Raw genomic sequence first — 57,671 nt, 5'->3', positions numbered from 1 at the left:
GGCGAGGCCGTCGTCGGGCTCCCGGAGGAGTTCGGTGCGCAGGAGGCCGACCAGCGCCTCCGGCGTGGGGTAGTCGAAGATCAGCGTTGCGGGCAGGCGCAGTCCGGTGGCCCCGTGCAGGCTGTTGCGCAGGTTCACCGCCGCCAACGAGTCGAAGCCGACCTCCTGGAACGCCTGGCGCGGGCCGATGCCGTCCGCGCCGCCGTGGCCGAGGACCGTCGATGCGTGGCCGCGGACCAGGCGCAGCAGGAGGCGGTTCTGTTCGGCGTCGGAGACCGCCCGCAGGGAGTCCGCGAGGGACGCCGCGGTGTCGCCGTCCGCGCCGTCGTCGCGCGCGGCCCGCAGCACCGCCGCGGCCTCCGGCAGGTCGGCGAAGAGGGGGCTGGCGCGCACCGACGTGAAGGCGGGGACGAAGGCGCCCCAGTCCATGTCGGCCACCGTCACGAACTTCTCGTTGCCTTGTACCGCCTGGACCATCGCGGTCACGGCCAACTGCGGGTCCATGGGCAGGACGCCCCGGCGGCGCAGCTGGGCGAGGGCTGCTTCGTCCATGCCCACGCCGATCCGGTCGAGGGCTCCCCAGGCGACGGACGTCGCCCGCAGTCCCCGGGCGCGGCGCCGTTCGACCAGGGCGTCGAGGACGGCGTTGGCCGCTCCGGAGGGCCCCTGGCCGCCGCCGCCCCACACCCCGGCGATGGAGGAGAAGACGACGAACGCGTCGAGCGGGGTGTCCTCGAACAGTTCGTCCAGCCACAGCGCCGTGTCCACCTTGGCCGTGAACACCTCGGCGAGGTCGTGCGCGCCGGTGTCGTCGACGGTGCTGGTCCGTGTGATGTCGGCCGCGTGCACGACGGTCGTGAGGGGCTGTTCGGGGTCCTGCGCGGACACGAGGCGCGCGAGCGCGTCGCGGTCGGTGTCGGCGCAGGACTCCACCGCGGTGGCGAGGCCCAGCGCGGCGAGGTCGGCGCGCAGTTGGGCCACGCTGCCGTCGGGCGCGTGCGCGGTGGTGGTGAGGAGGAGCCGTTCGACGCCGACGACCGCGAGCCACAGGGAGACGTGCCGGCCGAGCCCTTCGGCGCCGCCGGTCACCAGGACGGTGCCCCGGGGCTGCCAGCCGCCGTCACCGCTGGTATCCGGTGCTGCCTTGCGGACCAGCCTGCGCGCGTACGCGCCCGACTTCCGGACCGCGAGCTGGTCCTCGCCTGCGGCGGAGTTCAGCACGCCGAGCAGCGAGCCGGCCGTGCGCGGGCCGTGCGCGGCGGGCAGGTCGATCAGACCGCCCCACCGGTCGGGCCGTTCGAGTGCGGCGGCGCGGCCGAGGCCCCACAGTGCGGCTTGCGCCGGCGAGGTGAGGGTGTCGTGGATGCCGATGTTGACCGCGCCCCTGGTGAGGCACCACAGGGGCGGCGTCGCGCCGGTGTCCCCCAGGGCCTGGATCAGGACGAGCGTCGCCGCCGTGACGGCGGTCGGGTCCTGCGGACCGTCGGGGCGCCCGTCCAGGGCGAGCAGCGAGAGCACACCGGTCACGTCGTGTTCGGCGAGGACTCCGCTCAGCCGCTCGGCGAGCCGTTCGCGGGTGCCGTCGGCCGCGCCGACCTCCAGCAGTACGGTGCCGAGCCCGAGGCCGGTCAGTTCCGCCAGGAGCGCGTCGGTCCCGCTGTCCTCGGTGCGTCCGGCCGGGACGACCACCAGCCACCGGCCGCCGGGCACGCCCGTTGCCTCGTGGGCGAGCGGCTGCCAGGTGACGTGGTAGCGCAGCTTCTCGGCCGTCGACCTCCGGCGGCTCCTGACCCGCCATTCGGCGAGTGCGTGCACGAGGGCGTCCAGGGCACCGCGTTCGTCGGCCGACGTCGTTTCGAGGAGTTCGCCGAGGACGTCCACGTCCTGTTGCTCGACCGCGGCCCAGAAGTCGGCGTCCGCACCCTCGGCCGCGTCGGTGGCGGCGTCTTCCGCTGCCGCCTCGCGCAGCCAGTAGTGCTGGTGGTCGAAGGCGTACGTCGGCAGGTCCACGCGTGGGGACCGCGCGGGCAGCACACCGCTCCAGTCGACGGCCACGCCGCGTACGAACAGCTCCGCCATGGAGGCCAGCAGCCGCCGCAGACCGCCGTCTTCGCGGCGCAGCGACCCGGTCACCACGGCGTCGACCTCGCCCGCGTCCACGGCTTCCGTGACGGGCTGGACGAGTACGGGGTGGGCGCTGACCTCCACGAACACCCCGTAGCCCTGACCGAGCAGGTCGTGGACCGCGGGGCCGAACCGCACCTGACCCCGCAAATTGCGATACCAGTACCCGCCGTCCAACACCCCGGCGTCCGACACCCAGCCGCCGGTGACGGTCGAATAGAACGGCACCACCGGAGCCTTCGCGCTGATCCCGGACAGGGCCTCCGCCAAGGCGCCTTGGATGTCCTCCACGTGACGGGAGTGCGACGCGTAATCCACCGCCACCCGCCGCACCCGAACACCCTCGCCGGAAAGAGCCTCCAACGCCTCATCCAAAGCTTCGGCATCACCCGCGACCACGACAGAGGACGGGCTGTTCACCGCGGCCACCTCGACCCGCCCGGCCCACGGCTCCAGGCGCGCGACCGCTTCCTGCTCGCCGAGCGCCACGGACGCCATGCCCCCACGCCCCGCCAACTCCGTGGCAATGGCCTGACTGCGCAACGCCACCACCCGCGCCGCATCCTCCAGCGACAACGCACCCGCCACACACGCCGCAGCAATCTCACCCTGCGAATGCCCCAGCACCGCATCCGGCCGAACACCCACCGACGCCCACACCGCCGCCAACCCCACCATCACCGCAAAACTCGCCGGCTGCACCACATCCACCCGCTCCAACAACCCCGGCTCCACCTCACCCCGCAAAACATCAACCAACGACCAATCCACCCACGCCCGAAGAGCCGCCGCACACTCCGCGATCCGCTCCGCGAACACCGACGAAGAATCGAGGAGTTCACGCCCCATCCCGACCCACTGCGAACCCTGCCCCGGGAAGACCACCACGACCCTGCCGCGGGCGCCCGAGCCGGTCGCGCTCCCGGTCACCAGGTTCGGCCCGCCTTCGCCCCGGGCCAGCGCGTGCAGCCCGGCAAGGGCCTCGGCGCCCGACTCGGCCACCACCACGGCCCGCTCGCCGAGGACGGCACGGCTCGACACCAACGCTCCGGCCACGCCCGCCAGCGGCACACCCGACTCCACATGCGACGCGAGACGCCCGGCCTGCCCCGCCAACGAACCCACACTCCGCGCCGACACCACCAACGGCACCACGCCCACAGGACCCGGCTCCTCCGAGACCGACCCCTCCGGCGCCTCCTCCAAGATCAGATGCGCATTCGTGCCACTGGCGCCGAACGCGGAGATCCCGGCCCGGCGCGGACGGTCCCCGCGCGGCCATTCCCTGGCCTCGGTCAGCAACTCCACCGCGCCCGCCGACCAGTCCACCTGCGCGGTGGGTTCGTCCACGTGCAGCGTGGGCGGCAGGACGCCGTACCGCAGCGCCTGCACCATCTTGATCACACCGGCCACACCGGCGGCGGCCTGCGTATGACCGATGTTCGACTTCAACGAACCGAGCCACAAGGGCTGTTCCTCGTGACGACCCTGTCCGTACGTCGCCAGCAGCGCCTGCGCCTCGATCGGGTCACCGAGAGCCGTGCCCGTGCCATGGGCCTCCACCACGTCCACGTCCGACGGCGAGAGGCCCGCCGTGGCGAGGGCCCGGCGGATGACGCGCTGCTGCGACGGACCGTTCGGCGCGGTCAGCCCGTTGGACGCGCCGTCCTGGTTGACCGCACTGCCCCGGATGACCGCGAGCACCTGGTGCCCGCGTTCCCGTGCGACGGAGAGGCGTTCCAGGACGACCACGCCCACGCCCTCCGACCAGCCGGTGCCGTCCGCCGTCGACGAGAACGCCTTGCACCGCCCGTCGGCGGACAGTCCGCGCTGCCGCGAGAACTCCAGGAAGGCGTCCGGGCTCGCCATCACGGTCGCGCCGCCGGCCAGCGCCATCGAGCACTCGCCCTGCCGCAGCGCCTGCGCCGCCAGGTGGATGGCCACCAGCGAGGACGAACAGGCCGTGTCCACGGTGACCGCCGGGCCCTCGAAGCCGAAGACGTACGACACCCGGCCCGACGCCACGCTGGAGGCCGTACCGGTCATGAGGTAGCCCTGCACGTCCTCGGGCACCTGGTGGAGCCGGGTCACGTAGTCGTGGTGGACGATTCCGGTGAAGACGCCGATGTCCTCGCCCCGGGCCGACAGCGGATCGACGCCCGCCCGCTCCAGGGCTTCCCAGGAGGTTTCGAGGAGGAGCCGCTGCTGCGGGTCCATCGCGAGCGCCTCGCGCGGCGAGATCCCGAAGAGCCCGGCGTCGAACCGTGCCGCGTCGTGGAGGAAGCCGCCGGAGCGCGTGTAACTCGTGCCCGGGTTGCTCGGGTCGGGGTGGTACAGCCCCTCCAGGTCCCAGTCGCGGTCCACGGGGAAGCCGGAGATCGCGTCCCGGCCCTCCACGAGCAGCTGCCACAGCTCCTCGGGGCTGTCCGCTCCGCCCGGCAGGCGGCTGCTCATGGCGACGATCGCGATGGGCTCGTCGGAGACCGCCGCCACCGTGGCCGGGGCGGGGATCCCGAGCTGCTCGCCGAGGAGTTCGGCCCGCAGGAAGCCCGCGAGGAGGGCGGGGGTCGGGTGGTCGAAGACCAGGGTGGTGGGCAGGTCCACGCCGGTGAAGTCGCGCAGCCGGTTGCGGAGCCGGACCGCGCTGAGCGAGTCGAAGCCGAGGTTCTTGAAGGGCTGTTCCTCGTCGAAGCCGTTCCGTTCGCGGTGGCCGAGCACGACCGCGGTGCTCTCCTGGACCAGCTCCAGGACCAGGCGGTGCTGCTCCGGGGCCGCGAGCCCGGTCAGCCGGTCGGCGAAGGCGTCCGAGGCGCCTTCCGGTCGTGCGACCACGCGACGCGTGACGGCACCGGTCACCGCCGGTGCGTCGACGACGTCTTCGGGCGACGCGGAAGCCGCGTCGTCACTCGGTGCGTCGACGACGGTGCCGCCGACCTCGACCCAGTACCGCTGGCGTTGGAAGGCGTACGTGGGCAGGTCCGCTCCGGCCGCCGCCGCGGGGTGTCCGAGTACGGCCGTCCAGTCCACGGCCGTGCCGCGCACGTGCAGTCCGGCGAGCGCGGTCAGGACGTCGGCGGTCTCCCTGCCGTCCTTGCGCAGGGCGGCGATGCAGCTCTGCTCCGGTGCGTCGAGCACGCCGAGCGCCAGGGCGGCGAGGGCCCCGCCCGGGCCCAGTTCGAGGTACGTCGTCGCGCCGTGCCCGTGGAGCGAGGTGACGGCGTCGCCGAACCGCACGGTGTGGCGCACCTGGTCGACCCAGTAGCCGGGGGTGGCGAGCAGCCCGTCCCCGGCGGGCCCGCCGGTCAGCGTGGACACCACGGGAAGGTCACCCGAGCGGTACGACAGTCCCTCCGCGACCGTGCGGAACTCGTCGAGCATGGGTTCCATGAGCGGGGAGTGGAAGGCGTGGCTGACCGGGAGCCGCCGCGTCTTGCGGCCTCGGTCCGCCAGTTCCTGCGCGAGGGCCAGTACGGCGCCCTGTGCGCCGGACAGCACGAGGGCGTCGGGGCCGTTCACCGCGGCGACGCAGACCGCGCCCCGCGCCCGTGCGAGCAGGGGCTCGACGTCGGCTTCCGTCGCCTGGACGGCGACCATCGCGCCGCCTTCGGGCAGGGCCTGCATCAACCGGCCACGGGCGGCGACGAGTTCACCCGCCGCGGCCAGGTCGAGGACGCCCGAGACGTGTGCGGCGGTGATCTCGCCGATCGAGTGACCGGCGAGGAGGTCCGGCCGTACGCCCCAGGACTCGAAGAGGCGGAAGAGCGCCGTCTCCAGGGCGAACAGGGCGGCCTGGGTGTACAGGGTCCGGTCGAGCAGGTCACTGCCGGGCGCCGCGGGCGCGGCGAACGCCACGTCGCGCAGCGGGCGTGCCGCGTGGCCGCCCAGATGTGCCTCGACGGCGGCGCACGCGGTGTCGAAGGCGTCGCGGAAGACGGGGTGCGCCGCGGCGAGTTCGCGGCCCATGCCGGGCCACTGGCTGCCCTGGCCGGTGAAGAGGACGGCGAGTTTGCCCGCGACGGGCGTGCCGGTGACCACGGCGGGGCTCTCCTCGCCCCGGCCGAAGGCACGGAGGTCGGCTCCGGCCCGGTGCCGGTCGGACGCCAGGACGACGGCGCGGTGGTCGAGTCGGGCGCGGGTGGTGGCGAGGGCGTGCGCCGCGTCGGCGAGGCGTACGTCGGGCCGGTCGTCGAGGAAGCGGGCGATGCGGTCGGCCTGGCCGCGCAACCCGGCGGGCGTCCGCGCCGACGCGAGGACGGGTACGGGACGGTCGGCCGAGGGCTCGGTCACGGCCGCCTGTGCCTGGTCGGGGACTGCCTGACGGAGTGCGTCCTGGTCGGGGGCCTCCTCCAGGACGACGTGCGCGTTGGTTCCACCGATGCCGAACGAGGACACCCCGGCCCGGCGCGGACGGCCGTTCCGCGGCCACTCCCGGGCCTCGGTCAGCAGCTCGACCGCGCCCGCGGACCAGTCGATGTGGGACGACGGACGGTCCACGTGCAGCGTCTTCGGGAGCGTGCCGTGACGCATGGCCATGACCATCTTGATCACCCCCGCGACGCCCGCCGCCGCCTGGGTGTGCCCGATGTTGGACTTCACGGACCCCAGCCACAGCGGCCGTTCGGCGGGCCGGTCCTGCCCGTACGTCGCCAGCAGCGCCTGCGCCTCGATCGGGTCGCCCAGCGTCGTGCCCGTGCCGTGCGCCTCCACGGCGTCCACGTCCGCCGTGCCGAGGCCCGCATGGGCCAGGGCCTTGCGGATCACGCGCTGCTGCGCGGGCCCGTTGGGCGCGGTGAGGCCGTTGGACGCGCCGTCCTGGTTCACGGCCGACCCGCGGACGACGGCCAGGACCTGATGCCCCCGGCGGCGGGCGTCCGAGAGGCGCTCCACCAAGAGCAGCCCCGCGCCCTCGGACCAGCCGGTGCCGTCGGCGCCGTCCGCGAACGCCTTGCACCGGCCGTCGGGGGCGAGCCCGCGCTGTCGGGAGAACTCGACGAACGTCTCCACGGTGCCCATCACCATCACGCCGCCGGCCAGGGCGAGGGAGCATTCGCCCCGGTTCAGCGCCTGCGCCGCCATGTGCAGGGCCACCAGGGAGGAGGAGCAGGCCGTGTCGACCGTGATGGCGGGGCCCTCGAAGCCGAAGTGGTAGGCGATGCGGCCGGAGGCGACGCTGCCCGAACTGCCGGTGAGGCGGAAGCCCTCGATGCCGGCGGCGTCGGACGCCTGGTGCAGGCGCACGCTGTAGTCGTGGCTGTTGATCCCGACGAAGACGCCGACGTCCTGCCCGGCCAGGGCGGCCGGGTCGATCGCGGCCCGCTCGAACGCCTCCCAGGACGTTTCGAGGAGCAGCCGCTGCTGCGGGTCCATTGCGAGCGCCTCGTTCGGCGAGATGCCGAAGAACGCGGCGTCGAACCCGGTGGCGTCGTCGAGGAAGGCGCCGTGGCGCACGTAGGTGGTGCCCTCGTGGTCGGGGTCGGGGTGGAAGACGCGGTCGGTGTCCCAGCCCCGGTCGTCGGGGAACTCGGTGACGGCGTCGACGCCTTCGGTGACCACGCGCCAGAGGTCCTCGGGGCTGTGGGCGCCGGCGGGGAAGCGGCACGCCATGGCCACGATCGCGATCGGCTCGTCCGCCGTCGGGGCGGGGGCGCCGGGCTCGGTCGGACGGTCCGGCACCCCGCCGAGGAGCTTCGCGGCCAGGTGCCCGGCGAGGACGGCCGGCTTCGGGTAGTCGAAGACCATCGCCGGGGAGAGGGTGAGCCCGGTCGCGGCGGCGAGCCGGTTGCGCAGTTCGACCGCCGTCAGGGAGTCGAACCCGGCTTCCTTGAACGTGCGGTCCGCCCGTACGGCGTCGGCCGTGGTGTGTCCGAGCACGTCCGCGGCGTGCCCGCGCACGAGGTCGACCAGGGCCTCGGTCCGCTCGGCGGCGCCCAGGGCGGCGACGCGTTCCCGCAGCGACGCGGGGCCGGTGGGGTCGGTCGCCCGGGCCACGGGACGCGACGCGGGGGCGAGGGAGCGCAGCAGCGGCGGCAGTGGACCTTCGACCGCCGCCGCGGACAGCGCGGCCGTGTCGAGCTTCGCCGCCACCAGCGGGCCGGCCGTCTCCGCTCCGGTGCGCAGGGCGGCGTCCAGGAGGGCCATGCCCTCGGCGGTGGTCAGGCCCGTCATGCCGATGCGCCGGTTGCGCCGCAGGTCGGCGGCGCCGAGATGCGCGGTCATGCCGCTGGCGGTCGCCCAGTAGCCCCAGGCCAGGGACACCCCCGGCAGGCCGTCGCGGTGGCGCAGGGCCACCAGGGCGTCCAGGGCGGCGTTGGCCGCCGCGTAGTTGGCCTGCCCCGGGTTGCCGAGGACGCCGGCCGCCGACGAGAACAGGACGAACGCGGCGAGGTCCAGGTCCCGGGTCAACTCGTGCAGGTGCAGTGCGGCGTCGGCCTTCGGCCGTAGCACGGTGTCGACGCGTTCGGGGGTCAGCTCGGTGAGCACTCCGTCGTCCAGGACCCCGGCGGCGTGCACCACGGCGGTGAGCGGGTGCGCTGCCGGTACCGCCCGCAGCAGGTCCGCGACCTGGGTCCGGTCCGCCGTGTCGCAGGCGACGACGGTGACGGACGCCCCCGTCCCGGCCAGTTCCTCCTGGAGCTCCGGCGCCTCGCCCCGGCGACTGGCGAGCACCAGGTGCCGGACGCCGTGCGCGGCGACCAGGTGCCGTGCCGTCGCGGCCCCGAGCGTTCCGGTGCCGCCGGTGATCAGGACGGTGCCGTCGGGGTCGAGGGGACGGGGCCGCCCGGCTGCGGCCTCGGGTACGGGCACGCGGGCCAGCCGCGGCACCGTCGCGACGCCGCCGCGCACCCTCAGCTGTGGTTCGCCGCTGAGCAGCACGGCGGGCAGCGCTGCCCGGGAGTCCTCGTCGAGGTCCACGAGGACGATCCGCCCCGGGTGCTCCGACTGTGCCGACCGCACCAGGCCCCACACCGCGGCCACGTCGAGTTCCGCGCCGTCCCCGGTGACGACGGCGAACCGCGTCTCTGCCAGGGCGGGCTCGGCCAACCACGCCTGGAGCACGGCCAGCACCGCGTTGACCGGCGTACGGGGGTCGGCGTCCGCGCGTACGGCTTCGTACACGAGGACGTCCGGGGCCGCTTGCCCGGCGCGGGCGGTGACGTCCTCGGCGCCCGCGACGGTCACGCCGTCGAGCGGGCGGTCCACGGCGGGCAGCGGCAGTTCCGTCCAGTCGACGTGGAACAGCGCGTCGTGCGGCACCTCGTCCGCCGCCCGCACCTGTTCGAGGGCGAACGCCGTGCCTCGTACGGACGTGACGGTCATGACGGGCTGACCCGTGGGGTCGGTCAGTCGCAGCCCGGTGCCCTCCGGCGACGTCCCGCCCGCCCGGACACGGAGCGCGGTGGCACCCGACGCCAGCAGGGTCACCCCGGTCCACACCGACGCGACCATGCCGTCGGTTACGACCGTGCGCGCGGCGGCGTCCAGCAGCGCGGGGTGCAGACCGTAACGGCCCGCTTCGCGCAGCGCGGCACCTTCCAGCGCGACCTCGGTCTCGGGCCCGGCCGGCGAGGGCGTCGCCCCGAAAGCACCCGAAGCACCGGACGACAGCGTGCCGTGCGCGTGCCGGGTCCAGCGCGCGTGCAGCGGGGCGTCCCCGGCGCGGGTGTAGATCTCCACCGGCCGCCGCCCCGACCCGTCCGGCGCACCGACGACGGCCTGCACGCCGCGACTGCCCCGCTGCGGGAGCACCACGGGAACGTCGACGACGAGTTCGTCGAGCACGGGGGCGGCGGCGAGGTCGCCGAGCCGGACGGCCACCTCGACCAGGGCCGCGTTCGGCACCACGACCGCGTCCGCCACCAAGTGGTCCGCGAGCCACGGCTGCGACCGGAGCGACCACCTCGACGTGGCCGTCAGCCCGTCGGAGTTCGGCGCGCCGACGACGGCGCCCAGCAGCGGGTGATCCACCGCCGCCTGCCCCAGCGACGCCGCGTCGGTCGCCTCCGCGATCGGCTTCAGCCAGTAGTGCTGGTGGTCGAAGGCGTACGTCGGCAGTTCTCCGTGGGGGGACCGTGCGGGCAGCAGCGCCGCCCAGTCGACGTCCACACCTCGTACGAACAGTTCGGCCATCGACGTCAGGAGCCGCCGCAGACCGCCCTCCTCGCGGCGCAGCGAACCCGTCACCACGGCATCGACGCCGTTCGCGTCCACGGTCTCGGTCACCGGCTGCACCAACACCGGGTGGGCGCTCACCTCGACGAACACCCCGTGGCCGTGGCGGAGGAGGTCGGCCACGGCGGGGCCGAACCGCACCTGACCCCGCAGATTGCGATACCAGTACCCACCGTCCAGCACCCCGGCCTCCGACACCCAGTCGCCGGTGACGGTGGAGAAGAACGGGATCGTCGGGGTACGCGCACTGACCTCCACGAGGGCTTCGGCGAGCGCGCCCTGGATGTCCTCGACGTGACGGGTGTGGGAGGCGTAGTCCACCGCCACCCGCCGCACTCGAACACCCTCGCCGGACAAACGCTCCAACACCTCGTCCAACGCTTCGGCGTCCCCGGCGATCACCACGGAGGACGGCCCGTTGACGGCGGCGACCTCGACCCGGTCCGCCCAGGGCTCCAGACGAGTGGCCGCCTCCTCCTCGCTCAGGGCGACGGACGCCATGCCCCCACGCCCGGCCAACTCCGAACGGATCGCCTGACTCCGCAACGCCACCACCCGCGCCGCATCCTCCAGCGACAACGCACCCGCCACACACGCCGCAGCAATCTCCCCCTGCGAATGCCCCAGCACCGCATCCGGCCGAACACCCACCGACGCCCACACCGCCGCCAACCCCACCATCACCGCAAAACTCGCCGGCTGCACCACATCCACCCGCTCCAACAACCCGGGATCAACCTCACCCCGTAAAACATCAACCAACGACCAATCCACCCACCGGCCCAGCGCCACCGCCACTTCCCCAACCCTCTCCGCAAACACCGCCGAAGAATCGAGGAGTTCACGCCCCATCCCCACCCACTGCGAACCCTGCCCCGGGAACACCCACACCACCTTGCCCGGCGTACCCGTACCGGTCACCAGACCGACCGCGTGCTCACCGCGCGCCAACCCCCGCAACCCGGTCACTGCCTCCTCGGTCGAACCCGCCACCACCACCGCACGCTCACCCAGGACAGCCCGACCCGACACCAACGTCCCGGCCACCGCCGCGAGCGACGCACCGTCGGCGCCAGACTCCACATACGCGGCAAGGCGTTCGGCCTGGGCCGCCAGCGAAGCCGCGCTCCGCGCCGACACCACCAACGGCACCGGACCCACAGGGACGGGTTCCGGCGACACCGGTCCCTCCGGCGCCTCCTCCAGGATCAGATGCGCATTCGTACCGCTCACCCCGAACGACGACACACCCGCCCTGCGCGGACGCCCGTTGCGCGGCCACTCCCGCGCCTCGGTCAGCAACTCCACCGCGCCCACGGACCAGTTCACTTGGGGGGTGGGCGCGTCCACGTGCAGGGTCGCCGGGAGCACGCCGTACCGCAGCGCCTGCACCATCTTGATCACACCGGCCACACCCGCGGCCGCCTGCGCATGACCGATGTTCGACTTCAACGAGCCCAACCACAGAGGCTGTTCGTCGTCGCGGCCCTGTCCGTACGTCGCCAGCAGTGCCTGCGCCTCGATCGGATCGCCCAGGGCCGTCCCGGTCCCGTGGGCCTCCACCGCGTCCACATCGGCCGACACCAGCCCGGCGCTGGCGAGCGCCCTGCGGATGACGCGCTGCTGCGCCAGGCCGTTGGGCGCGGTCAAACCGTTGGAGGCGCCGTCCTGGTTGACCGCGCTGCCCCGTAGGACGGCGAGGATGCGGTGGCCGCGTTCGCGCGCCACCGACAGGCGTTCCAGCACGACCACGCCCACGCCTTCGGCCCAGCCGGTGCCGTCGGCCGACGACGAGAACGCCTTGCACCGCCCGTCAGGGGCCAGCGCCCGCTGCCGGGAGAACTCCACGAAGGTGCCGGGCGTCGCCATCACGGTCGCGCCGCCCGCCAGCGCCATCGAGCACTCGCCCTGCCGCAGCGCCTGCGCCGCCAAATGCATCGCCACGAGCGACGACGAGCACGCGGTGTCCACCGTGACCGCCGGGCCCTCGAAACCGAGCACGTACGACACCCGGCCCGACGCGACGCTGCCCGCGGAACCCGTGCTCGCGAAGCCCTCCGCCTCGGGGGCGACGACGCCGGTGCCGGTCGCCCCGTAGCCCTGGCCGAACACGCCGGAGTACACCCCGACGTCGGCCCCCTTGAGCGAGCCCGGGTCGATGCCCGCCCGTTCCAGGGCCTCCCACGAGGTCTCCAGGAGCAGCCGCTGCTGCGGGTCCATCGCCAGCGCCTCACGCGGCGAGATCCCGAAGAACCCCGCGTCGAAAAGCCCCGCCCCGCGCAGGAAGCCGCCCTGGTCGGTGTACGAGGTGCCCGCGCGGTCCGGGTCCGGGTCGAACAGGCCCTCCAGGTCCCAGCCCCGGTCGTCGGGGAAGCCCGACACCGCGTCCCGGCCCTCCGACACCAGGCGCCACAGGTCCTCCGGGCCCGCCACGCCGCCCGGCAACCGGCACGCCATCCCCACGATCGCGAGCGGTTCGCCCGGGTCGGCCGCCCGGACCCCCTCGGTCACCGGCTCGACGACGCCGAGGATCTCGGCCCGCAGCCGGGCCGCGAGCGCCGCCGGGGTGGGGTGGTCGAAGACGACGGTGGTGGGCAGCGGCAGCCCCGTGCCCTCCGTCAGTCGGTTGCGGAGCTCGACCACGGCCATCGAGGTGAAGCCCAGGTCGCGGAAGGCCCGGTCGGACGGGATCGGTTCGGCCGCTGACCGGTGCAGTACGGCGGCGGCCCGCGTGCGGACCAGGTCCTCCAGCAGCGCCCGTTGGGCACGCTCGTCCAGCGCGGCCAGGCGGTCGCGCAGGGCCGCCGTGACGGCGGCGTCGGGTTCGCTCTGTCGGGGCGTCGCCCGCTCGGCCACGGCCGACAGCAGGGTGGGGAGCCGGCGGGGATCGGTCGGTGCGCTCGGGTCGAGGGCCAGGAGCGTCGTGGGATTCGTCGTCAGGGCGGTGTCGAAGGCGGAGAGGAACGAGGTGCCCGCCCACCCCGAGTCGTCGGGTGCCGCGTCCTCGTCGCCAAACTGCCCGGCCCAGGCGAGGAAGGTGCCCGGCCGGTTCCGCAGCCGCCGGTTGCCCACCACCGCTCCGGTCAGCGCTTCGTCGACGGCGGCGGCCGGGCTGCCGGGCGTGCCCAACAGCCCGGCCGCGCCGGACACCGCGACGAAGGCGACATCCTCCGCGTCCGCGGCCGTCCCGTCGAGGAACAGGGCGAGTTCGGGGTCGTCGGCGGCGTGCACCACCGCGCTCACGGGCCGTCTCAGACCGGCGACGGCAGCCCGCAGCCGCTCCGGGTCGCGCCCGTCGGCGGCCACGCGCACGGTGTCCGTCTCCGTGGGAACCGGTGCGGCAACGGACGGCGTACGGGCGTCTCCCGGGGCATCGACGAGCAGCAGGCTTTCCACCTGGTGCACCGTGGCGAGCCGGTGCGCGAGCGCCGCACCGCGCTCCGTGTCCGCCCCGGTGACCACCACCGTGCCGCTGGCGCCGGACCAGGGCGTACCGCCCGGCTCGTCGATGACGGGCAGTCGGCTCAGCCGCGGGGCCAGCAGGGCGCCCGCACGGACCGCGATCCGGGGCTCGTCGGACGCGAGCGCGGCGAACAGCGCGTCGGCAGCAGGGGCCACGTCGGCGTCGAAGTCGAGGAGGGTGAGCGCGCCCGCGCCCTCTTCCTGGAGGGACTGGACGACGGACCACAGCGGAGCTTCCGTCAGGTCCTGCACCCCGTCCCGCGCAGGGGCCGCGACCGCACCGCGCGTGAGCACGACGAGACGGGCCGCCGCCAGCTCGGGGCGGGCCAGCCAGGCCCGCACCTGTCCGGCCAGGAGCAGGGCCGCGTCACGGCCGGCGGTGATCCGGTCCCGCGCGTCAGCCGAACCCACCGGGCGTACGACGACCGTCACATCGGGTACCGCGTCCGCGTCGGCGACCGCCGCCAGGTCCGGATGGTGCCGTACGTCGGCGCCCGCGGCTTGCAGCGCGGTGACGATTCCGGCCGCCGATGCGCCGCCCGCGACCGCCCACGTCCGGGCCGGGGGTCGGCGGTCCGCCGGTGGCGCCACCGGAGCCCACTCCGGGCTGAGCAGCCCCTCGTGGTGACCGCTCGCGGCGTACCGCAGCCGGCTCGGCCGGTCGGCGAGGAGGAGCCGCTGCGTCTTGCCCGACGCGGTTCGGGGAATGGCGGTGACCTCGTGGACGCGCTCCGGCACCTTGTACGCGGCGAGCCGTTCGCGGCACCGGTCGATCAGCGTCCGCGCGTCGAAGCCGGAGGGCCCGGGGACCACGTACGCGACGGGCACCTCCCCGAGCGTGCCGTGGGGCGCGCCGGAGACGGCCGCGTCGGCGACGCCTTCGATGGTGCGCAGGACCGTCTCGACCTCCTCGGGGTGGATGTTCTCCCCGCCCCGGATGACGAGCTCCTTGATGCGCCCGCAGATGGTGAAGTACCCGGCGTCGTCGCGCCGGGCCAGGTCCCCGGTCCGGTACCAGCCGTCGCGCAGCGCCTCGGCGGTCGCGTCGGGACTGTTGTGGTATCCGACCATGACGTTCGGGCCGCTGACCCACACCTCCCCCACCTCTCCGGTGGGGACGTCGAGGCCGGTGCCGGCATCGACGACGCGGACCCCGACGCCCGGCACGGGCAGGCCGCAGGACCCGTCGACGCGGGCGCCGTCGGGCGGGTTGACGGTGATGGCCCCGCACGTCTCGGTGCTGCCGTAGGCGTCGACCAGGGGGACGCCGAAGGTCTCCTCGAAGTCCCGGCGCAGGCCCGGCCCGGTGACCGCGCCGCCGACCAGTCCGATGCGCAGGGCGGGCGCGGAGAAGCCGTTCTGCCGGGCGGCCGTCACCAGGTGGTGGTAGGTGGTGGGGACCCCGGCGAGGAACGTCGTGTCGTCCTCGTGGAGCGCCTTGATCACGTCGTCCGCGGTGCCGCCGTCCAGGAGCCGGGCGGTGGCGCCGACCACGGTGACGGACAGGACGCAGGCGATGTGGGAGAGGCTGTGGAACAGCGGGAGCGGCCACAGCACCCGGTCCCGGTCCGTCAGCCCCGGTATCGGGACGTAGCAGGAGGCCACGGACCAGAGGCAGTTGCGCTGCGTCGACAGCACCCCCTTGGGGCGTCCCGTCGTCCCGGAGGTGTAGAACATCCAGGCCACGTCGTCGAGGCCGAGGTCGTCCCGGGCGGGCACGGGCGGTTCGGTGACGGCGAGTCGGTCGTACGCGTGCGTTCCCGGCCCCGCCACGGCGGCCGACTCCTCGCCCGTCACCAGGAGCGTCGTGGCGGGCGGCACGGCCGGTGAGCGCCGCAGCCGCTGCGCCTGCACGGGGTCGGTGATGACCGCGGTGGCGCCGCTGTCGGTGAGTGCGTACTCCAGTTCGGCCAGGGCCGAGGCCGGATTGAGCGGCACCCCGATGCCGCCGACGCGGACGACGGCGAGGTAGCTCTCCACGGTGGCCACGGTGTTGCCGAGGCAGATGGCCACCCGGTCGCCGCGGGCCACGCCGAGTGCGGCGAGGTGACCGGCCAGCCTGCGCGTCCGTGCCTCCAGGTCGCCGTAGGTGACCGCCCGCCGGTCGTCCTCGAAAGCCACCTTGTCGGGGAAGCGGGCCGCGTTCTCCAGGAGGGCGACGGGCAGTGGCTCGATGAGGTCGGTGCGCACGATGCCGCGGTTCCTTTCGGGGGAGGGGAACTCACCAGGAGAGGAGACTCACCAAGAGACGGGGAGGCTCTTCACCGCGAAGACGGATCCCTTGAGCCGGAGCGGCACCTCGTCCGTGGCGACGGCGAGGCGCAGATCGGGAAAGGCCCGCAGGAGAGCCGCGAGACCGGCGCGCAGTTCGACGCGGGCCAGGTTCTGGCCCAGACACTGGTGGATTCCGTAACCGAAGGCGACATGGCCCGAGGTGTCGCGGCCGACGTCCAGTTTCTCGGGGCAGGCGAATTTCGCGGGGTCGCGATTGGCCGCGGGCAGCGACACCGTCACGGTGTCGCCCTTCTTCACCTTCGCACCGTTGAGTTCGAGGTCTTCGAGGGCCGTTCGATAGGTGTGGTACTGGTTGACGGTGAGATAGCGCAGGAGTTCCTCGACGGCGGCGTCGAGTTTCGTCGGGTCGGCGCGGAGCTCCGTCAGTTGTTCCTGGTGGTGCAGGAGCGCGAAGACGCCGACGGACAGCGCGCTCTCCGTGGTCTCGTAGCCCGCGAACAGCAGCAGCACGACGATGTTGCACAGTTCTTCCGTCGTCAACTCGCCGTCGGCGGTGAGCCGGCTGAGGAGGTCGTCTCCGGGCTGCTTCCGCTTGCTCTCGATGACCTGGACGAAGAAGGAACCCGCCCTCTCGAAGGCGGCGGCGACCTCCTGCGGATCGGCGTCCGGGTCGTGCAGGAGCGTCGGCGCGTGCTCGAAGTGCTCGCGTTCGCCGTAGGGCAGCCCGACCAGTTCGCACAGCACCCTCAGGACCAGGGGCCGGGCGAAGGTCTCCACCAGGTCGGCGGGCGCCCCGTGGGCGCGCATGACGTCGATCTGCTCGGCGGCCACGGCCGCCACCCGCTCCGCCAGCCGGTTCGCCCGGCGGACGGTGAACTCCCCGGTCAGCAGGCGTCGGTAACGCGTGTGGTCGGGCGGGTCCATGTGGATGAACATCCCGGGAATCTTCGGGTGGTTCGGCACCAGCTGCCCCTGGTGGGTCACCGGGAAGTGCCCGATCTCCGTGCTGTGGCTGAACCTCGGGTCGCTGAGGACCTTGCGCACCACCTCGTGGCCGACGGCGAGCCAGCCCTCGTGCCCGTCGGGATACGTCATCCGCGCGAGCGGATTCGCGGCGCGCAGCGCGTCGAACACGGCGGGAGGGTCGAACGGATGGGTCCGCGCCCACGGCACCTCATAAGAAATCGCGTCGCTCATGGAATCCTTCCGCTCGGGTGACGTTTCGCATTCGCTGCGGCTCGCGAAAGTCTCGTCTTACGGGCGCGAACACGGGGTAGTGGACCAAGCAGCGGAATTCCACCGACGCGGGATGCGCACCGCGCGCAGGCTGCTCGAATCTCTATGGCAAGGCTAGACGAGCGGTGCCGACCCGGAATCCCCCAACCTGGTAGGGACCGATGGTGAAGTCGACACAGCCCGTGGCCCGTTGCTCGTGCAGGTGGAAGCGCGCGCCCGACGGCCGGATGGCGCAAAACGCTGTGCCGCACCCTCGTCGCGGCGGGGCTCTCGGCGGCGCCGGGAGACTACCCGCGTTGGTGATGGCCATGCCGTACCGGGTCGGAAAAAATGATCGGGCTTCGGATCTGCTGGGCGCCGGCGGAAAGGTCATTCCTTCATGACGACAGCTGCAATTCAGCGTGCGCTGACAGCCACCGAGAAAATCTATGCCGACGTGGAGATGTACGTGGGCTACACGGTGCGTACCGTCGGCCGGTTGGATCCGGACGCGCTGCGGACCGCCTACGCGGCGGTGTGCCGCGCGCATCCGCAGCTCGCCGCACGGCTCGAAGCCGACGACGGCGGGCTCGTGTTCGTGGCGTCCGACGCCCCGCCCGAGGTCCAGTTCAGCGCCGGGGATCCCGACCGCCCGCTGACCGGTGTGGAGTTGGACGAGTACCGGATGCTGAGCGCGCTCAACGTGGTGCGCGACGGTGCGGAGGCGAGCGTGACGCTGCTGACCCATCACAGCATCGCCGACGCCCATCACTCCATCGACCTGCTCTCCGCCCTGTGGGGCTGCTACACCGACGTCGTCCGGGGCGTGCCCGTGGACCTGCCGCGCCGGCCGTACCCGCGGTCCCTCGAAGACCTGTTGGCCGAGCGCGGCATCCACCGGGTCGCGGCCGACGGGGAGGACTCCTCGGCGCCGCTGCGGACGGTGACGGAACTGCCGGTCTCCGCACGGGTCGTGATGGTCCGACACGTGGTGCAGCACCGACTGACGTCGGCGCAGACGAAGGCGCTCGCGGAGCTGGGCCACCGTGAGCAGGTGACGCTCAACGGGCTCCTGTCGGGGGCGGTCCTCCTCGTCGAGGCCGAGATCCGGGGCCTTCCGATCTGTGAGCTGCTGTTCCGGTACACGGTGGACCTGCGCAACCGGCTGACTCCCCCGGTCGGCCCGACCGAGGGGACGAACGTCGTCGGCGGCGGCCTCTTCAAGGCGTCCGACGACGTCGGGCCCAGCGCCGTCGCCATCGGCCGGGCGCTCGGTCAGCGGCTGCGGGACGGCCTCGCCGACGGATCCATCCAGCGCAGCCTCCTGGACATGGTCACCCTGCCCGCGCCGCACGCCAAGCCGCAGCCGCAGGCCCCGGCCCCGGCGGTGGTCAGCGTGTCGAACTGGGGCGTCGTCCCGCCCCTGCGGACGCCCGACGGCCTGCGTCTGACCGCCTTCCAGTCCTCCTCGCGTCGGAAGGTGGCCCCGGGGGAACTCGCCGCCGTCGGCGGCTACGTGGCGACCACCTTCGACGGCCGCATCGGGATCGACCTGGCGTGGCCCGAGGGGGACCCGGAGCTGTCGGAGCGCTTGGACCGGCTGCGCGAGGGCCTGGACCGCCTCGTGTCCCGGTCCGTCTGACGTCAGGGCCGTACAGCCCCTGGACGTGAATGGACGTGAAGCTGCCGGAGCCCCCGACGTTAGGGCCTGTCTTGCGGATCAGGCCCTGGGGCTCCGGCAGACGTCTACCAGGTGACCGGCAGTCCGTGCACTCCGTAGGGGATGACCAGGTCGTCGCGCATCGGTACGTCCCCGGTGGGCACCGCCAGGCGCAGCGTCGGGAACCGGGCGAACAGGGCGGGGAAGGCCACGCGCATCTCGACGCGCGCGAGCTGCATCCCCAGGCACTGGTGCACGCCGTACCCGAACCCCAGGTGTCCCACCGCGTTGCGCCGTATGTCGAGCGTGTCCGGGTCGCCGAAGCGGGCCGGGTCGCGGTTGGCGGCCTGGACGGAGAACGCCACCGACTCCCCGGCCCTGATCACCTCGCCGGCCAGCTCGACGTCCTCCAGCGCCGCGCGGGAGCCGGTGTGCACCACGCTCATGAAGCGCATCAGTTCTTCGACGGCGCCGCCCGCGAGGTCCGGGCGCTCACGCAGGGTCGCCAGCTGGTCCGGGCGGTTCAGCAGCGCCCACGTGCCGAGGGCCAGCATGTTCGAGGTCGAGTCGACGCCCGCGTGCATCATGACCGCGCACAGGCCCACCAGTTCGTCGTCGCTGAGGTCGGACGAGGTCAGCTCGCTCAGCAGGTCGTCGCCGGGCGCGGCCCGCTTGGCCGCCAGCAGCTCGCGGAAGTAGTCCTGCATGTCGGCGTACGTCATCTCGACGTACGCCGCGACGTCCTCCGCCACGGCCGCGGCGTCGTCCGTCCCCCGTACCGGCGGGTGGAAGGTGGCGCGGTCCGCACGGGGCACGCCGAGCAGGGCGCAGACCATGAGCGTGGGGATCGGGCGGGCGAAGAACTCCATCAGGTCCAGCGGGCCGCCGTGGCGCTCCATGGCGTCCAGCTTCCCGGTGACGATCTCCTTCGCGCTGCCGGTGAGGCGGCGCATCCGTCGCATGGTGAACTTGCCCGCGAGGAGCTTGCGGTAGCGCGTGTGGTCCGGCGGGTCGATGTGCAGCATGTCGCCGGGTAGGGGCGGGAACCCCTGGCCGATGTCGGCCAGGGGCCAGTGCCTCCTGTCGTTGCGGTGGCTGAAGCGCGGGTCGGAGAGCAGGGCCCGCACCACCGCGTGACCGGTGGCCAGCCAGCCGACGTGACCGTTGGGGAACTCCATCCGGGTCAGCGGCGCCCCGTCCCGCAGCGCGGCGAGGCCCGGCGGCGGGTCGAAGGGGCAGCCGGCCGCGCGGGCGGTGGGCAGGCCCGTCGGTACGGCGGGCGTTTGCGTCATGTCGGCAGCCTCGGGAGCGATCAGTCGCGCGTCGCTTCGAGGAGCCAGATCGGCAGCAGCGTGGCGCCGCTGTCGTCGGTGTCGAGTTGCTCCCCTTCGAAGTCCTTGCGCAGGGGCTCGTCGAGGACGGTAGTCGTCAGGTGCTGGGCGCGCAGCGTGGTGATGGACCAGCCGGGGCCGCTGAAGGCGTCCCGGATGGTCGCCTCGGTGATCGGCTCGGGGCCGGCCGCGGCGCCCCGGGAGCACCACTGGAGCAGTCGCCCGCCGGGCCGCAGGACCCGCGCGACGGCGTCCGCGTAGGCGCGGCGCTGCTGGGGCCCGAAGCAGTGGAAGACCAGGCTGCTGGTGACGGTGTCGAACTGGCCGTCGTAGCCGTCCAGGCGCGTCGCGTTGCCGACGGCGAAGGTGACCTGGGCGCCCTTCTCGGCGGCGCGCGCCGTTGCCTTTTCGACCGCGGTGGGCGCGACGTCCAGACCGGTCACGCGATAGCCGCACTGGGCGAGGTGGATGGCGTTGTCACCGACGCCGCTGCCGATGTCGAGGACGTCTCCGGAGACGCGGCCGGCCCTTTCCAGTTCGACGAGGACGGGCTGCGGGCCACCGATGTCCCAGGGCATCCGCTCCAGCACCACGCCTTCCACCAGGGAGCTGGTCCGGTAAGCCCGTTCGTAGTCCAGGGTGGTCGCGTCGAAGTGCTGGTATGCGTTGTCGTCGGTCATCCGATCCGTCCCTGTTGTCGACGATTGGCTGGTGACATGTCCCAGGGTGGGACAGCGGCGGCCGGGGGGAGAATCCCTCAACCTGGTAATGTTTCCGCCCCCGAAATGCTCCCGGAATTCCGCGACGTTTGACCGCGGCGGAATTCCGCTTTTCCCTGGCGCGTCGCCGTACGACATTTCCGAAGCCGCTTTTCGAGACGTGCGTGTGCCGGGCCGGGCTGTCGGCGGGGGGATGCCTATGCGCCGGGGGCGTCCCAGGTCACGGGCAGGCCGTGCAGGCCGTACACGGCCATCTTCTCGCGCAGCGGAACCTCGCCGGCCGGGACGGCGAGGCGCAGCCCGGGCAGCCGTCGCAGCAGTTCGGGGAAGGCGATGACCATCTCGCTGCGGGCCAGTTGTTGGCCGATGCACTGGTGGATGCCGTGCCCGAAGGCGAGGTGGGTGCGGCGCGGGCGGCTCACGTCGAGGGCACCGGGTGCTTCGTACTGGCGCGGGTCCCGGTTCGCCTCGGACACCGAGATGACGACCAGGGACTCGGCCGGGATGGTGCACCCCGCGATCTCGACGTCCTCGGTGGTGGTGCGCAGCAGGCCGTGGTGGATGATGGACAGATAGCGCAGCAGTTCCTCGACGGCCCCGTCCATGAGGTCGGGGCGCTCCAGCAGGGCCCTGAACTGTTCGGGGTGTTCGAGGAGGGCGAAGGTGCCGAGGGACAGCATGTTCGCGGTCGTCTCGTGGCCGCCGACGAGCAGCAGGTTGGCCATGCCGACGACTTCTTCGTCCGTGAGCGCCGGTTCGGTGTCGGAGTGGATGAGCCCGGACAGCATGTCGTCGGTGGGGGTCGCGCGCTTGCGCTGGACCTGGCCGAGGATGAACTTGCGCAGTTCGTCGAGGGCGGTGAGCTGCTTCTCGAACGGGATGTCGAGGCTGAGCAGTTCCTCGGTGCGGGCCTGGAACTCGCCGCGTTCCTCATAGGCGACCCCGAGCAGTTCGCAGATCACCAGGGACGGCACCGCGAGGGCGAAGTCCTTGACGAGGTCGGCGCTGTTGCCGCCGGCGAGCATCGCGTCGATCTGCTCGGTGACGATCTCCAGGATCCGCGGTTCCAGCTGCCGCACCCGGCGCAGTGTGAACTGCCGGGTCAGCAGCTTGCGGTAGCGGGTGTGGTGGGGCGGGTCCAGGGCGATGAAGTTGCCCGCGACCGCCTCGTCCGCCATGAGCTGGGCGCGCAGCTCCGCCGGCAGCTTCACGACGAGCGGGTTGCGCATCCGGTCGGAGCTGAGCCGGGGGTCGGAGAGCAGCTTCCGGCTCTCCTCGTAGCCGGTGACGAGCCAGCCGGTCCCGCCGTCGGTCAGGGTGATCTGCCGCACCTCGCCCTGGTCGTGGTGGTCGCGGAGCAGTGGCGGCGGGTCGAACGGGCAGCTGCCGCGTTCGGTGAAGCCGGGTGGAAAGGGCAACCGGTAGACCGAAGGGGTGTCGTCGGCGGGCGGGATGGGCCCGGTGCCGGGCGCCGCGGTGGACGTGCTCATCGGTGATCCTCCTTGCACCTGCGGTGATTCAGGTCCGGCGCAGTGGTGCGAGCGCGTGCGTGCGGGCGATCACCTCGGTGAGCATCCGCTGGAGCACGGCGTCGTGGCGCTCGGCGGGGGTGAAGGTCTCGTACTGCTCGAAGTCGGTCAGCAGTGACAGGTTGACCTGCGTGTACACGGGTGAGAGCTGGACGGCTCCGGCGATGGAGCGCAGGTGCTCGACGGCCCGGACGCCGTTGGCGCTGGCGCCGTAGCCGACGAAACCGGCCGCCTTGTTGTTCCACTCGTTGTAGACGAAGTCGATGGCGTTCTTGAGCGCGGCGGGGATCGACCAGTTGTACTCGGGGGTGACGAAGACGAACCCGTCCAGCTCGGCGATCTTGGTGCTCCAGGCGCGGGTGTGGGCGTGCTCGTACGCGCCCATGCGCGGGGACCGTGGCTCGTCGAAGAGCGGCAGGTGGTAGTCGGCGAGGTCGACCAGCTCGAAGTCCGCGGCGCCGTGCGTGCGGGCGGCCTTCTCGACCCACTGGGCGACCTGTGGTCCGACGCGGCCAGGGCGGGTGGTTCCGAGGATGATCCCGATTCTGGTCAAGCGCGTCTCCCTGTCGCGGCGCGGGGGTGCGGGGCGCGTGCGCCCCTCGCCCCTGCGCTGAGGATGAAGGTGCCGAGCTACGGCCGGGCGGGCTCCGGCACGCCCACGTCGACGGGCCGGCCGGTGCGCGCCGACTCGTAGGCTGCCCGGATCAGCCGCAGCGTACGCACGACGGTCGCGCCGTCGGGACCGGTCCAGCGGCCCGTGCCGACCGCGTCGACGAAGGCCCCGAGCACGGCCGCGCAGGGGTCGGTCCCGCCGGTCGTCCACCGCTCGCGGGCGGTCGCGGAGTCGAAGCCGCCGAGCAGCTTGGGGCGGGCGGTGAACTCGACGCTCCCCCGTTCGCCGACGAAGGTCAGGGCGGGCCCGGCTTCGTCCCGGTGCCCCGGCGGGCTCCAGCTGCCGTCGAGGGCCGCGACGGTCCCGTTCGTGTAGCGCACGCTGACCAGGGCCGCGCTCTCGACGTCGGGATCGCCGCTGAGGACGCTGTTCGACTGGGCGTAGACCTGCGCCGCGGGCGCGCCGTCGAGCAGGGTGTCCACCAGGTCGAGCAGGACGGCCGCGTGGGTGCGCAGGGCGCCGCCGGCCGTCGGCTCGCCGGGGCCGACGTACGCCCCGTGGAGGGTGGTCAGCGGGCCGATGGCCGCGCCGTCGGCGAGCTGGCGGCGCACGGCCGCGAACGCCGGGCTGAAGCAGACCGGTGCGGCGACGGCCAGTCGCACCCCGGCGTCCGTGCAGGCGCGCGCCATGGCTTCGGCGTCGGCCTCCGTGGCCGCCAGCGGCTGCTCGCACAGCACGTGGGCCCCGATCGAGGCGGCCCGCTCGACCAGTTCCCGGCGGCGGGCGGCGTCGCTCGTGACGACCACGGCGTCGGGCCGCAGCGCGAACGCCGCGTCCCAGCTGTCCGCGTGGGCGACGCCGAGCCGCCGGGCCGTGGCCCGCCCGCGGGCCGGGTCGTCCGGCGGGCCTTCGGGGTCGGCGACGAGCAGGTCGACACCGGGTGCGTCGTGCAGCAGCCGGGCGTACGTCGCGGCGCGCTCGTGCGCGAACGAGAGGACGGCGACCTTCATGCGGCCTCCTTCACGGGCAGTTCCACGGCCCGGCCCGTCCAGGCGGATTCGGCGGCGGCCTGGGTGATGCGGACGGCGGCGAGCGCGTCGCGGGGGCCGAGCCGGGGCTCGGGGCCGCCCAGGAACGCCTGGGAGAACTCGCGGATCTCGGCGAGGAACGGCGACTCGCCGTGCGCGGCGAAGGCCGCGGCGTCACCGCCGAACACCTTGATCTCCTGGGGCCATTCGGAGTCGTGGACCGCCGTGCCGCCCGCGCCGGTGACGTGGTACGCGAAGCGGATGGGCGGCTGCGGGGTCGCCGTCCACCGGCTGACGACCCGGCTCAGGGCACCACCGGCGTGGGTGAGGACGGCGGTGCCGACCGCGAAGGCGCCCTCCGGGGCCGGTGCGGCGATGTCGCCCTGGTAGTGGGCGTGCACGCGCACGACGTCCCCGAAGATCCAGTGGGCGATGTCGACGCCGTGCAGCATCTGGTCGGTGAGGATGCCGCCCGACCGTGCGGAGGCGTGACCGGTCCAGGGCCGCGGGTGGTATCCGGCGACGTCGAACCTGGCGACCGCGCCCGCACCGATCCCGCCCGCCGCGACCAGCTCGTGGAGCCGGGCGAACGCCGGTGCGAAGCGTGCGTTGTGGGTCGGGCAGAGCCGCACCCCGGCCCGCTCCGCCGCGGCGACGATCTCCTCGGCCTCCTCGACACTGGCTGCGAGGGGCTTCTCGCACACCACGCCCACTCCGGCGGCGATGGCGGCCATGGCGATCTCGTGGTGGCTGCCGGTCGGCGAGCAGATGTCCACGACGTCCGCGCCGTCGAGCGCCTCGTCGAGGGTGTCGACGGCCCGCGCACCGAACTCACGTGCCAGGTCCGGTGCGCGACCGTCCTTGGAGTGGACGCGGACGGACGCTCCCGTCCTGGTCCAGGCGTCGAGGTGCAGCCGTGCGATCAGCCCTGCGCCGATCAGGGCCACCTCCAACTGCCGCGCGGTGTCACCGGCTCTTGTGTCCGTCAAGTGAGGTCCTCCGGGTGGAGTGCTGCCGTGGCGGCCCGACCGACGACGTCCGTCCGGGCACGGCCGCGACGCGCCTCGGGGCTGAAGTCCGCCCAGTCTTCCCCGCACCGACCTGCCGGGACCATCACCAGCGTGGGTAGTCTCCGTCCGCCCCGACCGCGCTCTGTCCAAGGCCGTGGGCTCCGCCGCTCCCTCCCGGAGCGGCGGAGCCCATGGCGCGGAGGTTCCTACCGTGCCCAGAGCACCCAGGTGTTGCCGTGCGGCGAGCACCACCACACCCTGCCCCACAGCGGCTCGCCGGTCCGGCCCTTGTCCTGGCAGCTTTCGTAGGTCGGGAGGTAGGCGACGATGTGGAACGGCATCGGCACCGAAGCCGCCGTCGCCGCGGCAGGGGCCGCCGTGGCGATGCCGGGTGAGGCGCCGAGGGTCAGCGCGGCGCCTGCAAGGGTGGCTCCCAGAGCCTTGGCTGTACGTCTGAACATGTGGAACTCCCTCGTCAGAAAGGAGACATGAACGGAGCGTGGAGCACGAGAGCCGCCCGGCCAGCGGCCCAGCAGGAAGCTAGCCATGACCACGGCGCTCGACAAGACGTCCACGCCGTCAAGACGTGCCGGCGGCTCGGCTGGAGCAGTTGTGTGAGCACGCTCCGGAACGACGATCTGATCCGCCAGCAGGTCGTCTGCGGACGGAGTTGCCGTCGTGCAGCAGCCCGGAGGGGACGGACATTGCCGGAGCCGGGCCGTGCGACTGTTGCCGTGGAGGCGCATGCTGCGGCCAGGACGGGGGTTGGCCGATGAAGAAGACAAGGTTCCGGACGGGTGCCGCTGCGGTGGGGCTCGTGCTGTTGTTCACCGTGGGGTGCAGCGGAGACGGCGATGGCGACGGTGGTGGCGATGCCGTACGGATCGAGGTCGACAAGGTCGTGGCGCTGGCCGACGAGTCGGTGCGGATCGAGGTCACCGGTCTGGACGCGGGTCAGGAAGTGACGGTCACGTCGCGGGCCACGGACCACGCGGGGACGTCGTGGTCGGGGCGGGCCGCCTTCGCGGCGGACGAGGCGGGGGCGGTGGACCTGACGCGGGCACGGCCGCGGTCGGGGACGTACGAGAAGGCCGACGGCATGGGGCTGTTCTGGTCGATGAACGCGCAGAAGGCACCGGCGGACGAGGCGTGGTTCTACGCGACGTGGCCGGAGGACCGACGGGCGTACGAGGTGCACCTGGCGGTCGAGGTCGACGGGAAGCAGGTCGCGGCCGAGCGGCTGACCCGTACGTGGATGAGCAAGGGCGTCGTGCACCGGCCGTTGACCGCGGCGAAGGACGGGGTCGTCGGCACGCTGTACCAGCCGGCTCCCGGAGCCCCGCGCCGCCCGCCGGTGCTCAGCTTCGGCGGCTCGGAGGGCGGACCGGGCGACAAGCACGCCGCCGCCCTGTTGGCCTCCCGCGGGCACCCCGTGCTCGCCCTGTGCTACTTCGGCTGCCCCGAGCGCCCCGAGAACCTGGAGCGGATCGAGCTGGAGTACTTCGCCGACGCGGCGCGGCTGCTGCACCGCGAAGCCGGCGCCGGTGCGCAGCGGCCGTCCGTCATCGGCAATTCGCGCGGCTCCGAGGCCGCGCAGCTCCTCGCCCACCACCACCCGGACCTGGTGCGGGACGTCGTCCTCTACGCCCCCAGCCGCGACACGAACCCGGGCATTCCCGACCCGAAGGTGCCGGCCTGGACGAAGGACGGCGAGCCGATCGAGCTCAAGCCCATCCCCCTCGACCGGGTACGGGGCACGGTCCTCGCGATCGGGGGCGGGAAGGACGGGCTGTGGCCGGCGGGGCCGTCGACGACCGCGATCGGCGAGCAGCGCGGCGCCTCGGGCCAGCAGCACCGGGCCCTGCTCTACCCGGATGCCGGGCACGGCGTCGGCACGTATCCGCACACCGCCGCGGGCTTGCGCAACAAGCACCACCTGACGGGCCAGGACGTGGACATGGGCGGCACCCGGGCCGCCGCCCAGCAGGCGCGGTCCGACAGCTGGCCCCAGGTCCTGGAACTGCTCCAGGACTGAGGAACCGCCCCCGCGTCGTGCTGCGGGGGCGGCGGGTCACCCGGTCAACGGCGCCGCCGGGGCTTCGGTGTCACCCGGCCTTCGGATCAGAGGAAGTTGAGCTTCCAACTGTCGATGTAGCGCCACGGGTTGGTCTCCTCGCCCCGCACCCTCAGCTTCCACGTGCCGTTGGCGGTCTCGCTGGACGCGTCGACGCCGGTGCTGGAGATGGTGGGACCGTTCTCAAGGGCCAGGTTGTTCACGAGCGGGTAGGTGCTGCCGTCCGGCGCCACCAGTTCCATCAACACATAGGCAGCGGCGACGTTCACATCGACGACGAGGATGTTGGAGGCCTTTCCGGGGACCCCGGTGACGGTGATCGGGGACTCGGCCACGGCGGGGCCGGCCGGGATGGGGTAGTCGGTGGTGTTCTCGAAGGTGGGACCGACCGGCCTCGGTGAACCGCCGGGCCGCGTGCCGACGTTGACGGCGCCCCAGGCGTCCGCGACCCGGTGGTGCGTCGAGGAGGACGCCCCGTAGAGGTCGGCCGCGGCCGCGAGGGTGGCGGCGCGCGCCCCGGCGTAGTCGGTCCTGGAGGTCATGTAGACGGTGAGGGCGCGGTACCAGATCCGCTCGACGGCGGAGCGGCCGATGGGAGTGACAGGCTGTCCGTCGTGGGTGGGGCTGTCGTAGGCGACCCCGTTGACGGTCTTGGCGCCGCTGCCCTCCGAGAGGAGGTAGAACCAGTGCATGGCCGGGCCGCCCACGTAGTACCCGTTGCCGCTGGAGGAGATGCGCGGGTGCCAGTAGTCCGTGCCCCTGATGTTCTTCGAGGGCCGGTCCATCTGGCGGTGCCGTGCGTTGAGGCCGCCTATGTCGACGTTCTCGCCGGTCAGGTAGTCGCCGGGGTCGCGGGAGTTGTCCGCGTGGAACTCGACGGCGGCGGCGAAGATGTCCATGGTCGCCCCCCAGAGCCCGGCTGACTCGCCGGAGTAGAACTTCGTGGTGTTGTTGATGAGTCCGGTGCCCAGCGCGTTGGCCGCCATGTCGATGGAGGTGTACGGAGTGGTGCCGCCGGGGCCGTAGATCACGCAGAAGCAGGAGTCCCACCAGTAGGCGCCGCGGCCGTGGACCGAGTCGTGCACCTTGCTGGAACCGCCGTCGCCGTCGTTGCGCACGCCGTAGCGCTGGTGCACCTCGGCGAAGTAGTCCCAGGTCACCTGGGCCCCGTAGGCGGCGTCAGCCGCGTCGGTCTGCCGGTTCGCCGAGGTGCCGTCGCCCCAGACGTTGTCCGTGCCGGTGACGAGGCGGCCACCGTAGCCGTAGCCGCCGGAGCCGTTCAGGAGGTCGTACGTCCGGTGCCCGCCCCGGGCGCTGTCGGTCATGTTGTACAGGGAGCCGTAGCGGGAGGTGCCCAGCTGCACGTCGCCGCTGTAGCGGGTGCGGCCGGTCCCGAGCGCGTCGGTCCTGGCCCCCTTCGCCTCGGCCTCCTTTGCCTCGGCCGGCTTCGCCTTGGCCGGCTGGCGGGCGGAACCGGCCTCCCGGGTGTCGGCGCTGGTGCCGGCGGCGTTCACCACCGCTTCGCGGCGGTGCAGTTCGACACCGGTGGTTGCGTCAGTGACGACGTGGAGTTCGCTGGGCATGCCGTCGGGCTGGGTGCCCTTGACGACGGTCTCCCAGGCCAGGACGGGACGGCCGCCGGCCGGCGCCCAGAGGACCTTGCGGGGGGCCTGGCCGAGCGCCGCGCCCTTGGTGCCCACCGCCTTCGCCCTCCCCAGTGAGAACGCGCGGGCCGATGCCGCGGTCCGGGCCGGGCTGGTGCCGGGGACGGCGATCCGGGCCTCGGTGGCCTTCGTCGCGCCCTTCATCCGGCCGGACGGGGCGGTGTGCACGACCAGGTCACCGCCGAGGACGGGTAACCCGTCGTAGGTGCGTTCGTAACGGGTGTGCAGGGTGCCGTCGGCGTCCTTGAGGACGCTGCGCGGCACGAGCTGCTCCTTGGCTCCCAACCCGAGCGCGCTCCCGGTGGCGGCGCGGGCCGCGGTGGCGTCCGCGAGGAGCTTGGCCTGTTCGGCCGGGCTGATGCGCACGGGCAGCGCGCCTGCCCGGGGAGACGCGGCGGACGCGGCAGGTGCGTCGGTCGCGGAAGGTGCGGCTCCCGCGGTGGCCGGCGGCAGGACCACCGCGAACAGGGCGATACCGGTGAGCAGGGCCGTGGCTGCTGATGCTCTACGAGGAAGTGGCGTCATCTGAACTCCTCTGCGTCGGCCGTGGGTCACGGCCGTGACGGGGCCCGTCGGCGAGGTTCCCGACGGCGGGATGTCCGGTGCCTGTGCGGGCCCTTCGGGAGGGCTCACGAGGGGGGGTGTCCTCGTGATGCGCGATTGACGGGATGTCTGCCGAAGAGCCACCGGCAGCGTGACACCCGAGGTACTCATGTGACAGAAGTGATCAGTGAATTGGCCGTAACTCACCCTCCATCACCAGAGCACGGACGGCATCGACGTCGACCAGACCGTGCAGGCCGGCAAGGACGGGTTCCAGCTCAACTCCGCCGGCGGCCCGACGGCGCCCCTCCGGCGTCGTCCACGGCGGCGGCTATCACGTCGCGCTCGTCGCCCGTGATGGCCGAATACACGAGATGGCCCTGAAGACGCCGGACGGCCCCGTGACCGTCATGGCGTGAGACCGATCTCCCCGCCACCGGTGACGGCCCGGGGGCGCCCGTCATGGTGCCGGCGCCTCGGGTCCGGCGCTCGTCGGGACCTCCGGGCGGGGGTCGGCGTCGGGGGCGGCGGGAGCGGCGGGCGCGTTCTCGGGGAGTGTGAACCAGCGCCGGAGTCCGGTGTCGTACAGATGGGCGGGCCGGCCCTCGATGCCGCTCGTGCGGAACGGCACTCCGCCGTCGTCGATCCGCACGGTCCCGGAGCGGTCGCCGGTGCTCCACTCCAACTCCAGGTACCAGTCGCAGTCGCACGTCACCGTACGTCCGGTGACCATCAGGACCTCGGGGTCCCGGATCGAGATCCGGTAGGGCAGGGACACCGCGGGGATCTCCACGCCGGAGTCGTTGCCGGGTACGGAACGGGCCACCGGGCGGGCGGCGTCGAGGTCGACGTCGAAGCTGCGGGGCGTCATCGTGCCCCCGCAGCCCATGCCCATCCCGTAGACGTTGCCGCGGTGCGGGGGACGCTGGGCGGCCATCCGCACCCGGAGCGCCTGGATCACCACCGCCTGCTCACTGCGGCCCTGGAGGGTCAGCCTGATCAGGGTGTCGCCGCCGTGCACCGCGCCCAGGGAGCGGGCCCACGGCTCGGCGTCGGACACGGAAGGGGGCGGGGGGACCGCTGACGGCGGGCGGTCGACGACGTAGGAGTGGTTGCAGCCGCCCGTCCAGAGGTGGTCGTCGACGTTCCAGGTGAACGGCACGACACCGCTTCGGGACTTGGCGGCCCCCGTGGACTCCGAGGGTGCGGTACGGGAGCCGGTGCGGCTCGGGCCCCCGGGGTCCGAGGCGCCGGTCGGCCGGCCGGAAGCGGACGCGCGGGGCGTGGCGGACGGGCCGGGCGTGGGGCCGGAGGCGAACGCCGAGGGGGCCGCGGCGCCCGCGTACCGCGGGGTGGGGACGTGCCCCGGGCCGCCCGCGCCTTCCAAGGAGGACGGCGCGAGTTCGAACGGCGGCAGGACGAGGAGGGTCAGCACGGTCGCGGCGGCGACCAGTCCGGCGGCACGGGCGACGCGACGCCGCTGCGGCGGCCCTGGCGCGGGTGGGTGCTCATCCCGAACGGGTACGGGGACGGCGCCGGGGCCCGGCTCCGCCTCCCGCTCTGGTTCCGGATCCGGCGCTGGCTCCGGATCCGGCGCTGGTTCCGGCTTCCCGGTCGTGCTCCGCTCCTGCGCCCCGGCCGCCGCACTCGTCTGACGTCTGCGGCGCTCTCCGTCCGCCAGCACCCAGAGGCGGTGCAGCGAGACGAGGTCCTCGCCCCGACAGCCGCACAGCCGTGCCAGCCGCTCCACGGGGGTGAACTCCAGCGGCACGATGTGACCGGAGCAGTAGCGGTGGAGGGTCGATGCGCTGACGCCCACCCGACGGGCCAGAGCGCCGTAGCTGTGCCCCGACGCCTCCCGCAGCTCCCGCAGTCGACGGGCGAATGCCTCGGTCTCCGACTCTAACGTGCTCAACCGTTCCAGCCCCCCGGCGTTGCGGGGCGGCGTTCCACCCCTGTCGGATATTCCCACGTGAATGGGGGTGGAATGGTTCCACCGTTCCACCAGCGGACGGAACGCTTGTCGCCGTTCGCCGGCGCTGCCGAAGCTGTTGATCGTCACATCGACCACTCAGCAGGGGGAAGCGACTCATGAAGAAGGTTCGCATCGCCGCCGTGGCACTGGCCGCCGCGGCGTGCCTCGTCGGAGGCGTCACGTCCGCCCAAGCGGCTCCGGTCGGGGCCGGAGCAGCCTCGGCGAGCACGCTCGTCGTGCCCGAGGTGAGGACGTTCACCGGCACCGGCATGGGCGTCTCGCAGGTCCAGGCGGTGGACAGCGCGGTCCGGTTCACCTACACGATCGCCCAGGGGTACGGCTGGCAGGCGAACCAGTGCTACGTGCACTCCACCAGCGTCAGGTCGATCGGCGGCGGCTTGTACTCCGCGGTCGCCAACTTGTTCTGCCAGCGCTGAGCCACGCCGCTTCCACCGATCCCACTGTCTCAGCCGTTCCGGCTGCCGCAGCTGCTCCAACAGAAAAGGAACACCGACATGACCTCGATCCTCGCCCGAACTGGCGTTGCCCTGGCGATCGCGGGCCTCGCCGCGTTCACACCGACCGTCGCGCAGGCCGACGTCAGCGTCCAGGAGACGCAGGCGTTCACGGGCTCCTCGTACGAGCAGAGCTCCGGCAAGGCGAAGCGGGAAGCCGAGGCCCAGGCCCGTCGCTACGCCCTGCTCAGCGGATACAACAACGACCAGTGCATCCTGCTCTACTCGTACTCCGACGGGGCCGGGTTCGGCTGGTGGTACGGCTACGCCGGCATCAGGTGCACCCGTTGACCCGCATGCGGTGACGCCGTCCGCGGGACGGTGCCGAGGACCCCTTCCGATCGTGCAGATCGGACGGGGTCCTCCCGTCATGCGGGTCGCTTCCAGCAGGCCACCAGCACCGCCGCCGCGGCCGTGAGCCCGGCCGCTGTCAGGGCCAGGGAGGCGGAGTGGCGGTCCACGACGACTCCGCCGAGCAGCGCTCCGAGCGAGATGGTGGCCTGGAACGAGGCGGTGAACAGGACGGACGCCGCTTCCGGCGCGGCGGGCGCGGCACGGGCGAAGGAGGCGCTGGAGCAGACCGGAACGGCTCCGTACGCAAGGCCCCACAGGGCCAACAGGCCCAGCGCGCCGACCGTCGAACCCCCCAGTGCCGGCAGCGACAGCGTGGCGAGCGAGAGCAGGGCCGCGGCGGCGGCGAACGCGGCCCGGGGGCTGCGCCCCACGGCCGCCGCGCCGAGGAAGGTGCCCGCCGTGCCCGCGGCGCCGAAGACGAGCAGGGCGACGGTGATCAGGTCGGGTCCCGCTCGGGTGACCTGCTCCAGGAACGGGGTGACGTAGGTGTACGCGCCGAAGTGGGCCAGCACCAGGAGGAACGTCAGCGCGAGGGCGACACCGGCTCCGGGCCCGCGCAGCGCGGCGCGCAGGACGGCCGGCCTCGTGGTGGCGGAGGCGGGCAGCGCGGGCACCGTGAGGACCAGCAGCGCACACGTCGCCAGGGTGAATCCGCCCATGGCGGCGAAGGCCGTTCGCCAGCCCGCGGTGTCGCCGATGAGGGTGCCCAGCGGGACGCCGAGCACGGACCCCACGGGCACGGCGGCGAAGATGACCGCCGTCGCCCGGCCCGCCGTCCGCGCGGGCACCAACCGGCGGGCCAGCCCGGCGCCGACCGACCAGAAGCCGCCGATCGTGATCCCCACCAGCACCCGGGACACCAGGACCAGCCAGTAGCTCGTCGCGGCAGCGGCCAGGAAGTTGGCGAGCGCCAGCAGCAGGAGGAAGGCCGCCAGCATCCGCCGCCGGTCGAACCGGGACGTGGCCACGGTGACCAGCGGCGCGGCGACCGCGGCGACGAAGCCCGGCAGCGTCATCGTCAGGCCCGCCGTGCCGTCGGAGACGGCGTACGCGTCACCGATCGAGGTGAGAAGGCCGATCGGCAGGATCTCCGTGGTGACGATGGAGAAGATCCCGAAGGCCACCGCCACGACGGCGGGCCAGGACCCCCGCGCCGGTGGGGGCGCCAGCGCGCCGAGCCCGCTGGTGGCGCCGGCGGGGGAAGGAGTGTTGACCGCGGACATGAGCCCCGTCCTGCTGTGGTGTCGGGTGGACGACCACCAGTGCAGCAACGACGGCTGCGGCACTCCGGCAGGTTTGCGACACCGCGGTCGGCGCGGACGTGGACGTCGGATTCCTGCCGGAGCCCGCAGGCCGTCGCGCGGGGCCCGTGGCCGTGCTCCGTCAGCTCACGCCCCCTCGGCACACGCTGATCACGAGGTACGACTCCCCGACCTCCGGCGGCCTCGTCCACGAGCGGGTGGTGAACCAGTGCAGTCGTCCCCGCCTGATCGCGTGGCGCGGCAGGTGGACGTCGAACGCACCGGTCAGCGCTTCCAGAAGCGGCCGTTCCGCCTGAGCGACGTCCTCCCCCGCACCGAAGAAGCGGTCCGGGTCGAGTGCCTGCGGTATCGCGCCGGTGCGGCGGATCTCTGCGTCCGCGTACGTGAAGGCGTACTGCTCGACGCCGTCCTGCGCGACGGAGAGGTGGAAGAACAGGTCCCCACCGGACCTCAGATCGCCCCACACGGCCACCGCGCGGGTGCCCGCGCTGGCTGCCGCGGCCGGGGAGACGAGGCGCTGCGGGGCGAAGGCCGCGGGGTCCCCGTCGAAGGCGAAGCTCCAGCCGGGGCCGGCCCGGCCGACCGCCATGAGGGCCCTGTCGTCGTAGGACGACAACTCCACCGTCCCGGGGGCCGTTCGGTGTCGGGCTTCGTCGTACGTCATGAGCTCGTCCAGCGCCGTCCCGTTCCCGTCCGCGAGGCGTCCGGGCAGGTCCCGCGGCTGCACGCCCTCGACCAGGACGAACCGGTAGGACGTGCGGTCGCCGTACGGTTCGGGGGTCGCGAGCCACGCCAGGCCGTCCGGGTCGAGTCCGGCCGTCGGCACCGGAGTCTCGCCCGCCTGGCCTCCCCTGGGGGTGGCCAGCAACTCGCGGCCCCGTTCCGGAGTCAGCAGGGGTCCCAGCAGGGGGTCGGCCAGCCAGCCCAGCGGTACCAGGTGGTCCGGGCCCAGCGGTTTCCACTGGGGCAGGGCTGCCATGAACGTCCGCCACGCCCCGTCGGTGTCACCCCCGCGCGCCAACTCCCGCGCTCGTTCGACCGCTTCTCCGAAGGGGCCGTCCGGGGCGTACCGGTGGGTGGCGGTGCGCATCTGCGCCGCGGGGCCCGTCAGCATCTCGTGCGCGTAGCGCGGGTCGGTCGCCACGCCCCGGAAGGTCACCGTGGAGGTCTGACCGAGCAGGCTGCGTATCTGGTCGCCCAGCCCCGCGGCCCGCGGTCTGCCGTACTCGTTCGCCTCGTCCAACGCGGCCAGGGCCCCCTCCCAGTCGCCGCGCAACGCGTCCAGCCGGGCCTGCGCCATGGTGGCGTCCAAGGCGCGCGTCGTGTCGTTGACGAACTCCGGCTCCCCTTCGCCCGAACACGACCGCAGGTTGTGGAACTGCTTGTGCATGTCCCGCATGAACACGGCGAAGTTCGTGAACCGCTCCGGTGGCGCGGCCCGCCAGCCCGCCCAGGTGTACACGGCCCACTCGCCGTCCTCGTCCACGTCCTCGGGGTCCAGGAGGACGTAGGTGGCGTCGGACTCGACGTCGAGCTGGAGCCCGCGCAGCCACAGCTCGGCCTCCCAACGCTCCTCGGGTCCGGTGTCCTCGTCCATGCCCTCCTCGAAGATGTCCGTGAGCCCGGACGCGTTGTCGTGCCAGCGCGCCTCCGCGGTGCCCGCGAGCAGCGACACGAATCCGCCGGCGTGCTGCCATCCGTCGGTGACCTTGAGGAACTCCCGGTACGACGGCGGCATCGGTACGCCGAGACGCTTCTCCATGGCCACGATCCGCTCCTCCGAAGCGGGCGGGAACCCTAACCACCGGGACCGCTGGGCGGCTTCGTCGTCCTCGCGCACCGGCTCCCGCTCGGGCAGGGAGTCCGCCCACTCACCGCTCCATCGGAGCAGGAACGGCCGCCAGTTGAAGGGCGTCGGGCCCGTCGTGTTCGTCGTGTTCGTCATGCGTTTGATGCTGTCAGTGACCACTGACAGTGCCGTCGAGGGCCGGACGCCCACCCCGCTGCGCAACGGGGCTGCCCGGACGGGCACGGCTCTGCTACCGTGCCACGCATGTTCCCCTTCCGTGTTTAGGAGCCAGTGCCGACCGCGCCCGTCGAGGCGCGGTTTCCGCTGCCCTGAACACGTTTGAGTGCCGCCGGTGCGGCGCTGTCTCCGAGGGACATCATCATGTCTTCGTCTTCCACGGCCCCTTCGTATGCGGCTGTGTTGCGCACCCGCTACGCCTGCCGCACCTTCGGTGCGGCCCTGTTGGGCCGGCTCTCCTATGGAATGGTCTCGCTGTCGCTGGTGTTGGCGGTCAAAGAGGCCACCGACTCCTACGCCGTGGCCGGCACCGTCACGGCGCTGTTCGCGCTGACCAGCGTCTTCCTCTCGCCGACCCGGGCCGCGCTGGTCGACCGGTACGGGCCGCGCCGGGCACTGCTCCCCATGTCCGTCGCCTATGCGCTGTTGCTGACCGCGCTGGCCTTCGCGACGTCCTGGCCGGGCGCTTCGGGCGTTCTGCTCGGGATCCTGGCGGTGCCCGCCGGCGCGTGCACGCCGCCGCTCGGGCCGGTGATGCGGACGGTCTGGAGCGATCTGCTGCCCGACCGGCAGATGTTGCAGCGCGCGTACAGTCTCGACGCCGTTGCCGAGGAACTCCTCTTCGTCACGGGTCCGTTGCTGGTGGGGCTGCTGGTGCAGGTCTCCACGGCGTCGGTCGGACTCGGGATGAGCGCGGCGCTCGTCCTGACCGGAACGCTCGCCCTGGTCTCGTCGCCGGCGGTCCGCGCCTGGGTCGGCCGCAAGAGGGCTCCCGACGGGCCGGCGCCCGCCGATGGGGCCGCTGCCGAGGCGCAGCCCGCCGCGTCGTCGCGCCGGCTGCTGTGGGATGCCCCCGGGCTGCGGCAGGCGGTCGTCGTCTCCGGCGCCGTGGGCATCTGTCTGGGCGCGTTCGAGTTCCTGGTGATCGCCTTCGCCGACGCGCATCACGAGCCCGCGGCGGTCGCCTGGATCCTGGCCGCGCTGTGCGGGGGCAGCGCCATCGGCGGCCTGGTCTACGGGGCCGTCTCGTGGCGCGCCTCCAGCAGGGTGCGGTTGGCGTCCGTCGCGGGGGCCCTCGGGCTGACGCTGGCCGCGACGGGGCTGTCCCCCCATCCGTACGTGCTCATCGTGTGGGCGGCGCTCGGGGGGCTGTTCGTCGCCCCGGCCATCTCCACCGCCTATCTGATCGCCGACGAGAGCGCCACTGCGGCCACCCGCACCCAGGCGGGTGCGTGGGTCAACACCGCGTTCAACGCCGGTTCGGCGGGGGCGACGGCCGCCGTGGGGCTTCTGGTGGGCCGTCTTCCCCTGTCCGTGTGCTTCGCGCTGGCCGCGGTGCCGGTCGTGGCGTCCGCGGCGACGGCCCTGCACCGGCCGCGCCGTCCCGCTCCCGACTCGGGCGCCTCGCCGGCGTCGAAGGGGGCGCAGGCACCGGGCGCGGAACGGCAGACGTCCGTCAAGAAGTGAACGACCCGGTCCCAGTGGTTCCGTCCGTGCGCCCCGCGAGCCCGTCGGTCCAGGTCCGGACCGCTCGGGCCGTGGTGGCGGCGTGGTCCTCCACGATCGTCCAGTGGTCGCCCGGGACCTCCGCGGTGTCGTACGAACCGGGCCAGGGCGCCTGTCCCGGACGCCCGATCGGGGCGTCGCCGTCGGCGGCGCGGATCACCAGGGCGGGTACGTCGAACGGGTCAAGGGGTTCGGGATGCCAGCCGCGGAGCATCTGGGTGTAGGAGCCGAACGCGGTCAGGGCCATGTCGTCCACCGCCGTGTCGAACTCCGTTCCCATCGCCAGGGCCATCCGGGCGGGCAGGGCGAGCAGCCACGGCTCGTCCTCCCGTTCGGGGGTCACGTGGTGGCTGTCGAGGAGGACCAGACCGGCCGGCGGGGTGCCGGTGGCCGCGAGCCGGGCGGCGACCGCGTGGGCCGGGCAGCCGCCCATCGACCAGCCGACGAGGACGGGGCGGCGCCCGCCCAACCGTTCGCGCAGGGTGGCCGTGTGCAGGTCCACCAGGGTCGACCAGTCGCGCGGCGCCGCGTCGCCCGAGGCGATCCCCGGGTGCCGCACCTCCAGTACGTCCCGGTCGTCCTCGAAGTGGCGGGCGAACGCGGCGTACCAGGGCCTGCCGAGGGTCGGGGAGAAGCCGGGGAAGCACACCAGCGGCGGCCGGTCCGGTTCGCCCTTGGCCAGGTGGAGCGGGTCCACGGCGTGCGCGGCGGCGTCCTCGGGGCCGAAGCCGGGGACGGCGAGGGAGGCGGTCACGAGCAGGTGCATCGCCGAGACGACGTCCCCCGTCGCGCACACGCGGCGGTAGAGGGAGGCGAGGGTCTGGGGGGACCGGGTCGCCGCGGGGCGCGCCGGCTCGGCGGCGGCCCCGCCCTGCGGGGGCGGTGCCTCGGACAGCCGGGTGAGCAGGTGGTCCGTCAGCTGCTGGCAGGTCGGCAGGTCGAAGGTGAGGGTGGGCGGCAGGTCCAGGCCGGTCAGCAGGCCCAGCCGGTTGCGCAGTTGTACGGCGGCCAGGGAGTCGAGGCCGAGTTCGCCGAGGGCGCGGTTGGGCGTGACGGCGGCGGCGCCCCTGTGTCCGAGCACGTCGGCGACGGCCTCGCGGACCAGGGCGAGCAGGGCGGGAGCGCGGTCGGCGGCGGGCAGTTGCGCCAGTCGTCCGTGCCAGGCGCCGGGCGTCTCGTCCGGCACCGGGCCGGTGTCCTCGGAGCGGGTGGCGACCTTGGCCGGCGGAGGGACGAGGTCGTGCAGGGGCGGCGGGACGGCGCGGCGGGACCGGGAGGCCGTCGGGTCCAGCGGCAGCGGCGCGAGGACGGGCTCCCCCGTCGTCAGGGCGGCGTCGAACAGCGCAAGACCCTCGGCCGCGGTGACGGCCCGGAGCACGCCGTCGTCCGTCCGGCCGGTGCGGGCGGCCATGCCCCCGCCGCCCGCTCCCCACGGTCCCCACGCCAGCGACAGCGCGGGCAGTCCCCGGGCCGTACGGTGCAGCGCGAGGGCGTCGAGGAAGGAGTTCGCGGCGGCGTAGCCGGCCTGGCCGGGGTTGCCGAGGAGGCCCGCCGCCGAGGAGAAGAGCACGAACCGGGCGAGGGGCAGGTCCTCCGTCAGCTCGTGCAGGTGCCAGGCCGCGTCCGCCTTCGGGCGCAGGACGGCCGCGATGCGGTCGGGTGTCTGTCCTTCCAGCACGCCGTCGTCGAGGACGCCCGCCGTGTGCACCACGGCCGTCAGGTCGGCGCCGTGCTCGGCGATCAGCCGGGCCAGTGCGGAGCGGTCGGCGGCGTCGCAGGCGACCACGTCGACCCGGGCGCCGGTCTGCTCGATGCGTTCCACCAACTCCCGTGCGCCGGGGGCGTCCGGGCCGCTGCGGCTGGTGAGCAGCAGTCGCCGTACGCCGTGACGCTCCGACAGATGGCCGGCGAGCAGGGCGCCGAGGGCTCCCGTGCCGCCGGTGATCAGCACCGTGCCGTCGGCCGGGAACGTGCCAGCCGGCGCGGGCCCGGCCGGTGCCGGTCGGGTCAGCCGGGGTACGTGCACCGTGCCGGCACGGACCGCGAGTTGGGGTTCGTCGCTCGCCAGGACGGCCGACAGCCGGTGCAGGGACTCCGGGTGGTCGTCGACGTCGAAGAGGGCGAGGCGGCCGGGGTATTCGGACTGGGCGCTGCGCGCCAGCCCCCAGACGGCGGCGGCGGGCAGGTCCGGGTCCGGTCCGGTGGCGCCGCGGGTCACCAGGACCAGGCGCGTTCCCGGGGCCAGGGCGGGCAGTCGACCGCGCAGCAACTCCAGGGCGCGGGTGACCAGGTCGTGCGCGGCGGCCGTCGGGTCCGCGGCCGGGCCGGGCGGGGCCAGTGACACGACGATGGGGACGGGGACGGGCGCACCGCCGCCGGGCGGCACGGACCGCATCGCGTCGGGGAGCGCCGTCGCCAGGCCGAGGTCGTCCGGCGTGCTCATCTCCCAGGTGGTCGGGGGTGGTTGTGCCCCGCCGAGAGGCTTCCACTGCGGCCGGTACAGCGGCTCGGGCCGGGGCGCGGCGCCGGCGTCGCTCACCGGGCGGGTGGTCAGTTCTGCCACCCGCAGCACCGGCCGTCCGGCGGGGTCCGTGAGGTCCGCCGCAACGGTGTGGTCCCCGGTGGGCCGCAGCCGGACCCGTACGGCGGTGGCACCGGCGGCGTGCCGACCGACGCCCCGCAGGGCGAACGGCAGCCGACCGGTCCCGGCCGGCCGTCCCGGTTCCGCGGGGAGCAGCAGCGAGGCGTGCAGGGCGGCGTCGAAGAGGGCGGGGTGGAGGTCGTAGCGCTGCGCGTCGGCTCCGGTGTCGTCGGGGAGGCGTACGTCGGCGAGCAGGTCGTCGCCGTGCCGCCACAGCGCCCGTACGCAGCGGAACGCCGTGCCGTACGCGTGCCCCGCCGCGGCCAGGCGCTCGTACGCCCCGGTCAGGTCGACGGGCACGGCGTCGGCGGGCGGCCAGGACTCCTCGTCGCCGGGCGCCCGGTCGGGGTCTGCGGTCGAAGGGCCGAGACGGCCGGTGGCGTGGTGGGTCCAGGCACCGAGGGGGCCGTCGTCCCCGGGGCGCGCGTGCACGTCGACGGTCCTGCGGCCGGAGGGGTCCGGTGCGCCGAGCGCCACCTGCACCTCGACGTGCCCGTCGGGGCCGGGCAGGTGCAGCGGGAGGAGCAGCGTCAGCTCTTCCAACTCCCCCAGGTCGCAGGTGGCGCCGGTGGTGAGGGCGAGGTCGGCGAGCACGGTGGCGGGCACCAGCACCCGGCCGTGCACGACGTGGTCGCGCAGCCAGGGCTGCCCGGCTTCCGACAGTCGGCCGGTGCTCAGCAGGCGGTCCGTGTCGGGCAGGCTCGTGGTCGTGGTCAGCACGGGGTGGCCGGTGGTGGGCGCGGTCGGGTGGGCGGGACCCGTGGCGGTGGCGTCGGGCACCGCCAGCCAGTGGCGGGCGCGCTGGAAGGGGTAGGTGGGCAGGTCGATCCGCCGGGCGGGCGGGCCGGAGTGCCCGCGTCGGACGGCTTCCCAGTCGACGGGGATGCCGTGCACGTGCAGCCGGGCGAGGGCCGTCAGGAGGGTGCCGGGCTCCGGGTGGCCGCGCCTGGTCGTCGCGGTGAACACCCGGTCCCCGACCTCCCCGACGGTGCTCAGCGCGGCCGAGGTGAGGTGGGCGGCGGGGCCGACTTCGAGGAAGGCGCTCACCCCCGCCTCGTCGGCGAGGTGGCGTACGGCGTCGGCGAAGCGCACCGGCCGGCGGGCGTGCCGGACCCAGTAGTCCGCCGAGCGCAGGTCGTCTCCGGTGGCGGGGCGTCCGGTGAGGGTGGAGACGACGGGGATGCGGGGCTCGTGGAACGCGACGCGCGACGCGGCCCCGGCGAGGCCGGTCAACACCGGTTCGACCAGCGGGGAGTGGAAGGCGTGGTGGGTGCCCAGGCGTTCGGTGCGGTGGCCGCGGGCGGCGAAGGTCAGCGCGACCGCCGCCACCGCCGGCTCCGCCCCGGAGACGACGATCGACCGGGGGCCGTTCACCGCGGCGATCGCCACCGGCCCGGCCGCCGCGGGAGTCCTCTGGAGTTCGGCCGTCACCTCGTCCTCGGTGGCGTCCAGGACGACCATGGCGCCGTCGGCCGGCAGTCGCTGCATCAGCCGGCCCCGGGCGGCGACCAGGTCGACGGCGCCGTCCTCGGTGAGGACGCCGGCCACATGGGCCGCGGCCAGCTCACCGACGGAGTGGCCGGCCAGGACGTCGGGCCGTACTCCCCAGGAGGCGAGCAGCCGGAACAGGGCGACCTCGAACGCGAACAGGCCGGCCTGGGCGACGTCGGTCCGGTCGAGGGCGTCGGCGTCCCGGCCCGGCGCGGGCCACAGGCTCTCGCGCAGCGGCCGGTCCCCCACGCCGACGGCGTCGAACCGGGCGCACAGCGCGTCGAAGGCGTCGGCGAAGACCGGGTGCGCGGCGTGCAGTTCCCGGCCGAGGCCCGGGCGTAGTGAGCCCTGGCCGGTGAAGAGCAGGGCCAGCCGGGGCGCCGTGCGGACCGGGGCGGGGGCCGTCGTCGCGGCGGCGAGCCGGTCCAGTTCGCCCAGCAGTGCGACACGGTCGTGGGCGGGCACCGCCGCCCGGTGGCGGAGCGCGGCGCGGGTGGTGGCAGCCGAGAACACCACGTCCCCGAGGGGCTGTTCGGGCCGTTCCCGAAGGAAGGCGGCGGTGCGCCGGGCCTGGGCGCGCAGGGCGTCCGCGTCGGCGCCGGACAGCAGGAACGGCAGTTGCGCGGCGGCCGGCCCGTGCTCGCCGTCGGCTGCCGCGTCCCGCTCCGCGGCGACCTCCTCCAGGATGACGTGCGCGTTGGTGCCGCCGATGCCGAAGGCGGACACCGCGGCGCGGCGCGGCTGGCCGGGCGCGGGCCGCCACGGCTGCTCCCGGGTCAGGGGGCGGAGGGCGCCGGAGGCCCAGTCGACCCCGGGGGACGGCTCGTCGAGGTGCAGCGTGCGCGGCAGCACGCCGTGCCGCATCGCGAGCACGGTCTTGATGACTCCGGCGACACCGGCCGCGGCCTGGGTGTGTCCGAGGTTGGACTTGAGGGAGCCGAGCCACAGGGGGCGGTCGGCCGGGCGCTCGGGCCCGTAGGCGGCGAGGAGCGCCCGGGCCTCGATGGGGTCGCCGAGGGGGGTTCCGGTGCCGTGGGCCTCCACGGCGTCGATGTCGGCCGGGGTGAGCCCCGCGGACGCCAGCGCGTCGGCGATCAGCCGCTCCTGGGCGGATCCGCTGGGCGCGGTCAGGCCGTTGGACGCGCCGTCCCCGTTGACGGCGGAGCCGCGGAGCACGGCGAGCACCGGGTGTCCGTTGCGCCGTGCGTCGGAGAGCCGTTCCAGCAGGACCAGTCCGATGCCCTCGCCCCAGGCGGTGCCGTCGGCGGCGGCGGAGAACGGCTTGCAGCGGCCGTCCGGGGCGAGCCCGCGCAGCCTGCTGAACGCGACGAACGGCGCCGGGCTGGCCATGACGGTGGCGCCGCCGGCGACGGCGAGGGAGCACTGCCCCGAACGCAGCGCCCGCGCCGCCCAGTCCATGGCGACCAGCGACGAGGAGCAGGCGGTGTCCACGGTCACCGCGGGCCCCTCCAGGCCGAGGGTGTAGGAGATGCGTCCGGACGCCACGCTGCCGGCGGAGCCGAGCGCGAGGTGGGCCTCCTGCTCGTGGCCGCCCCGGTGCAGCAGTCGGCCGGCGTAGTCGCCGTGCATCACGCCGACGAAGACGCCGGTGTCGCTGCCGCGCAGGGCGGTGGGGGCGATGCCCGCCCGTTCCACCACCTCCCAGGCGGTCTCCAGGAGCAGCCGTTGCTGGGGGTCGGTGGCCCGTGCCTCCCGGGGCGACAGGCCGAAGAAGGCGGCGTCGAAGTCGGCGGCGCGGCGCAGGAATCCGCCGCGCCGGGTGGTCGAGGTGCCGGGCCGGTCGGGGTCGGGGTCGTACAGGGAGGCCAGGTCCCAGCCGCGGTCGGCGGGGAACGCGGAGGTGGCGTCGGCGCCGTCGGCGAGCAGCCGCCACAGCTCCTCCGGCGTACGGACGTCGTCGACGGGTCCCGGGAAGCGGCAGGCCATCGCGACGACGGCCACCGGTTCGTCGGGCACCCGGGCCGCCCCGCGCCCGTCGGCCGGGCGGGCCTGCGGGCGCGGGGCGCCGAGCAGCGCGTCGGACACGAAGTCGGCGACCGCGCCGGGGGTCGGCCGGTCGAAGACCAGGGTCGGGGGCAGGTCGAGTCCGGTGGCCGCGGTGAGCCCGTCGCGCAGCAGTACGCCCTGGAGGGAGCCGAGTCCCCGGTCGGCGAAGGTCTGCGCGGGGTCGGGCTCGCCGGCCCGGGCGTCGTCCGCCGCGGGCGTGGCGTCGAGGACGAGCCGCAGCACCGCGCGGCGCCGTTCGGCGGCGGGCAGGGCGAGCAGCCTGGCGCGCAGTTCGGCGCGGGTGTGCGCGCGGTCGTGTGCGCGGGCCTCGGCCAGCAGGGCGGCGAGCACGGTGCGTCGGACCTTGCCGGAGGAGGTACGGGGCAGGGGTGCGCTCGTGCGGAACTCGTCCGGCACCTTGAACGCGGACAGCCGCCGGCGGCACGCGGCCCGCAGCTCCGCGACGTCGATCCCCTGCGGGCCGGGGACGACGAACGCGACCGGGACCTCTCCCAGCACGTCGTGGCGGCGGCCGACGACGGCCGCGTCCGCGACGCCGGGGCAGGACAGCAACACCTTTTCCACGTCGACCGGGTTGACGTTCTGGCCGCCGCGGATGATCAGGTCGACCGCGCGCCCGGTGACCCGCAGCCCGCCGTCCGGGGTGCGGTGGCCGAGGTCGCCGGTGCGGTACCAGCCGTCCCGCAGCGCCTGCGCCGTGCTGTCGGGGCGGTCGTGGTATCCGGTCATCAGACCGGGGCCGCGCACCCAGATCTCGCCCTCGTCGCCGTCCGCGACGGTGTCCCCCGACGTCGGGTGGGTGATCTTCACGTCCATGCCGGGCAGCGGGCGCGGCACCCGGTCCGGGCCCGGTGCGCCGGGCAGGGCGAGCGTGATCTTGCCGCTGGCCTCGGTGGAGCCGTAGCCGTCGAGCAGCGGGGCGCCCAGCAACTCCTCCGTCGCGGCGAGCAGTTCGACCGGGCAGGGCGCTCCCCCGGTGAGGCAGACCCGCAGTCCGCCGGGGAGCGGTGGGGCCTCGCGCACCGCGCTCACCAGCAGGTGGTACGTGGCCGGTACGCCGGCCAGCATCGTGAAGGGCTCGTCCGACGGCTGGCGCCGCAGGGCTTCCGCGACGTCCACGCCCCGGTCCAGGAGGTGGGCGCTCGCGCCGGTGGCGACCACCGCGACGAGGCACAGCGACTGCGCGTAGGCGTGGTGCAGCGGCAGCGGCCACAGCAGCCGGTCCCGTTCGGACATGCCGAGGAGCGGTGCGTAGGCGGCGGCGGTGGACCACAGCAGGGCCCGCTGGGTCGTCACCGCGCCCTTGCGGGTGCCGGTGGTGCCGGAGGTGTAGAGGATCCACGCCGGCTCGTCGAGCCCGAGGTCGTCGCGCGGCGGCTCAGGGGCGTCGGTGCCGGCGAGGTGCTCGTACGGCACGGTCTGCGCGGGCTGCTCGGAGTGCGGTGCCGGCGGGCCCACGAGGACGCTGGCCCGCAGCCGGGGCCGGTCGTGCGCCGCCCGCTCCAGGCGCGCGAGGAGCGGCGCCTCGGCCACGGCCGCCACCGCGCCGCTGTCGGCGAGGACGTGGGCCAGCTCGTCGTCGGCGGCCCCCGGGTCCAGGGGCACGCCGACGGCGCCGGCCCGCAGGGCCGCGAGGAAGCCCTCCACCATCTCCAGCCGGCTGGGCAGACAGAGCAGCACCCGGTCTCCGCGGCGGACCCCGAGCCGGGCCAGATGGCCCGCGAGGCGGGCCGTGCGACGTTCCAACTCGGCCCAAGTAACGGACCGTTGTCCGGCGCTGAAGGCCGTGCGTCCCGCGCCGCGGGCGGCGTGCGCCCGTAGCGCCTCGGCCAACGGACGGACCAGTTCCGTGTGAACTTCCGCCATGCGCACCCCTCTTGCCGTCCCGGTCCCGACGCTCAACGACTATAGGCTCCAGGCGCGTTCGAACCGGGCCGGCACCCTATCCCCGAAGTGCGCATTTCTTGACGTCAGGTGGCGTGCACCGGGTCCACCGGGTGCTGGGCCAGGGCGTGCACCGTGACGTCCATCCAGGGCCACACCGGCAGCGAGGAGATGATCGCGTGCAGCTCCGTGGGGTCGGCGGCCCGCCACAGCCCCCAGTTCTCGGTGCGGCCGGGCACCCGCCACATGCGCACGAGGTGGCCTGCTTCGGCGAGTTCGGCGGCGCGGCGGCGCTCGGCGGTGGAGACGGCGTCCTTGTGGGCGGGGTCCATGTCGTGGGGCCAGACGATGTGGATGTTGACGAGGAATTCCATGGTGTCCTCTCCGGACGGGGCGGGGTGTGGGATGCGGGGATCGACGGGGTGGGGGCGGTCAGTCGCCGAAGGGGTCGACGGGGGTGCCGTGCTCGGTGACGACCGACTTGGTCTGGAGGAACTCCTGGACGGCTTCGAGGCCGTTCTCCCGGCCGAGGCCGGACTGCTTGTGGCCGCCGAACGGCACGGACCAGTGCAGCAGGCGGTAGGTGTTGACCCACACGACGCCGGCGTCCAGCCGGCCGGCCAGCCGGTGGGCGCGGGCTGCGTCCCGCGTCCACACCCCGGCGGCGAGGCCGTACTCCAGGGAGTTGGCGAGGGTGACGGCCTCGTCCTCGGTGGTGAAGGGCTGGACGGTGGCGACCGGGCCGAAGACCTCCTCGCGGCAGACCGCCATCTCGGACCGCACGCCGGCGAGGACCGTCGGCAGGTACCAGAAGCCGCCCTCGGCGTCGGGGCGGCGGCCCCCGGTCACGGCCCGGGCGCCGTCGCGCACCGCTCCGTCGACGTAACCCTCGACGCGGGCGAGCGCCGCCGCCGACGCGAGGGGGCCGACCTGGGTGCGCGGGTCCCTCGGGTCGCCCACCCGCAGCCCGCCCACGGCCCGGGCGAACCGGGCCAGGAACTCCTCGTACACCTCGGCCTGGACGAGGAGGCGCGAGCCGGCGACGCAGGTCTGTCCGGCGGCGGAGAAGGCGCCCTGGCGGGCCGCGGTCACGGCGGCGTCGAGGTCGGCGTCGGCGAAGACGACGTGCGCGGACTTGCCGCCGGCCTCGCAGACGTAGCGCTTCATCCGGGCCGCGGCGCGGGCGCCGAGGTCCCGGGCGACGGCGGTGCTGCCGGTGAAGGTGACCATCGCGACGTCGGGGTGGTCGGTGAGCAGCCGGGCCTCCTCGGCTCCCCCGATGACCGTGTTGACGACACCGGGCGGCAGACCCGCCTCCAGGGCGAGTTCGGCGAGGCGGACGGAGGACGCGGGGGCCTGCGGCGGGGGCTTGAGGACGACGGTGTTGCCGGCGGCGAGCGCGGGGGCCAGCTTCCAGGACCCCAGGGACAGCGCGCCGTTGAACGGGGTCAGGGCCGCGACCACGCCGAGCGGCTCCTGGCGGATCACCGCGTGCGCCGTGGCGCTGAGGGCGCGGGCCCGGTCCTCCAGGGTCTCGGCGACGCCCGCGTAGTAGCGGTACCAGCGGGCGAGGGCGGACACCTCGCCCCGCGTGGCGGCCAGCGGCTTGCCGTTGGCGAGGGTCTCCAGGGCGGCGAGTTCGTCCCGGTGGTCGGTGAGCACGTCGCCCAGGCGGTGGAGCAGATCGGCGCGGGCGTGCTGGGGCAGCCCGCCCCAGGACGGCGCGAGCAGTGCGCCGCGGGCCGCGGCGACCGCGGTGTCGACGGCGGCGGCGTCCTGGTGCGCGGTGCCCCAGGTCTCCCCCGTCGCGGGGTCCACCAGGGGGACCGCCGTGCCGCCGGCGGCCGTCCGGCGGCCGCCGGCGAACGACGTCCACACCGGGGCGGTCGGGGTGGCGCGGCTGTCGGATCGGGTCATCGTGCCGGGTTCCTTTCGGTCAGTGCGGCGCGCAGTTCGGGCGCCGCGTGGTGGTGGCAGGCCACGGTGCTGCCCTGCACCTCGGTCGGCGGCGGGGCTTCGGTGCGGCAGAGGTCGGTGGCGAAGGGGCAGGCCCGCTGGAAGCGGCAGCCGGGCGGCGGGTCGGCGGGGTCGGGCGGTTCGGTGCGGATGCGGGTCCCGGCGCCGGGCGCGGGCGCCCGGGGGTCGGGCAGGGGCACGGCGGCGAGCAGGGAGTGGGTGTAGGGGTGGCGGGGCGCGGCGAACACCTCGGCGCAGGGCCCGCTCTCCATGACGCGACCGCCGTACATGACGACGACGTGGTCGGAGATGTGTCGGACCACGCTCATGTCGTGGGAGATGAAGAGGAAGCTCAGGTCGCCGTCGTGGCAGAGGTCCTTGAGGAGGTTGACGATCTGGCCCTGGACGCTGACGTCGAGCGCGGAGACGATCTCGTCGCAGACGACGATGCGGGGTTCGACGGCGAGGGCGCGGGCGATGGCGGCCCGCTGGCGCTGTCCGCCGGAGAGTTCGTGCGGATGGCGGTCGGCGAGTTCGGGGGCGAGTCCGACGTGGCCGAGCAGTTCGACGGCGCGGGCCGCGGCCTCCTCCCGGGGGACGGTGCGGTGGACGTGGACGACCTCGCGGACGGTGGCGCCGATCGTCATCCGCGGGTTGAGGCTGGCGTACGGGTCCTGGTGGACGATCTGGACCGTGCGGGGCAGGGACTTGTCGGCGCGGAGTTCGGCGAGGGGCCGGCCCTCGATGAGGACGCGTCCCGCGGCGACCGGGGAGAGGCCGACCAGGGCGCGCCCGGTGGTGGTCTTGCCGCTGCCGCTCTCGCCGACGACCGCGACGATGCTGCGGGCGGGGACCGTGAAGGAGACGCCGTCCACGGCGCGCACGGTGCCGGTGGTGCGGCGCAGCACTCCGGTGCGGACGGGGAAGCGCACCTCCAGTTCCTCGACGGTGACGGCGGCGGGCGGCGCGGCGGTGCTCATGCGGGTGCTCCTGCGGGGTGCGGCTCGCCGGCGGCGGGCGCGGGGTAGGGGCAGCGGACCTCGTGGGCGGAGTCGGCGGCGGGCGCGCCGGGCGCCGCGATGAGGAGGGGTACGGAGTCGGCGCAGTCGGGGCGCGCTTCGGCGCAGCGCGGCTGGAAGGCGCAGCCGGGCAGCGGCGAGGCGGGGTGGGGCGGGAAGCCGGGGATGGCGGGCAGTCGGTCCACCTGGCGGTCCATCCGGGGGACGGAGGCCATCAGGGCGCGGGTGTAGGGGTGGGCCGGGTGGTCGAAGAGTTCGGTGGTGGGGGCGGATTCCACGATCCGGCCGCCGTACATGACGGCGATGTGGTCGGTCACCCCGGCGACGACGCCCAGGTCGTGGGTGATGAGGACGAGTGCCGTGCGCAGTTCCCGACGGAGGCGGTCGATCAGGCCGAGGACCTGGGCCTGGATGGTGACGTCCAGGGCGGTGGTGGGTTCGTCGGCGATCAGGAGGCGGGGTTCACGGCTGACGGCCATGGCGATGAGGACGCGTTGGCGCATGCCGCCGGAGAGCTGGTGGGGGTGGCTGCGGAGCCGTTCGCGCGGGCCGGGAATGCCGACGAGGTCGAGGAGTTCCGCGCACCGCGCGACGGCGGCGCGACGGCCGTAGCCGTCGTAGCGGATCAGGGGTTCGGCCATCTGACGGCCGATGGTCATGGCGGGGTTGAGGGCGGACAGGGCGTCCTGGGAGACCAGGGCGATGCCGCTGCCCCGTACCTCCCGCAGCTGCTTCGGGGTGAGCCGGGTGAGGTCGCGGCCGTCGAAGGAGATCCGGCCGGACACCTCGGCGCCCTCGTGGCCGAGGAGTCCGAGGACGGCCAGCACGGTCTGGCTCTTGCCGCAGCCCGACTCCCCGACGATGCCGAGGGACCCGCCTTCGGCGACGCGGAAGGAGACGTCCCTGACGGTCTGCACCGGGGCGGCGCCGGTGCGGTCGCGGTAGGCGACTTGGAGGTGTTCCACTTCGAGGACGGACACGTCGGTGCCTCTCCCTAGGCGAGCTTGATCTTGGGGTTGAAATACGCCTGGAGGACGTCCACCAGGAAGTTGATGAGGACGAAGGCGATGGCGATCATCAGGATTCCGCCCTGGACGAGGGGGATGTCCCGGGTGGACACGGCCTGGTGGAGCGCGAGGCCGAGGCCGGGCCAGGAGAAGACGGTCTCGGTGAGCACCGCGCCGCTGAGCAGGAAGCCGGCCTGGAGTCCGATGACGGTGATGACGGCGGGCATCGCGTTGGGCAGGACGTGGCGGGTGATGACGCGGAACTCGCCGACGCCGCGGGAGCGGGCGGTGCGCACGTAGTCGTTGCCGATCACCTCCAGGACCGCGGAGCGGGTCATCCGGGCGATCACCGCGAGGGACCAGGCCGCCAGGGTGATCACCGGCAGCACCAGGTGGGCGGCGACGTCGAGGAATCCGCCGCCTCCGCCGATGGAGGTCATGCCGGTGGCGGGGAGCATCCGCAGTTGGAGCGCGAAGACGACGATCAGCACCAGGCCGAACCAGAACGAGGGCACGGAGTTGAAGAAGAGGACGAGGACGTTCAGTCCGCGGTCCCGCAGGGAGCCCGGCTTCATCGCGGCCCAGGTGCCGATCGCCACGCCGAGGACGGTGGCGAGGACGATCGCGGTGCCGGAGAGCAGGGCGGTGTTGAGCAGCCGGTCGGAGAGCACCTCGGACACGGGCCGGCCGAAGGACAGGGAGCGCCCGAGGTCGCCGCCGAGGAGGTTGCCGAGGTAGGTGAAGTAGCGGGAGAGGGCGGGTTCGTCGAGGCCGAGGTCCGCCCGGAGGGCTTGGCGGTCCTCCTCGGTGGAGGTGGGTCCGAGCAGGGCGGTCGCCTGGTCGCCGGGGATGATCTGGCCGAGCCCGAAGGTGGCGACGGTCACCCCGAGGACGACGGGGATCATCTGGAGCGCCCGGCGCAGGGTGAAGGTCAGCATGGCGCGTCTCCTGGACTGTTCACGATCGGCTCCACCGGGTGCGGAGGATGCCGGGGCTGTCGCTGCTGGCGGACCGCTTCTGACGGCTGCGGGGGTCGAGCCGGTCCCGTACGCCGTCGCCGAGGAGGTTGAACCCCACGGCCAGGACGACGATCACGAGTCCGGGGACGGTCGCCACGTGGGGCGAGGTGACCAGCAGGGCACGGCCGCCGCTGAGCATCTGGCCCCAGTCGGGGGCGGGCGGTTGGGCGCCGAGGCCGAGGAAGGCGAGGCTGGCGCCGAGGATGACGTTGCGTCCGGTCTGGAGGGTGGCGAAGACGACCAGGGGGCCGAGGAGGTTGGGGGTGATGTGGCGCAGCGCGATCCGGCGGTGGCCGTAGCCGAGGGCCGCTGCGGCTTCGACGTAGGTCTCCTGGCGCAGGGACACCGCGCTGCCGCGGACGATGCGGCCGAACTCGGGGACGGTGACCACGACCATGGCGATGACCATGGAGGTGAGCCCGGGGCCGAGGGCGACCCCGATGCCGAGGGCGAGCAGGATGCCGGGGAAGGAGAACATCACGTCGAACACGCGCATCAGCACGCTGTCGAGCCAGCCGCCGACGTAGCCGGCGAGGAGGCCGAGGAGCCCGCCGATCAGCAGGGCGAGCAGGGTCGGGACGACCGCGACCAGCAGGGCGAGCCGGGCGCCGTGCATCAGTCGGCTCAGCACGTCCCGGCCGACCTCGTCGGTGCCGAGGAGGTGTCCGTCGCTGAGCGGGCCGAGGCCGATCGCGGCCGGGTCGGTGGCGAGCGGGTCGGCGGGCGCGAGCCAGGGGGCGAACAGGGCGACCAGGACGGTGAGGGCGACGATGCAGCCGCCGACGGCCGTCGCGGCGTTGCCGCCGCGGACCGCCCGCAGACGGGCGCGCCAAGGGGTGCGGGGTGTTGCTGGTGTTGCGGGTGCCGCAGTGGCCTTCATGGCAGGGCTCTCCTCACCGGCGGCGGATGGTCGTGTAGTCGATGTAGACGGACGGGGCCGGGGCGACGCCGTCGACCTTGCGGCTGAGCAGCCGCGGCAGCCGGTCCTGGTAGAGGAAGACCCAGGGCGCGTCGACCGCGATGGCGTCCGCGGCCCGGCGGTACAGCTCCGTCCGGGTCCCTTCGTGGGGCTCGGCGCGGGCCTCGTCGAGGAGGGCGTCCACGGCGGGGTTGCGGTACCAGCCGCGGTTCACTCCGTTGGGCGGGTGGAGCGTGCCGCCGAACATCCGCTCCAGGAAGTCGGCGGCGTCCGCGCCGGTGGTCCAGCCGTTGAAGGAGCCGTGGACACCCTTCTTGTATCCGGCGCCCTCCTCGGCGACGAGCGAGGCGAACTCCATGTACTGGACGTCCAGCTTGACGCCGACCGCTTTGAGGTCCTGCTGGATCAGCGACATGATCTCGGTGGCCTGGGAGAAGCCGGGGCCGCTGTCGGGGGCGAGGAGCCGCAGCCGTACGGGGGTGGGCACGCCGCTCTCGGCGATCAGGCGCTTGGCGAGGGCGGGGTCGTGGGCGTAGCGGCCGTCGGCGGCCGGGTCTGCTCGGTACGCCTCGTTGCCGCGCGGCAGGGGGCCGTGCGAGGGCGCGACCTGGCCGGCGGTGAGGGTGGCGATGGCCTCCCGGTCCACGGCGTGGTTGAGGGCCCGGCGCACCAGGGCGTTGTCGGTGGGGGCGGTACGGGTGTTGAGCCGCAGGAAGTACTGGTTGGCGGGCTCCGGGTACTGGACCGTCATCGTGCCCTGGCCGGCGAGTTGCCGCACCTGTTGGGCGCCGGCGCTGAGGATCGCGTCCACCTCGCCGGTCTGGGCGGCGATGGCCAGGGTGGTGGGGTCGCTGACGGATTCCACGATGATGGACTCGGTCCGCGGGACGCCGCCCCAGTAGGAGTCGTTGCGCTGGAGCGTGATCCGCTTGCCGTGGTCGGCCTCCCGCTGTCGGTAGGGGCCGGTGCCGACGGGGTTCAGGCCGATGTCGTCGGGGGCGTGGGCGCGCAGGGCGGCCGGGCTGACGAGGGACATGCGCCGGTCGGTGAGCAGCCGGAGCAGTCCGGCGTACGGCTTGGTGAGCCGCAGGGTGACCGCGTGCTCCCCAGTGACGTCGACGCGGTCGATCCAGCGGCTGAGGAACTTCATGTTGCCGGCCGCGGTGGCGTCGTACACCGGTGACTTCTTGTCGAGGATCCGGTCGAAGTTGGTCTTCACGGCGGCGGCGTCGAAGGGGGTGCCGTCGCTGAAGGTGACGTCCTTGCGCAGGGCGAGGGCGTACGTGCGGGCGTCCGGGGACACCTGCCAGGAGGTGGCGAGGGCGGGCCGCAGCGCGGGCGCGCCGTCGGTCTCGGTGCTGAGGTCCTCGCGGACGAGGGGGTCGAAGAGGGCGTCGACGACGCGCAGGCCGACGGTGCCCGAGAGCCGGTGCGGATCGAGTACGGGGATCTCCCCCTCGGCTCCGATGACCAGGGTGTCCCGGTCGCGGCCGAAGGTGGCCGGCGAGGCGCAGCCGGTGAGCAGCAGCACGGCGGCTACCAGGGTGCCGAGGGCGCGGCGCAGGGGCGGGCCCGTGCGGTGGGTGGGTCTCATGGGTGCGGCCTTTGCTCGTGGGCGAGATCGCCGAGGACCGTCGTGGCGGCGTTCCTGCCGGGCGTGCCGGTGACGTATCCCCCGGGCCAGGTGCCGCTGCCGCCGAGGTAGAAGCCGCGCAGCGGGGTGCGGTAGCCGGCGAGGGCGGGGTGGGGGCGGGCGCCGAAGAGCGCGGCGGGGAGCATGTCGCCGTGGGTGATGTTGCTGCCGACCAGGCCGAGTTCGGCCTCGATGTCGACGGGGTTCATGAAGCGGTGGTCCACGATCCGGTCGGCGATGCCGGGCATCAGGGCGTCGAGCCGGGCGACGCAGCGGCGGCCGAACTCCTCGGTGCGCTGCTCGTTCCAGGGGCCGTCGTGCGGGCGGTGGGGCGCGTGCCAGGCGTTGACGCTGATCAGCTGGGTGGTGCCGGGGGTGAGTCCGGGAGAGGTGAGGGTGGGGGTCAGGCCCCACATCAGGGGTTCGTCCGAAGCGCGTCCCTCCCGTGCGGCGCGCACGGCCCGTTCGATCTCGGCGAGGGAGGAGCCGAAGCGGAACTGGCAGGTGCGCACCGCGTCGGGGTCGGCGTCCTTCGGCAGCCCGGCGTACGGGGGCAGGGAGTCGACTTCCAGCACCAGCTTGAAGGCGGAGCCCCGCATGGGGGTCCGCAGCACGTGCTCCCGGACGTCGGGGTCCATCGCGCCGTCGTCGAGGAGGTCGCGGAAGAGGTGGACGGGGTTGACGGTGGAGATCACCCGGGGTGCGGTGAACTCCTCGCCGGCGGGGGTGACGACGCCGCGCACGCCGAGCGGTCCGTGGAGCACCCGGGCCACGGGGGTGTCGGTGTGCACGTCCACCCCGTGTTCCCGGCAGGCGCCCGTCAGGGCGTCGACGATGGCGCTCATCGAGCCGACGGGGAGTCCGGTGGAGCCGCGGAGCGCAGTGCGCTCCGCGGCGTCCGGGGCGCTGCCGCCGGCGGCGGCGAGCGCGAAGGGGCGCATCATCAGGCCCACGGCGGTGCCCGGGGCGGACGGCGGGACGAGTTGGGCGTTCAGCGCGAGCAGTGCCAGCAGGGCCTTCGCCCGGTCGGACCGCAGGTGTTCGTCGAGCAGTTCGGTGAGACCGCCGTCGAAGACCGCGTTGAAGAGTCGTAGGTCCGCCGGATCGGACAAACGTTTCTTCAGGAGGTCCGGGGTCGGTGGCGGGGTGTCGAGCCGGACCCCGAGACGGGCGCCGAGGCGTTCCAGTCCGGCGATCAGAGCGCGGTAGCGGGCGGCCTCGCCGGGGGCGAAGGCGTCCAGTTGGGCGTCCACCCTGGCCTGGTCGCGCCAGCCGACGAAGCACCCCTCGTCGAAGTGGTGGACCACCGTCGGGTCGACCCGGACGAACCGCAGCCCGTGGCGCGCCAGGCCCAGCTCGGCGACGACGGCCGGGTTGAGCGAGCCCGGCGAGTTGGTGAAGGCGAGGCGGCGCCCCGGCAGGAACTCGTACCCCCCGCAGGGCCCGCCCGGCGTCGACCGCGCTTCCAGTAGCGCCACCTTCATCCCCGCGCGTCCCAGGTAGGCGGCGGTCACCAGTCCGTTGTGGCCACCGCCGACGACGACTGCGTCGTACTGGTTCATCTGCGCCCCGCCCTCCTGCTGCCGTGGCCGCGCATCTCAGCTCCGGGGTGCGGCGGTGAAGCCGGCCTCGAAGAAGTCCGCCCAGTTCCCGCCGGAGATCCGCTCGACCTCGGCGGCGGTGAACCCGCGCTCCAGCAGCCGCTGCCGCACCACGGCGTACCCGCGGCCCGCCGCGTACCAGTCGGGGAACTCGACCGGGCCGGAGATGGGGACCATCGGCTTGCGGCTCCACCGGCCCTGCCGCCACCAGTGCAGTTCCTCGTCGCCCTGCCCCGCGTAGTAGTCGGAGCCGAATCCGACGTGCTCCACGCCGATGAGGTCGACGGTGTGGGCGACCATGTCGCAGAAGCGGTCCACCGTGCAGTTGACGCCGTCGGGGGCGATCCGCGGGTACATGCTCAGCCCCACCACCCCGCCCGAGGCGGCGGTCTGCTTGAGGACGGTGTCGGACTTGTTGCGGAGTGCGAGTTCCACGTCCTCGCCGACGAAGGCGCGGGGGTTGGCGTGGGTGACGGCCACGGGCCGCTCGGACGCCTCGATGGCCTCCAGCGAGGTGCGCTCGTTGCAGTGCGAGATGTCGACGACCATGCCGACCTGGTTCATCTCCCGGATGAGGTTGATCCCGTAGGTCCGGGAGAGCCCGGCGTCCTCGCCCTCCCAGCAGCCGGCGCCGGCGGAGTTCTGGGTGTTGTACGTGAGCTGGGCGATCCGCACGCCGGCCTGGTGGAAGGCGCCGACGAGGTCGAGGTCGTCCTCGAAGGGGCTGCTGTTCTGGAAGCCGAGGACGACGGCGGTCCGGCCCTCCTGCGCGGCGCGGTGGAGGTCGGCGGCGGAGCGGCCCTCGCACAGGAGGTCCGCGTTCTCGGCGAGCAGGCGCTGCCAGCGGCCCACTTCGCGCATGGTCTCGGTGGAGTCCTCCCAGATCGCGACGGTGGCGTGGATCGCCGTGATGCCGGCGGCGTGCCACTCCTCGAAGCGCTCCCGGGACGGCTTGACGAACTGCAGTGCGTCGACGAGCACGACGTGCTCCTCCTCAGGTTTCGGTGGGTACGGGTGAGGGCCGGCTGCCCGGCCGGGAGCCGCGCGGTCAGCAGTCGGCGATCGAGCCGAGCCGGCCCAGCGCGGGGAGTTCGTCGCGCAGCCCGAGCAGGCGCAGCGCGCGCCATAGCGACGCCTGGTTGCTGGTGACCACCGGCACCCCGGTGTCCAACTCCAGGTAGGGCAGCACCTCGAAGGTGCGGAAGGTGCCGCAGGAGATCAGCAGGGCGTCCGCGTCGGGCGCGGCGCGGTTCAGGCGGCGGCCCAGCCGGTAGGCGCTGTCGGCGTCGTGGACGCTGGCCTCGTACGGGTCGGTGATCTGGAGCCCCTCGACGACCGGGACCTCGAAGCCGACGGCGGTGAGGTAGGCGCGCAGGGCCTCGTTGACCTCGTCGGTGTAGATGCTGCCGACGGCGACCGAGGTCGCGCCGACCGCGCGCAGGGCGTCGACCTGCGCCTGCATCATGGTGAGGGCGGGGATCCCGGTCTCCTCGGTGATCTCCGCGGTCACCTTCTCGTCGGTGCCGGGGCCGGGGATGAAGGTGCCGGGGGCACCGCACTGCACGATGAGGTCCACCTTCGCCGTGGCGAGTTGCCGCGACGCCTCCAGCACCTGGGACATCATCGTCTCCAAGCCTTCGGCGTCCACCCTTGGGACGATGGTCCGGGCGTCGGCGAAGGCCACCCCCACGGGGGCGACGGAGCGCCATTCTTCGGCACCTTCGATCGCGGTCGCCGGACGAATCTGCCCAATACGGGCGCGCCAGCCAAGCATCATACGGATCGGCTCCTCATGGTTGTCGTCCGAGCGGCCCGCGGGAGCGCGGGGTGGTGGTGTCGGACGGTGGAATCGCTGCGGCGTGCGGGTCCAGGAGGGGCGGGGCGGCGCTACCGGGGTCCGCCGTGCGGAGCGCCCCACCCGATCTGGGACAGTGGACCAGATCTGTTGGGACAACGTACCCACGGCTTTCGGAGCGGGTCAATGGGCAGGACGGAAGCAATGAATGCGCCATATCGCGCCGGTGTTCCGGCCAGCGCGGGCGCGGGGGTTCAGATGCGCGGCAACGGCGCGCGCCAGGCACCTGGCAGGCGTGAACCGCCCACCGGCTACGGGAAGGCGTCAACCACGGTGCGGGGACGGGCCGTTCACAGCGACGAAGGCCCCTCGGCGGGGCCTCCGCGGCCGGCTCAGGGGTGCGTCAGGCGGGCTGGCGCCAGCGGACGGTGATCTCGGCGGCGGCGGTCCGCAGGACCGGTACCAGTTCGGCCATGCGCTCGTCGGTCATCCGCGCCTCGGGCCCGTAAATGCTCAGCGCAGCGACGACGCCGCCCTGGACGCCGAGGGGAACCGCGACGCCGCAACCGCCGGCGATCCACTCCGCCCGGCTGATCGCGTACCCCTGCTGCCGCACCGCGTCGATCCGCGCCACCACGGCATCGACGTCCACTTCCACGTCGACGTCGCCGCCCGCGTGCTCCTCCACCAGCTGACGGGCCCGCTCGGGCGCCAGCATGGACAGCAGGATCCGCCCGGTCGCCCCGGAGAAGAGCGAGTAGGGCCGTCCCACACCGGTGATCAGACGCAGCGGCTGGGGGCTCTCCGCCTCGTAGACGGTCACCCGGCGGCCGTCCACGATCGTGGAGACGCACGCCGTCTCGCCGGTCAGCGCGGCGATCCGGGACGCCGTGGCCGAAGAGGCCCCGACGAGGTCGCTGTTGGCCGTGTGCCGCCACGCGAGCGTGAGCGCCGCGGGGCCGATGACGTACTTGCGGGTGCTCTCGTCCGCGACGGCGAGCCCCTCGCGCTCCAGCGACACGAGGATGCGCTGCACGGAACTCTTGCTGATCGCCAGGTCCCGGCTCAGCTCCCGCACCCCGCGCGCCCGATCGGCCTCGGCGATGGCCTTGAGCACCTGGATGGCGTGGTCGACGATCTGCACCGTGCCCGCGGCGCGCGCACCGGTGCCGGACGGGTCGCCCTGCGCGCCGTGACCGGCGGGCCGACGGCCGGCGTCTTCGGGGGCCGCGGAATCAGGTGCTGTCGCCATGGAACGCGGCAATCTCCCTCATGAGCACGGGCAGGAACACGACGGAGCGCGTCGCGGGGACGGGCGGGACGGCCCGCCGGACTCCGCGCTTCACCAAAACCGCAGTATCACACAGCCGGTACGGGCCCTGACAATGCCGCGGAGGGCAAGACCGGTGGTGGGACCACGTTCCCCCTGCCGGGACCGATGATTCCCCTGCCGTCGGACGGTCGACACCTCCGTGGGCAACCGCCCGCGGGGATATGGAGTGGGAGCAGTTCCGTGGGGCAACTGATCGTGGTCAATTTCGTGTCGCTTGACGGCGTCATGCAGTCGGTCCTGTCCGCTGACGAGGACCGGGACGGCGGGTTCGACGAGGGCGGCTGGGTGCTGCGGTACGTCGACGACGAGGTGGAGCGGTTCATGAGCGGGG

The 57,671-nt window shown here is 73.8% G+C and carries 31 protein-coding genes (2 of these 31 running past the window's edge); 6 read left to right on the top strand and 25 right to left on the bottom strand.

What is annotated here, in order from left to right; all coding sequences use genetic code 11:
- Positions 1–15,945 carry the 5' portion of a type I polyketide synthase gene (locus AB0E05_RS27290; RefSeq protein ID WP_361968098.1) on the bottom strand. Its footprint begins 252 nt before the window's first position, so 15,945 of the gene's 16,197 nt are visible here — the first part of the coding sequence; it begins with the start codon at positions 15,943–15,945; the stop codon falls past the left edge of the window.
- A 48-nt stretch (positions 15,946–15,993) separates the two neighbouring features.
- Positions 15,994–17,187: a cytochrome P450 gene (locus AB0E05_RS27285; RefSeq protein ID WP_361968096.1), complete on the bottom strand. Its 1,194-nt coding sequence runs from the start codon at positions 17,185–17,187 to the stop codon at positions 15,994–15,996.
- A 418-nt stretch (positions 17,188–17,605) separates the two neighbouring features.
- On the opposite strand from AB0E05_RS27285, the gene AB0E05_RS27280 reads away from it, so the two are divergent.
- A complete protein-coding gene (locus tag AB0E05_RS27280; protein ID WP_361968094.1) occupies positions 17,606–18,847 on the top strand; it encodes a hypothetical protein in 1,242 nt (413 codons plus the stop codon).
- Between the two features lie 104 nt (positions 18,848–18,951).
- On the opposite strand, the gene AB0E05_RS27275 is transcribed toward AB0E05_RS27280, so the two are convergent.
- The 7 genes from AB0E05_RS27275 to AB0E05_RS27245 all read right to left on the bottom strand — a co-directional run bounded on the left by AB0E05_RS27275 (position 18,952) and on the right by AB0E05_RS27245 (position 25,556).
- Positions 18,952–20,157 carry a cytochrome P450 gene (locus AB0E05_RS27275; protein ID WP_361968092.1) on the bottom strand — a complete coding sequence of 402 codons (1,206 nt, stop codon included), beginning with the start codon at positions 20,155–20,157 and terminating at the stop codon, positions 18,952–18,954.
- A gap of 20 nt (positions 20,158–20,177) precedes the next feature.
- Complete coding sequence (locus AB0E05_RS27270; RefSeq protein WP_361968090.1) at positions 20,178–20,876, bottom strand: class I SAM-dependent methyltransferase; 699 nt, start codon at positions 20,874–20,876, stop codon at positions 20,178–20,180.
- 236 nt (positions 20,877–21,112) lie between these two features.
- A complete protein-coding gene (locus AB0E05_RS27265) occupies positions 21,113–22,405 on the bottom strand; it encodes a cytochrome P450 (protein WP_361968088.1) in 1,293 nt (430 codons plus the stop codon).
- Positions 22,406–22,433: 28 nt separating this feature from the next.
- A complete protein-coding gene (locus AB0E05_RS27260) occupies positions 22,434–22,997 on the bottom strand; it encodes an NAD(P)H-dependent oxidoreductase (protein ID WP_361968086.1) in 564 nt (187 codons plus the stop codon).
- Positions 22,998–23,074: 77 nt separating this feature from the next.
- The gene (locus tag AB0E05_RS27255; RefSeq protein ID WP_361968084.1) at positions 23,075–24,067 is read right to left on the bottom strand and encodes a Gfo/Idh/MocA family oxidoreductase; all 993 of its coding nucleotides are present in this window, start codon (positions 24,065–24,067) and stop codon (positions 23,075–23,077) included.
- Entirely contained in the window at positions 24,064–25,074 is a 1,011-nt protein-coding gene (locus AB0E05_RS27250; protein WP_361968082.1) for a Gfo/Idh/MocA family oxidoreductase, read from the bottom strand. The genes AB0E05_RS27255 and AB0E05_RS27250 overlap by 4 nt, the downstream gene beginning before the upstream one ends.
- Positions 25,075–25,301: 227 nt before the next feature.
- Positions 25,302–25,556 carry a hypothetical protein gene (locus AB0E05_RS27245; RefSeq protein ID WP_361968080.1) on the bottom strand — a complete coding sequence of 85 codons (255 nt, stop codon included), beginning with the start codon at positions 25,554–25,556 and terminating at the stop codon, positions 25,302–25,304.
- A 311-nt stretch (positions 25,557–25,867) separates the two neighbouring features.
- Between AB0E05_RS27245 and AB0E05_RS27240 the strand changes: the two genes are divergently transcribed.
- Positions 25,868–27,130, top strand: a complete 1,263-nt coding sequence (locus AB0E05_RS27240) for an acyl-CoA thioesterase/bile acid-CoA:amino acid N-acyltransferase family protein (protein WP_361968078.1) — start codon at positions 25,868–25,870, stop codon at positions 27,128–27,130.
- Positions 27,131–27,216: 86 nt separating this feature from the next.
- Here AB0E05_RS27240 and AB0E05_RS27235 read toward each other — a convergent pair whose 3' ends face one another.
- Complete coding sequence (locus tag AB0E05_RS27235; RefSeq protein WP_361968076.1) at positions 27,217–29,358, bottom strand: M4 family metallopeptidase; 2,142 nt, start codon at positions 29,356–29,358, stop codon at positions 27,217–27,219.
- A gap of 478 nt (positions 29,359–29,836) precedes the next feature.
- Positions 29,837–31,291, bottom strand: coding sequence for a helix-turn-helix transcriptional regulator (locus AB0E05_RS27230; protein ID WP_361968074.1), 1,455 nt, complete (start codon positions 31,289–31,291; stop codon positions 29,837–29,839).
- Positions 31,292–31,467: 176 nt separating this feature from the next.
- On the opposite strand from AB0E05_RS27230, the gene AB0E05_RS27225 reads away from it, so the two are divergent.
- Together AB0E05_RS27225 and AB0E05_RS27220 are read left to right on the top strand one after the other, a co-directional pair.
- Complete coding sequence (locus tag AB0E05_RS27225; RefSeq protein WP_361968072.1) at positions 31,468–31,788, top strand: hypothetical protein; 321 nt, start codon at positions 31,468–31,470, stop codon at positions 31,786–31,788.
- Between the two features lie 78 nt (positions 31,789–31,866).
- The gene (locus AB0E05_RS27220) at positions 31,867–32,157 is read left to right on the top strand and encodes a hypothetical protein (protein WP_361968070.1); all 291 of its coding nucleotides are present in this window, start codon (positions 31,867–31,869) and stop codon (positions 32,155–32,157) included.
- 77 nt (positions 32,158–32,234) lie between these two features.
- Here AB0E05_RS27220 and AB0E05_RS27215 read toward each other — a convergent pair whose 3' ends face one another.
- Both AB0E05_RS27215 and AB0E05_RS27210 read right to left on the bottom strand, forming a co-directional pair.
- On the bottom strand, positions 32,235–33,443 hold the full coding sequence (locus AB0E05_RS27215; protein ID WP_361968068.1) for an MFS transporter: 1,209 nt from the start codon (positions 33,441–33,443) through the stop codon (positions 32,235–32,237).
- A 160-nt stretch (positions 33,444–33,603) separates the two neighbouring features.
- Positions 33,604–35,427: an SMI1/KNR4 family protein gene (locus AB0E05_RS27210; RefSeq protein ID WP_361968066.1), complete on the bottom strand. Its 1,824-nt coding sequence runs from the start codon at positions 35,425–35,427 to the stop codon at positions 33,604–33,606.
- 225 nt (positions 35,428–35,652) lie between these two features.
- Between AB0E05_RS27210 and AB0E05_RS27205 the strand changes: the two genes are divergently transcribed.
- On the top strand, positions 35,653–36,975 hold the full coding sequence (locus tag AB0E05_RS27205) for an MFS transporter (RefSeq protein WP_361968064.1): 1,323 nt from the start codon (positions 35,653–35,655) through the stop codon (positions 36,973–36,975).
- On the opposite strand, the gene AB0E05_RS27200 is transcribed toward AB0E05_RS27205, so the two are convergent.
- From AB0E05_RS27200 to AB0E05_RS27145, 12 genes are all read right to left on the bottom strand, one after another.
- Positions 36,965–45,040 carry a type I polyketide synthase gene (locus tag AB0E05_RS27200; protein WP_361968062.1) on the bottom strand — a complete coding sequence of 2,692 codons (8,076 nt, stop codon included), beginning with the start codon at positions 45,038–45,040 and terminating at the stop codon, positions 36,965–36,967. The two genes, AB0E05_RS27205 and AB0E05_RS27200, sit on opposite strands and share 11 nt — an antisense overlap.
- A 104-nt stretch (positions 45,041–45,144) precedes the next feature.
- The gene (locus AB0E05_RS27195) at positions 45,145–45,432 is read right to left on the bottom strand and encodes a muconolactone Delta-isomerase family protein (RefSeq protein ID WP_361968060.1); all 288 of its coding nucleotides are present in this window, start codon (positions 45,430–45,432) and stop codon (positions 45,145–45,147) included.
- Between the two features lie 58 nt (positions 45,433–45,490).
- On the bottom strand, positions 45,491–46,975 hold the full coding sequence (locus AB0E05_RS27190) for an aldehyde dehydrogenase family protein (protein ID WP_361968058.1): 1,485 nt from the start codon (positions 46,973–46,975) through the stop codon (positions 45,491–45,493).
- Positions 46,972–47,994 (bottom strand): oligopeptide/dipeptide ABC transporter ATP-binding protein, encoded by a 1,023-nt coding sequence (locus AB0E05_RS27185; protein ID WP_361968056.1) that lies wholly within the window; start codon positions 47,992–47,994, stop codon positions 46,972–46,974. Before AB0E05_RS27185 ends, AB0E05_RS27190 begins: the two co-directional genes overlap by 4 nt.
- The gene (locus AB0E05_RS27180) at positions 47,991–49,013 is read right to left on the bottom strand and encodes an ABC transporter ATP-binding protein (protein ID WP_361968054.1); all 1,023 of its coding nucleotides are present in this window, start codon (positions 49,011–49,013) and stop codon (positions 47,991–47,993) included. The genes AB0E05_RS27185 and AB0E05_RS27180 overlap by 4 nt, the downstream gene beginning before the upstream one ends.
- Positions 49,014–49,027: 14 nt before the next feature.
- Positions 49,028–49,978: an ABC transporter permease gene (locus AB0E05_RS27175; RefSeq protein ID WP_361968052.1), complete on the bottom strand. Its 951-nt coding sequence runs from the start codon at positions 49,976–49,978 to the stop codon at positions 49,028–49,030.
- Between the two features lie 19 nt (positions 49,979–49,997).
- Entirely contained in the window at positions 49,998–50,939 is a 942-nt protein-coding gene (locus AB0E05_RS27170) for an ABC transporter permease (RefSeq protein WP_361968050.1), read from the bottom strand.
- A gap of 13 nt (positions 50,940–50,952) precedes the next feature.
- Entirely contained in the window at positions 50,953–52,572 is a 1,620-nt protein-coding gene (locus AB0E05_RS27165; protein ID WP_361968048.1) for an ABC transporter substrate-binding protein, read from the bottom strand.
- Positions 52,569–54,173, bottom strand: coding sequence for an NAD(P)/FAD-dependent oxidoreductase (locus AB0E05_RS27160; protein ID WP_361968046.1), 1,605 nt, complete (start codon positions 54,171–54,173; stop codon positions 52,569–52,571). The genes AB0E05_RS27165 and AB0E05_RS27160 overlap by 4 nt, the downstream gene beginning before the upstream one ends.
- Before the next feature lie 36 nt (positions 54,174–54,209).
- Complete coding sequence (locus AB0E05_RS27155; protein ID WP_361968044.1) at positions 54,210–55,193, bottom strand: membrane dipeptidase; 984 nt, start codon at positions 55,191–55,193, stop codon at positions 54,210–54,212.
- A 67-nt stretch (positions 55,194–55,260) separates the two neighbouring features.
- The gene (locus AB0E05_RS27150) at positions 55,261–55,989 is read right to left on the bottom strand and encodes an aspartate/glutamate racemase family protein (protein ID WP_361968042.1); all 729 of its coding nucleotides are present in this window, start codon (positions 55,987–55,989) and stop codon (positions 55,261–55,263) included.
- Positions 55,990–56,410: 421 nt separating this feature from the next.
- Complete coding sequence (locus tag AB0E05_RS27145) at positions 56,411–57,259, bottom strand: IclR family transcriptional regulator (RefSeq protein ID WP_361968040.1); 849 nt, start codon at positions 57,257–57,259, stop codon at positions 56,411–56,413.
- 261 nt (positions 57,260–57,520) lie between these two features.
- Between AB0E05_RS27145 and AB0E05_RS27140 the strand changes: the two genes are divergently transcribed.
- A protein-coding gene (locus AB0E05_RS27140; protein WP_361968038.1) for a dihydrofolate reductase family protein crosses the window boundary here: on the top strand, positions 57,521–57,671 show its 5' portion. It continues 440 nt past the right edge of the window; only the first 151 of its 591 coding nucleotides appear in the window; its start codon is at positions 57,521–57,523; the stop codon falls past the right edge of the window.

This window comes from Streptomyces sp. NPDC048057 (assembly GCF_040653095.1).
GTDB lineage: Bacteria > Actinomycetota > Actinomycetes > Streptomycetales > Streptomycetaceae > Streptomyces.
This window is presented reverse-complemented; position numbering and strand designations above follow the sequence as displayed.

Excerpts from the sequence above, each read along its gene's own strand:
- AB0E05_RS27285 (WP_361968096.1), bottom strand. The coding sequence starts at position 17,187 with ATGAGCGACGCGATTTCTTATGAGGTGCCGTGGGCGCGGACCCATCCG.
- AB0E05_RS27280 (WP_361968094.1), top strand. The coding sequence starts at position 17,606 with ATGACGACAGCTGCAATTCAGCGTGCGCTGACAGCCACCGAGAAAATC.
- AB0E05_RS27275 (WP_361968092.1), bottom strand. The coding sequence starts at position 20,157 with ATGACGCAAACGCCCGCCGTACCGACGGGCCTGCCCACCGCCCGCGCG.
- AB0E05_RS27270 (WP_361968090.1), bottom strand. The coding sequence starts at position 20,876 with ATGACCGACGACAACGCATACCAGCACTTCGACGCGACCACCCTGGAC.
- AB0E05_RS27265 (WP_361968088.1), bottom strand. The coding sequence starts at position 22,405 with ATGAGCACGTCCACCGCGGCGCCCGGCACCGGGCCCATCCCGCCCGCC.
- AB0E05_RS27255 (WP_361968084.1), bottom strand. The coding sequence starts at position 24,067 with ATGAAGGTCGCCGTCCTCTCGTTCGCGCACGAGCGCGCCGCGACGTAC.
- AB0E05_RS27245 (WP_361968080.1), bottom strand. The coding sequence starts at position 25,556 with ATGTTCAGACGTACAGCCAAGGCTCTGGGAGCCACCCTTGCAGGCGCC.
- AB0E05_RS27240 (WP_361968078.1), top strand. The coding sequence starts at position 25,868 with ATGAAGAAGACAAGGTTCCGGACGGGTGCCGCTGCGGTGGGGCTCGTG.
- AB0E05_RS27235 (WP_361968076.1), bottom strand. The coding sequence starts at position 29,358 with ATGACGCCACTTCCTCGTAGAGCATCAGCAGCCACGGCCCTGCTCACC.
- AB0E05_RS27225 (WP_361968072.1), top strand. The coding sequence starts at position 31,468 with ATGAAGAAGGTTCGCATCGCCGCCGTGGCACTGGCCGCCGCGGCGTGC.
- AB0E05_RS27220 (WP_361968070.1), top strand. The coding sequence starts at position 31,867 with ATGACCTCGATCCTCGCCCGAACTGGCGTTGCCCTGGCGATCGCGGGC.
- AB0E05_RS27215 (WP_361968068.1), bottom strand. The coding sequence starts at position 33,443 with ATGTCCGCGGTCAACACTCCTTCCCCCGCCGGCGCCACCAGCGGGCTC.
- AB0E05_RS27210 (WP_361968066.1), bottom strand. The coding sequence starts at position 35,427 with ATGACGAACACGACGAACACGACGGGCCCGACGCCCTTCAACTGGCGG.
- AB0E05_RS27205 (WP_361968064.1), top strand. The coding sequence starts at position 35,653 with ATGTCTTCGTCTTCCACGGCCCCTTCGTATGCGGCTGTGTTGCGCACC.
- AB0E05_RS27200 (WP_361968062.1), bottom strand. The coding sequence starts at position 45,040 with ATGGCGGAAGTTCACACGGAACTGGTCCGTCCGTTGGCCGAGGCGCTA.
- AB0E05_RS27195 (WP_361968060.1), bottom strand. The coding sequence starts at position 45,432 with ATGGAATTCCTCGTCAACATCCACATCGTCTGGCCCCACGACATGGAC.
- AB0E05_RS27190 (WP_361968058.1), bottom strand. The coding sequence starts at position 46,975 with ATGACCCGATCCGACAGCCGCGCCACCCCGACCGCCCCGGTGTGGACG.
- AB0E05_RS27185 (WP_361968056.1), bottom strand. The coding sequence starts at position 47,994 with ATGAGCACCGCCGCGCCGCCCGCCGCCGTCACCGTCGAGGAACTGGAG.
- AB0E05_RS27175 (WP_361968052.1), bottom strand. The coding sequence starts at position 49,978 with ATGCTGACCTTCACCCTGCGCCGGGCGCTCCAGATGATCCCCGTCGTC.
- AB0E05_RS27170 (WP_361968050.1), bottom strand. The coding sequence starts at position 50,939 with ATGAAGGCCACTGCGGCACCCGCAACACCAGCAACACCCCGCACCCCT.
- AB0E05_RS27165 (WP_361968048.1), bottom strand. The coding sequence starts at position 52,572 with ATGAGACCCACCCACCGCACGGGCCCGCCCCTGCGCCGCGCCCTCGGC.
- AB0E05_RS27160 (WP_361968046.1), bottom strand. The coding sequence starts at position 54,173 with ATGAACCAGTACGACGCAGTCGTCGTCGGCGGTGGCCACAACGGACTG.
- AB0E05_RS27150 (WP_361968042.1), bottom strand. The coding sequence starts at position 55,989 with ATGATGCTTGGCTGGCGCGCCCGTATTGGGCAGATTCGTCCGGCGACC.
- AB0E05_RS27145 (WP_361968040.1), bottom strand. The coding sequence starts at position 57,259 with ATGGCGACAGCACCTGATTCCGCGGCCCCCGAAGACGCCGGCCGTCGG.